The sequence below is a fragment of the Oligoflexus sp. genome, assembly GCF_035638955.1.
In the GTDB taxonomy this organism is placed as follows: domain Bacteria; phylum Bdellovibrionota_B; class Oligoflexia; order Oligoflexales; family Oligoflexaceae; genus Oligoflexus.
This window is the reverse complement of record NZ_DASQYZ010000355.1, coordinates 1-57,671: the sequence shown is the minus strand read 5'-3', so window position 1 is coordinate 57,671 and position 57,671 is coordinate 1. Positions and strand designations below refer to the sequence as shown.

The window sequence follows — 57,671 nt, the reverse complement described above, 5'->3', positions numbered from 1 at the left end:
CGATCCCATTGTTGTTCCGCCCGTGAGAGGCGAAGATCCCATCCCCGATAGCGAAAATGTCTTCAAGATATTGGCTGACAAGACACTTGAAGAGCTTTCTGCGAATTGGACCAGTGGTGATCGTCGCGCATTTCTTGAAACGGTCTACCTCTGGACTGTGAAGTCTGAGCAGCTGCTTCAGCTTTACAAGGACCGGCTTGCGATCTCCTCCCTGGAGCAGCAGGCTTATCTCGACTCTGTGAAAAGAATTGAGGCCTATCTCTATGGAGCAAATGGGCAGCCGGGATATCTCGATGCAAATCAGTGGTTCGTCGACAATGTTTTGCCGGCCGAGCTCCGTGATGCAGTCGATGTCCTCCAGAAGGATTTTCCAAACGACAGGAATCTTCAGAAGCTCAAGCAGCTGCTCAATACAAAAATGAGCGGATCGGCAGTCAGCTCGGGCCAACTTAGGGTCGCGCAGCTCCAGGTTTTTGTCTACTCGTTCATAGCCACCTTCCGTGAGCTCTCGACCATCATGAAGGCAGCGCAGGATGCTGGCTTTCAGCCTTTCCCTGCTCCTCGCCCACCGGCCGGGACCACCTATAATGGTTTCGATTGGGACAGCCTGACGGCTGCCTACGCAATGCAGCAGGGCATGTTCAAAGAGATCGTGGAGGCAGTAGAATGGGGCACGGAGATGTACATCGGCGCCAGTCTGGCTTCGCCACTGGTATCCTTGTGCCGCGTATTCACTCTCAAGCGTGACTGCGATCCATCGTCGTCAAAAGAGCTCAACAGCAGCGTTACCGACTTTGTCTTTGATGTGCTGGACGCCGCCTCGCTCGGGATTCTGGGCAAGGTATTCGGCACCGTAGTGAAAGATGCAGCGCTCATTGCGAAAATGACCAAGTCTGAAGCCTCAGGCCTGGAAATGCTTATAACCATGGACCGCATGGGCCTGCAAACCGCCGAAGCAAAGCAGCTCATGCGTTCAGCAAAAACTGCAGGTTTAAAAACGGATGAGGACGTCAAACTCATCTCGACTGAGCTAAAAGCAACGGCGGCCGGAGCCTCAGGCGACTTTGATGCACTAGGGCGCATGAATCGACACGAAACACGGGCAGTCCTATTCCAGGGGCGTGACACTGTGACTTGCGGGCCAGCCAGTTGCAGCATGGTATTGAACACCCTGACTGGCAAAGATGTCACGATCGAAACTCTTGTTAGTCGAACAGTCATGCTTGAGAAAGGCACGAAAGGCGATCAGCTCGTTCAACTCCTGAAATCAGAAGGCGTGAGCGCCCGATGGAATCTATCTACATTTCCCAAGGATCTGGAAACACTGACGGCTAAAGGCCGCCCGGTAATCGTAAAGGTGAAGACGCCCCGAGGGGACCACTGGAAGATTGTGGACGGTGTTACGACTCGTGCCGGAAGAAAAGTCGCTGCAATCCGTGACCCGGCGTATGATAAGCCGGACGGCATCTATTTCGAGCTTTGGGAAACATTCTCGGCTAGCTACCTCAAAGAGGCGGTTATACCTAATCCATAGAGAAAAGTAACATGTACAGCCTTGAACAAGCAAAAAACTATGTTTTAAATCAGGTGCTTAAGTATGATGCTGCTGCTGACCCCGGAGATCGGCCCCAAATTATAGATGAGCATACGCTTACGCGTAAATTCGGCTGGGTATTCATCTATAACAATGAAGCCTACTTGAGCTCAGGACAACGGCATCTGAGCTGGGGCGGTCCTGGACCGATCCTTTTCAACAAGGAAACAGGTGAAGTCAGACGCTTCAATGCAACTTTTGATATGGAAATTGTCGCTGAGGACTATGAAAAGGAGCTCGAGGCCGGCGACGGCTGCTGGGTCCTTACCCTTGAACCCTGTGACGCCAAACAGATTGCCATTGCTCTCAAGAGCATTTTTGGAATGTCTGGGCCTGATGCTCTGAGACACACCAAGCGGATCCCTGGGCCAATTTTCAAGGGTGTATGGAGAACTCTAACTGAATTCGCACCCCAGATTCCTGGAGCAGCCGTAGAATTGAGCATGACTAAGGAACCCGAGCTTCCGGAATTAAAACCCCATGGCCGGGGCAAGTGGATCCTTGCCTAATGTGTCACCAATATTGACAGTTGGCACCAGCTTGATAAGCTTTGTCTCCATAACATATCGATATAATAGGGAAAATAGTCAGCATAGTCCCTGCAATATGGACATGATTCCGGGCATCCGGATTTATTGAAAGGATTTTCCATGCTGTCTCCAAAATTGCTGCCTGTATCTGCTCTCGTGTTTGCCATGGTTACTGCTTGCGGAAGTAAGGACGACAATAAAAACGATGAAACGCCTGCGGTTCGCCCAGAAATTCCACTGAATGCGCCTGCGGATATTCTGGGTTCGTGGAAGCAGTGCAACAAGACTGCTGAAAGCAAGTCATCCAGCGCAGTATATTCCTTCAATACTGACGGGACGCTGGAGTACTTGACCGAGGCTTTCAACTCCAGTGATTGTACAGGTGCCACGCTCGTGAGCCAGGCTTATAAGGGCTCCTTTGTGGTTGGATCTGGCAACGCGCTCGACATCAGTTTTCCGACTGGGAAGCCTGAAGACAAGAAGTTTGATACCCAGTATCGGGTGTTCTCTGTACAAGGCGAAACTTTGCTGATATCGAATAATGCCGTGCTTGGCGCTGACCCCACGCAACGGGATTATGACCTGAATTCCAACGCTCTAAAGCTTATTAAGTTCGCAGAATAATCGTTTTGATCAACAAGGGGGGGCTTGGGCTCCCTTTTTTTTATGGGGCGTTGTACCTTGGCCCCTGACCTTGTCCTGCCCATTTGGCGAAGCTACCTTTGGTTGATACAAGACCCAGGCCCTTCCGGGTCTTTGCAGTGCCGGGGTAGAACCGCATTTGACCAATGGGGATCGAGATTGCCCACGCCGCGGCCTGAGATTTCAGATAATGAAGACGTGGTGGACAGGCCGGACTCAAAGATAAGCTCGGCCACATCCTTGTTCGGGTAGTTCATTCCCGGCTTAAGCAGCCCCGTCTGAAGGCCTTTTTCACGAATCCGGCCCTGGGCCATGCCCGGCCGTCATCAGGGTTAAGGGCTCAGAGCTTGACTGAGGTGACTTTGCGAACACGAGCCCGCACCGCAATGCGATCACTGCGCAGGATTTTGAGGGCCGACTCGTCTTCTGCGCAGTGAATTGGTTGGCGTTGTTGGCACTTAATCATGTCTCGCCTTTAAAGATTCAGCCCTTTGGCAATAATTTCTTTCATGATTTCCTGAGTTCCACCACCAATAGGCAGCAGCCGCGCATCCCGGGCGATACGTTCGACCAGAGTTTCCCGCATATAGCCCATTCCACCAAATATCTGCACCGCTTCATAGCAGACTTCCTGAGCAACCGTGGCCGCCAGGTTCTTGGCCGCTGCCACATCCTGCGGACTCTCCTTGCCGTCCTGCATCTGCCGGGCCACAGCGAGAGTCAGGGCTTTGGCCCCCAGAATTTTGGTTTGCATATCGGCCAGCTTGTGGCGCGTGACCTGAAAGCGCGCGATCGGTTGACCGAAAGCCTGTCTTTCCAGACTATAATGCAGCGCCTCCTCCATGGCAATCTCGGCCAGGGCATAGCCTTGCACAGCCAGCATCAGACGTTCGTTCTCAAAATTCTTCATGATCGCCGCAAATCCTGATCCCTCGGGTCCCAGACGATTTTCACTGGGAACAAACACATCATCAAAAACCAATTCCGCTGTGTCCGAGGAACGCCAGCCGGTTTTTTTCAGGTTTTTAGATATCCGAAAACCAGACCGCTCTTTTTCCACAACGAAAAATGTCAGACCCTTATGCCCGGTATCTGCGGTTCGGGCCAACACGGTAAACTGATGGGCCCGCACGCCTGAAGTGATAAAGGTTTTGGCCCCCTTGATGACATAACCATCCGCAACAGGCCGAGCTGTGGTCGTTATACGGGCCACATCACTGCCTGTGTCAGGCTCGGTAATAGCCAGCGCAGCGATCTTTTCGCCACGCAGCACAGCCGGCACAAAGGCCTTCTTTTGCGCATCCGTGCCAAGGGCCAGAATCGGTGGCAGGGCGATCGACAGCGAACCCACGAGACCAACGGCCACACCAGTCGCTCCGCCGCGCAGCAGTTCCTCCTGGGCGACGATAGCGTGGAAGAGGTCGCCGCCGCCACCGCCGTATTCAACCGGAAACGTTGGCCCCAAAAGTCCCAGCGCGGCAGCTTTGGGATAAAGGTCGGCATCAAAGATTTCCGCCTCCTCCCACTCAAAAGCGTAAGGGCGTATCTCCTTGTCCACAAATCGCCGGCAGCTGTCCCGAAACGTTCGATGGGACTCATCATAGTAATGGGCAAACATCGCCTGTTGCATATCTTCCCTCATGATTGAGTTTCTGAACTGATCTCCGCCAAGGCCTGTTTTTCCATGACCTGGCTCTGCACACTGACCAGGAGCCGCGACACGCGACCATCAATGGCAGCCCGCAGTTGATGCTCCATTTTCATGGCTTCCAAAACCATAATCGTGGCCCCTTGCCTGACAAAATCACCTTCCTGGGCCTTCATTTCCACGACCCGACCGGCAAAAGGCGCGAATATCGTGCCACTACCCTCGGCCTTATTCCTGGCCATGAACTGCCAGGTCTGATCCACAACAACCTGCGTGCCACGCTCATCGGCGAGCCAAATGTTGGCTCCGTCCTTATACCAGTCAACAGTCTCGCCAGGATGCTCCGAAAGGCGCCATTGAAAACGACCCGGTCCCTGCGGAGCAAAATGAAAAGTCTGCAGGCCGTCCGCGGCTTCGACAACGATCTTGAACTCATGCGCACGAGAGCCTTCAGCTTCCATGCTGAGATACACCTCACGCTGGCTCTCGCGATGGAGCAATTGGAAACGACTTTTGACCCATCCGGAATTGCTGAAACCAAAGAGTTCGGCGGGCAGACGAAAATTCTGCCTTTGAGCCAGCAAGAGAGCCATGGCGGCTTTTTCAAAGATAAATTCCGGCGATCGCGCTACAGGTAGGGTGGCCAGTAGATCTGTATTTAAAGCATGTTCATCAAATAAGGGGCTATCGATCACCTGCTGCAGATAGGCCGTATTCGTCATGACGCCGATCAGTCGGGTCCGTGCCAGTGCCTGGCTCATCTTGCGACGGGCTTCGGCGCGATTCCTGCCCCACACGATGAGTTTGCCTATCATCGGATCAAACGAGCGCCCAACCGTCATCCCTTCCACGAAACCAGCGTCCACGCGGATGCCCGGACCTTCCGGTGCCTGCCACTTCACGATCGTTCCAGTTTGGGGCAGGAAGGCGTTGCCGGGATCTTCGCAATTCAAGCGCACTTCCAAGCTGTGTCCATGGGCCACTTCTGGGGTCAGGTGTAAGAGTGAGAGCGGCAGGATATCGGACAGCTTTTCACCTTGCTCCACCTGCACCTGGCACTGGACGAGATCCATATTATAAATCATTTCCGTGACGGGATGCTCCACCTGCAGGCGGGTATTCATTTCCAAAAAATAATGCTGCCCCGCTTCGTCCAGCAAAAACTCGACCGTGCCGGCCCCTCGATATTGACAGGCGCTGGCCAGGGTTTTGGCGCTGGCCCAGATTTTTTCACGCCAGGCCGGCAGAAGGCCAGGAGCCGGCGCTTCTTCCACGATCTTCTGATGACGCCTTTGCACCGAACAGTCGCGATCGCCTAGAATCGATGTTGAACCATGGCGATCGCCCAGGACTTGAACTTCAACATGCCGCACGCGTTGCAGCGCTTTTTCAATCATGATGGATGGATCGGCAAACAAGCGGGCCTCGGATTGCACCCGTTGCAAGGCTTCCGGCAATTGCTCGGCGTCCTTAACCAGACGCAGGCCACGACCTCCGCCACCTCCCACGGCTTTCAGCATCACGGGAAAGCCTATTTTTTCCGCTTCCCGTGCCATACGTTCCAGCGATTGATCCACTCCCTGATAACCGGGAATGCAGGGAACTCCGATCTGGTCAGCAAATTCCCTGGCTTTGGCTTTGCTCCCCATCAGCTCGATCACCGCCGCACTCGGGCCGATAAATCCCATGTTTTCTTGTTCACAAAGCCTTGCAAACCCAGCATCTTCGGACAAAAATCCATAGCCAGGATGAATCGCATCCACCCCATGGAGCCGGGCCAGACGAAGGATTTTTTCCCCATTCAGATAGCCATCGACGAGGGGATCGTCACCGTCCAGGAACAGGGCCCGGTCGGCGGCTTTTACATGCGGGGAGTCGGCATCCATGCGGGTATAGACCGCGACCGATGTTAGCCCCATGATTTTCAGGGTTTTGCAGATGCGGACTGCAATTTCTCCACGATTGGCAATAAGCACCGATTTCAGCATAGTTTCATCCAGTCGACAGATTTTTTCTCTAAAAAGGCCTGCCGTCCTGCAATCCCTTCTGCACCCAGAAGGGCCTGGGCAAAAGACTCAGCTGCCTGATCGAGGATGCCGGACAGATCAGGTTGCGCAAGCTGCAAGAGGAGCTTCTTCGTCACAGCATTGGCCCCTGGCGCACACTTTCTGATTTGTTGCAGGACCGATTCGAGTTGAAGCTTCAAGTCCGCTTCATCGGTAAAAGTGCTGTGCACCAGACCGAGTTCTTTTGCGTCCCGTCCCTTGAAACGCATCCCGAGCAGGGCCAGGCGTCGGGCTTGCGTCAGGCCTATCCTGAGAGCGATAAACGGCGCGATCTGGGCCGGAATCAAACCCAGGCTGGTTTCAGGCAAACCAAAGCTCGCCTGTTCATGGGCCAGGGCCACATCCGTGACGCAGCAGAGACCAAAACCTCCCCCCAGCACAGCCCCTTCGACAACACCAATCACAGGGTGGCGACAACTGTTCACAGCCTCCAGGAGATGGCCAAAGTTCCGGTTGGCCTGAATCAGATCAGAAATCTGCTGATCACGACTCCGCGCAGGATCAGGGGCCATATCCTTGATATCGCCGCCGGCACAGAAATGCCCATCCTGTCCACGCAGCACGACAGCGAAGAGATCGCGCCGGTCCTGAAGCTGGGCGAAAATACTGCGGAGTTCCTGCACCATCTGCTGGTTCATCGCATTTTTAAATTGCGGACGATGCAGGGTGATGGTGAGCACATGTTCGTTCTCGTGTAACCGGACTGTTTGCCATGACTGGGCAAGCATGGATTCCTTCATGAGCTCCGTCCTTGTTTGATGCGTTGAGGCTGACCGCTAGCGTTTGCCAAATCCCATGAGCTTGCCGATGATGCCCAGCATCATTTCGTCGGCTCCGCCACCGATGGAGAGGAGGCGGTTGTCCCGATAAGCCCGCGCGACATCGTTTTCCCACATGAAACCCATGCCACCCCAATACTGCAGGCAATTATCGGCCACCTGTCGACTCAGGCGTCCGGCTTTCAGTTTAGCCATCGAGGCTAATTTGGTGACATCTTCACCGCTGATATAGAGTTCACAGGCCCGGTATGTTAAGGCGCGCAAGGCCTCGACTTCGGCTTGCAGCTCGGCGAATTTGAATTGAATGCTTTGATTCGCCAGCAGGGGTTTGCCAAAAGTTTGTCGCGTCCGGCACTGTTCTATGGTCGAGTTGATGACATGTTCCATGCCCTTCAAACTGCTGGCGGCTGCGAACAGTCGTTCCTCCTGAAACTGCATCATCTGCATCGTAAAACCCTGGCCTTCCTCGCCGATACGATACGACTGAGGGACGCGCACATTGTCGAAGAAGATCTGGGCCGTATCGGAGCTGCGCATGCCGAGCTTGTCGAAACGCGGCGAGAGCGTGACGCCTTGGCTTTTCATGGGCACGATAATCAAGGATTTGTTGGAGTGCGGCTGACCATCTGAAGTGTTGGCCAGGAGACAAACGAAATCAGCCTGCGTAGCGTTGGTAATCCACATCTTGGAGCCGTTGATCACATAGTCGTCACCATTCTTAACCGCTTGGGTTTTGAGACCGGCAACGTCCGAACCGGCTTCCGTCTCGCTCACACCGATGGCGCCCACCATATCACCCGCAATGGCTGGAACCAGAAATTCGGTGCGCAGGCGGTCATTGCCAAAACGAGCGAGGGCCGGCGTTGCCATATCGGTTTGCACCCCGATCGCCATCGGAATTCCACCGCAACGAATGGTCCCGAGCTCTTCCGCAACGACCATTCCGTAGCTATAATCCAGACCCATGCCACCAAATTTTTCGGGTTTGGTCACGCCGAGCAAACCCAGGTGGCCCAATTTTTTGAAAATATCGTGAGCGGGAAAGATTCCTTCCTGCTCCCAGGCCTCAACGTTGGGGTTGATTTCATCGGTCACAAATCGCCGAACGGTATCGGCCAATGCTTTATGCTCCGCCGTCAATTTCATAGGGTTCTCCTTCTGATTCGGATTGGCATTGCGAACAGGTACATTCTCATCCATTCAAAAGCGTGACACTCCAAAAGTGCTGCCAGCCAGTTTCGTTTGCTCCGCTGCCTGGCAGACGAGGAGACAAAGGCCAAGGACCTGGCGCGAATCACGGGGATCAATAACCCCGTCATCCCATAAGCGGGCACTGCCAAAAATTGCTGACGATTCCAGGTCCAGCTTCTGCCGCGTGGCTTCTTCCATCATGGCCAGTTTCTTTTCATCGACGGCCTGCCCCAGCTTCCGAAATTTTTCTTCGGTGACTGTACGGAGGACCATGCCGGCTTGCGCACCGCCCATGACCGCCGTCCGGCTATTGGGCCAGCTGAAGATAAAACGCGGATCAAAGCCGCGGCCACACATCGCGTAGTTTCCCGCTCCATAGGAGCCGCCAACCAGCAAAGATATTTTCGGGACGCGGGCATTGGTCATGGCCTGGATCATCTTCGATCCATGCTTGATGATGCCGTTCCGCTCGGATTCCGTACCCACCAGGAAGCCTGTCGTATTATGGAAAAACAGCAGCGGTAGGCCTGCCTGGTCGCACAATTGAATGAACTGAGCGGCCTTAACCGCCCCTTGCACGGTGATCGGCGCGTTATTGCCGATCAGTCCACAGCGCAGGCCCATGATTTTGCCATGACCGCAGATTGTGCCCTGGTCAAAACCTGGCTTGAATTCCATGAATTCAGAGCCATCGATGATACGGGCCCAGATGTCGCGCATATCAAAAGGCGTTTTGATATCTTTGGGAATCAGACCGAGCAGCTCTTCGCGCGGATAAAGGGGTTCCACACTATTCGAAATCTGCGGCGTTGCCGAAGGTTCGTTAAAAACCTGAGCCAGCAAGGTCCTGGCATAAGCGATCGCATCGGCATCATTCTCGGCTATGTACTCAGCGGTCCCGGAAACAGCCGCATGCATCTCGCCGCCACCCAGATCCTCGTCGCGGGCAATTTCACCGGTGGCGGCCTTGAGCAGGGGGGGACCGGCCAGAAAGAGCTTGGACTGATTGCGGACGACGATCATATAGTCCGAGAGCCCGGGTTGATAGGCGCCGCCTGCCGTGGCATTGCCATGCACGATGGTGAGCTGGATAAGGCCCAGGGCCGACATCCTCGCCTGGTTGGCAAAACAGCGGGCGCCTTCGACAAAGACTTCGGCCGCATAATTGAGATTCGCACCGCCGCTTTCAGCAAGCGAGACCACGGGCAGTTTATTTTCCAAGGCGATCTGTTGCAGCCTAAGATTCTTCTTCAGGCCCGACGGTGAGATCACTCCACCTTTGATGGCGCTATTGCTCGCCAGTATCATGCAAAAACGTCCATGAATCAGCCCGATACCGCCGATAACACCGCCGCCACACGTCGACCCATCCTTGTCATCCTCCATTTTATAGCCCGCAAAGGCGGCTATTTCGAGGAATGGACTGCCGGGATCGAGCAGAAACTCCACGCGCTTGCGCGGAATCATTTTACCCAACGCGGTAAATTTGGTTTCCGCTTCCCGCTCGCTTTGTTCCTTCAAACGCTCGGCCGTACGGAACTCTTCCAGCTGTCCCAGCAGAAATTCGCGGTTGGTCCGGCTATCGGCCTGTGCGCTCAAACTATAACTTTCGATAATTGGCATCAGCAAACTCCTGAGCTTGAGACAAGACTTCTAGTCCAGACTTTCCAAGGCATCCGGTAATTTGGATCGATGAAAACCGTCATAGGCCTGATTATTTTCCGCTTTGGCCAAAGGCCAGAATTTGCCACCCAAAGGCGAGCCGCCATCCACCTGCACTGTTGCGCCATTGATATAACGGGCCCCATCACTCAGCAAAAAGCAGACGATTGAACTCACTTCCGCTTCGGTGCCGAGACGCTTCAAAGGCACACCGGCTTTCATAATGGGCAGCATGGTCTGAAAGCTCTTATCATAGGTGTCCATGCCGCTGGAGGCGATCCAACCAGGTGCCGCAGCATTGACCCGGACACCGCGGTGGGCCCACTCCACAGCTGCTGTTTTGGTGAAATTGTCCATACCCGCGCGCGCGGCTCCGGAGTGGCCCATGCCTGGCATGCCTCCCCAGTTATCGGCGGTTATGTTCACAATGGATCCACCGTGCTGTTTCATGGACTGGTTAAAAACTTCACGTGCCACGAGGAAACCGCCCACGAGATTGGTGCGCACGACGGCCTCAAAACCTTTCTGCGATATGTGGCTCAAGGGTGCCGGGAACTGACCGCCGGCGTTATTCACCAGACCATCGATACGGCCAGCGGCCTGCACGATGGCGCCGACCGTTTTGCTGACCAGTTCCTCGTCGCGAATATCACAGACGTAGGGTCGGGCTGCACCGCCGTCGGCCTCGATTTCATTGCAGACGGCGATTAATTTCTCTTCCTTGCGACCCACGATGTGGACGGCAGCCCCCAAAGCGCTGAGTTCATGCGCAATGCAGCGGCCGATGCCACTGCCGCCGCCGGTGACGATAAACTGTTTGCCCTGAAAGATCCTGTCCTTGAAAACCGATTGATAGGCTTTACTCATAAGAATTCTCGCGGCATAGGGATGTTGATTTGCAAAAGCATCTGACCGAAGGACTTGCCCTGGGCATCGGCGCGCAGACTGGCCATTCCACCACCGCCCAGGCTATTTTTAAGCATAAAATTAAGCGCTTTGATGCCCGGCAGTTCCCAGCGTTGCACAGTGGTTTCCGCACCCTGGGCATGAACCTCGGCAGAAAAATACCGGCGAAAATGTTGAAACACGCGATCGGACGACAGAGAGTCAAGAAGATAAGGCCAATACTCGGCTTTGCGAGCGATGACACCGATGTTCGCATGATTGCCTTTGTCGCCGCTGCGGGCATAGGCAAGCCGATAGAGTGGAACTTCGACCAGCGAGCCGTGCCGCTCGACTTGCAGCGGACGTGCATCGTTGAGAGTTCGACCAGGGTGCGGCTCATCGCGAGAAGGTTCAGCGCCGGCGGCGTAAGGTACGTCCGTCGTTCCGGTCGCAAGGGTCAGACTCATCGGGAGCAGCTCCTTATCGACCATGCCGACCAGCATGCCCATCCGTGGCGCCGGTTGCGGCCGTCCTGAGACGACGCCGTAAATCCCGGCACCCATGCCGGTTGCAGCCTGGGCTATTTCCTGGCAAAACGCAGTCACAGCGTTTTTGTCTTTGTGCGCAACGGAAACGCGCAGAACGATTTCCAAAGCATCCCTGGCCAGAAACTGGGTGCTGCTGTCCGCGTCGTACTCAAAGCTTTCACCGCTTCCCAGGCATTCGATGAGCGTGTCTGAAAAACCCCCGAGACCACGTTCTGCTAATTGACGTTCGACTCTATCGAGAATGGCTTTTCCGACCGCCTTGGCTTTGATATGGGCGTTTTGCCCCGTGATCATCAGGAGGGCATTGGCACGATAGCCCTGCAGATAAAAGCCGCAAGCTTTGTATTGCGCCGATGGTGGGCGTCCCTGCGCTCCCATCACACGGACCCGATCTGCGCCTTCCTGCTGAAGCTGAACGTTTCGGAAATCACAGATCACATTGGGCAGCCGGTATTGGGCGGGATCATCGATTTCATAGACGATCTGCTCACTCACCGTCGCACAGGACACCAGACCGCCCGTACCAGAAGGTTTGGTCACAACGAAGCTGCCATCCGCATCGCAGATGACAATGGGGTAGCCGATCTGTTCGGGCAGGAGAATCTGCAGCCAGTCGGTGAAATTGCCTCCCGTGCACTGCGCTCCGCACTCGATGATATGTCCCGCCAGAGATGCTTGCGCCAGCTTCTGGTAGTCATCCCAGGACCATTTAAAATGATGGATGAGGGGAGCCAAGGTCACCGCGCTGTCGACCACCCGTCCCGTGATCACAATGTCACAGCCCGCATCCAGTGCCGCCACCATGCCTTCGGCGCCCAGATAGGCGTTGAAACAAAGCAGCTGCTGCCTTGCGGGCAAGGCCGCATCTCCCCATACCCTCTGCTGAAACGCGGCATCTTTTTTGTTCCGTTCCTGCAGGTCGTCACCGTTCACCACGGCAACTTTCAAGGAAAGTCCCTGCGTTTCAATGAGACTCTGCAGCTGCCGCATGCACTCCATCGGATTGAGCCCACCAGCATTGGCCAGGACACGGATCCCGCGTTCCTGAATGGATTTGAGCAGGGGTTTGAGGATATCGATAAAATCTGTAGCGTAACCCTGGTCTGGCTGGCGCATTTTTGCGGAAGCCATAAGGGCCATGGTCGTTTCGGCCAGAAAATCAAAAACGAGAAAATCAATTTCACCTTTTTCGACGAGCTGCTGAGCCGCCCCGGGCGTATCTCCCCAAAAGGCTGAAGCACAGCCGATTGCGACCTGCGTTTTTTCCATCTTTCCACCCCCTGGACTCACTGTGGTAACTTTTCAAAAGTTGCGCTACGCTACCAAGCAAGCGCTTGGTTTGTAAAATGGTTTGTGGATAGAAAAATGAAAATTATCAGTCGATTGATCCAAGAGGGCCTGATCAGTGACCCTGAAAGCCCACGTGGACGCATCATTCACGAGTCGAGCAAGCTGTTTGCCGAGCGTGGTTTTGAAAAAACAACGGTCCGAGATATTGCCGCAGCCGTTGGCATCCAATCCGGCAGTCTCTTCCATCATTTTAAAGTGAAGGAAGACATCCTGAAGGCCATCATGGAAGAGGCCGTCCGCGTTTGCATTGCGCGGCAGGAAGAAGCCGTGGCGGGCGTGCAGACTCCCCACGAAAAATTACGTATGCTGATACGGAGCGAGTTGGAAACGATCCATGGACCTACGGGTCGCAGTATGTCCATTCTTGTTATGGAATGGCGTAGTATTTCCGAAAGCAATCAGCGTGAATTGCTCACGCTCAGGGAACACTACGAGCGCTTCTGGTTTCAGGTGCTGGAAGAAAATGCAGAGGCATTAGCCATTGACGACGTTGTCCTCTTGCGCCGCCTGCTGAGTGGATCCCTGTCGTGGTCAACCTATTGGTACCGAAATGATGGTGATACGAATCTCGATCAGCTGGCCGATTATTGTTTGGCTTTAGCTTTGAAAAAACCTTTATCACCCAAGGCAAATCCATGACTCAGTCCTACCCGCATCTGCTCGCACCCATCAATCTGGGACCCATTACCTTAAAGAACCGGGTGCTTATGGGTTCCATGCATACGGGCCTGGAAGATCGATTCTTCAATTATGGCAAGCTGGCGAGCTACTTTGCTGAACGCGCGCAGGGCGGCGTGGGTTTGATTATCACCGGTGGCATCTCGCCGAACCGTCGAGGCTGGCTCACACCTGGTGGCGGCACTTTAAACAATAAGCTCGATGTCTTCAATCATCGACGGGTGACCAGTGCGGTTCACAGTAAGGGGGGACGGATTGCCATGCAGATCCTCCACGCCGGACGCTACGGTTATCACCCCTTTCAGGTGACTGCTTCAGCGGTGAAGTCGCCTATCAACCCCTTCAAACCGCGGGAAATGAGTGAAAAGCTCATCCTGGAAACTATCGAGGATTTCGTGCGGTGCACCACTCTGGCCCGAGAAGCCGGTTACGACGGTGTCGAAATCATGGGCAGTGAAGGTTATCTTCTCAATCAATTCCTTTGCAAGCGCGTGAATCAGCGTCGTGATCGCTGGGGTGGTCCCATCGAGAACCGCATGCGTTTTCCAGTCGAAATCATCAAGGCCATACGGCAAAGGCTAGGCGAGGATTTCCTCATCATCTATCGCCTCTCCTTGCTCGATCTCGTCGAAGATGGCAACACCTGGGACGAAATCGTGACCACGGCCAAGGCCCTGGAAGCGGCTGGGGTCAATCTGCTCAACACCGGAATCGGTTGGCACGAGGCTCGTGTTCCGACGATCGTCACCTCGGTGCCAAGGGGTGCTTTTCGCGAGGTCACAGCCCGCATGCGCAAGGAACTGCAGATTCCGGTCTGTGCTTCCAACCGCATCAATACTCCCGAGCTTGCGGAGGACATCATTGCGAGTGGTGATGCCGATATGGTGTCCATGGCTCGTCCTTTGCTCGCCGACGCCGATTTCGTGAATAAGGCGGCAGCTGGACGGGCCGATGAAATCAATACCTGCATCGCCTGCAATCAGGCCTGTCTCGACCATGTTTTTTCGATGAAACGAGCGTCCTGTATGGTCAACCCTCGGGCTTGTCACGAAACCGAATTACTCATTCTGCCCAGTCCTCAGAAGAAAAAAATTGCTGTGGTCGGAGGCGGCATGGCGGGACTGGCGGCGGCTACGACTGCCGCGGAACGCGGTCACGACGTAACGCTCTTCGAAGCTACAACTACCATCGGCGGACAGTTCCGCATGGCAGCGGCGATCCCCGGTAAGGAAGAGTTTGGCGAGACCATCCGTTATTTCGAGAAAAGCCTCCAGCGGCTCGGCGTGAACGTGCAACTCAATAAAAAAGTTAGCCGGCGAGATTTGGACAGCGGTTTTGATGAAATCATTGTAGCGACCGGCGTCGTCCCGCGTCGACCGCAGATTGAAGGTTTGCAGCACCCCAAGGTTCTGTCCTACGCCGACGTGCTCGCCGGGAAAAAAGCGGTTGGTGCAAAGGTGGCCGTGATCGGCGCGGGTGGCATCGGCATCGATGTGAGTGAATTTCTGCTTCATGATGCGCACCAGTCGATTGAGAAGTTTGAAAAGACCTGGGGCATCGATGCGAAAGTCAAACAACCTGGTGGCCTGCAGAAGCCTGAGCCCAGCAAATCCCGGCGAGAGATTTGGCTCCTGCAACGCAAACCTGCAGGCCGAAGCATGGGTGCCGGGCCTGGAAAAAGCAGTGGCTGGGTGCATAGGATTGCGCTCAACCGTGACGGCGTGCAGATGCTCGGTGGAGTTGAATACGTGAAAATTGATGATCAGGGCTTGCACATTCGGCATGCGGGAGTCAGCAAAATTCTTTCCGTGGATCATGTCATCATCTGCGCCGGTCAGGATTCGGTGCGTGATCTCCTGCCGGTGGATGCCGCGGGAAAAATCACGGATCCGCGTTATCACGTCATCGGTGGCGCTGACGTCGCCGTCGAGCTGGACGCGAAACGAGCCATACAGCAAGGCACGGAGCTTGCGGCACGTCTCTAGATGACTTCGTTCAAATCCGCCATGCGGCGGGTCGCGGGCATAAGATCGTTGTCGGCAATAATCCTGGCAGGTATGCCGACGGCGACCTTGCCTTCTGGCAGATCCTCCACAACCACCGCATTGGCTCCTAGAAAACAATAGGCGCCGATGTTGATCCGGCCCAGCACGCGAGCGCCAGCTCCGATGACAGTATGAGGACCAATGACAGGACTGCCTTGAAAGCGCGAGGCACCAATGGTGTTGTTGCCAAAGAAGACACAGCCTTCCCCAATCCTGGCATCACCACCGACCACTGTGCCCACCGAATGCACGAAATAGACGCCGTGTCCCAGTTCAATATCAATGCCCAGCTCTATCGCATAGAAGGCTGTTTGCCACAGCCTTATCAGGCGATTGAAGACAGGCACATGCCAGCGGCGCAGCAGTTTACGAAGACGAAAGCTGCAAAGAATGGCAAAGGCATCACAGGCGAGCCAGATCCACAGATAATTTTTGAACGTCGCCGGCCGGTTTTCATAGGCCAGAATCATATAAATGTCGCGACGGATGTCATAAAGAAAAGACTGACCCACGGGCTTAGGCGGCATGATGTTCGGCCTCCGGTGGTGTGGAACGATCCTGGGCCCGCAGCGGTGAAGCCGCATAGCCGCCGACATACTGCAGACAGTAGAGCATACTGCACAGCGGCAGGGATAAACGAATGGGCAGGATGATGGCCCAAGGGAGCACCAGCCACGACAGAGGCGCAATGATCAAGGGCCATTGAAAAGCCACCCTTGCCAGCAGTCGTTTCACAGGGCTCGCACTGACAAATATCTGCCGCGGATGAAGTTCCGGTTGATTGGGATAGAGCAGAGAAATCGCCAAATCATAGTGTCCGTACAGCCTCGCCCGGCGCATGAAGGCACGGAACCGCCCGGTCGGGGAATTATGATAAGCGGCTGCTTCGGGTAGAAAAGCAAAACGCGCATGTCCATGGTGCTGTAAACGCAGTCCGAGCTCGCGATCCTCGGCCTGGCGATAAGCTCCATTAAAACCGCCGACCTTCAGGAAAAGTTCCTTGGGTACAGAGACGTTGGCGCTAAAAAAATGTACACCGGATGGGACCAGCGTGCCGTTCTTAAAATTCTCGTACATGGTGCGAATGGATTTTTCATAGAACCACTCAAAGGCCGGGCGACGGGGGTTATCCCGAGGCGGGAGGATCGCGCCCAAAGCCACGCCAGAGTCGGCGTTCTTTTCGTGAAACAGGAGATGACTCTGCAAAAAGCCGGCATGCGCCGCTTCCATGTCATCATCAAGAAACAGGAGGTAACGGCCACGCGATTCCCAAACACCATACTGCCGGGCGAGCGCCTGGCCCTGATTGTTTTGTGAGAGAATGCGAATCCAGCCGTCCTTCTGCTTTTGTTGATAGCTCTGCAGCACACTCCAGGTGCTGTCATTGCTGCCGTCATCCACCACCAGGATTTCCGAACGGCTATGATCGATATTTTGCAATAGCAAGGCATCGAGCAGAACCGGCAAACGTCCGGCTCGATTATAGGTCGGGATGATGACGCTCAGAAGGATATCCATAAGTGTATTATACCATGTTGAGGGCATGTGACTGAATTTATCAAGGCACCAAAAATGTCTTGGGGGTTGAATAAAAGTGTAAAACCTACGTAGAAAAAATTCAAGACCCCGCGGAAGCCAGCCGAAATTGGAAAGGCACCATCACAGTCATCGTTAGCAGGGGTCTTTATGCAGGACTTCAGTGAAAAACTGGAAGAGGAAATTCTCGGTCAATGGGGTCGGCAAAAACCTTTGCCTGACCGAATTTACTTTTTCAAGGTTTTTCGCCGCAATCTTGGTCTCATGGGACTCGGCGCCCTGATCACGGGAGCGCTCGCCCTCGTGTTGCCGATGATCGCGGACAACACCTACAAATCCAGTGTCTATGCGATCTTCGATCATGTCGACGTCTCCGGCTCGGGTCTGGGCACATCGCCTCAGGTGCGGTACAACACGGTGGCCCGTTTGTTTCAGGCGCGTTTTGAATCCCAGGATTTCCTAACCGAAATCGCTAATAAACTGGGCGGACGTGATGTTTTCATGCGAGAAAACCCGCTTATTCAAATGATGCACAAAGTCTCCAGGGGCAAGGTCGATCTGTTGGCCGAGGAGCCGGAAGACAAGGATGAAAGAGTCATCCTGGCCAGAGTCCTGAGCAAGCAGCTGGATGCGTTTCCCGAACCGGAATCCGGGGTCCTTACGCTGTCAGCTTATAGCCATTCACCCAAGATTTCACAGAATCTGGCCAACGAGGCCATGGAACTCTTCATCCGTAAGGAACTGGATGAGCAGATCCGCAGCCTTGATATTAAATTGAACTTCCTGCAAAAAAACATCACAAGGCCCTCTGAACCGCGGAGTTCGGCGCGCACAGGCAGCAAGGATACCCGCACGTCGCATGTGAACAAACTGCAGGCCGAGGATCAGCAGACGGAGCTGGAGGATCGCCTGCGGAGCCTGAATGCGCAATTGGACAATACCCGGGTCGATCGAGAAGCAGCCATGGCCGATGTGAAGCGGGAACTCGTGCGCCTGCAGACGACTCTGCAACCGAACCATCCTCAGGTTGTCGAAAAGCGCAAGGAACTCGATGTCATTGCCAGCCAGTATACGAACAACGAAAGCAAGGTTCGTAATAGTCTGGAAGCTATACGGGCGCAGTTGCGTTCCCTCCGATCCTCGTCGGCCCTCGGCCCCGATGTCACCAACCTCGATATCCGTGACTCCCAGGACTATCAGGGCGGTTTCTTTGTGGCTGTTTCCGACCGCATCAAGGATATTGAGCTGGAACGCAAAAACCTCACGCGGCAAAGGGATGATCCGTCCCTGCGCACACGCCTGCGGATTATTTATCCGGCAGCCTATGAACCGGTTCCCTACAAAAACAATCGCCGGAACATGGCTTTGGCCGTCATGGCCGCGGGCTTGGGTGTGATTGGTCTGCTGGTGATCCTACGCGAACTTCGTAACCCCCGGGCGCGTGACGTCTGGCGTGTGGAACGTAGCACAGGACACTCGATCGTCGCGCAGATCTCCCTCAAGAGTGCCAACGAATTCTCGGATATCACCCCCAACCTGGCGGATAAACTGCGTTCGCATCTTTCCAAAATCAACAAGGTCGATGATGCGGCCCGCACACTTTTATCCTATCGCCGTCTAGAACTGGCCATGGAGCAGGGTTGCCAAGGTCGCGTCGTGATGCTGATCAACGCCGGTCCTTTTGATGAAACAGCGCAGGCCATCAAAAACTTTTTGAATATTTATGCGACCGATCATCAGGATGACTATCTGTTGATCGACTGTAATCTGCAGGATCCCGTCTATCGCAAGGTCGGCGAAGGCCCTGACCTGGTCGATTTCTGGGAAGGCCGCGCGACATTCGAAAAGGTTATGATTCCACGGGAAGATCTGGAAGGCTTTGCTTTTGATGTGATCCCACCCATGCCCAAGCTAAGTGGCGAAAAAACTCGCGCATTCCGGGAGGATCGTATTGAAATGGCTTTGGATAAGATTCCAGGTCATTATAAGAAGGTCTTCATTCGCGCCATGCCCGAGTCGCACTTTATTGAGAACATGGCCCTGCTCAAAGTGTCCAGTGATGGCTTTGTCTTCGTCGATGCGCATCATACGAACTACTTTGATCTGCAGCGGACCCTGACTCATTTGCGCTCGGATAAACTTCGCGGCCTGGTCGCACTGGGAACCTAAGACATGCACGACGCACGTGAAAATCCATCCATGCTTCCTCGAGCGATCCTGATTCTGCTCGGGGCGGCGCTATTTTTGGATATTCCCGCGTCCCGTGCCTACAACGAACATAGCGCGTGGACCGCTCAGCTGGGGAAACTCCTGTTTCATGGCATCCATGAAATCTATGGCCTGCCCCTGTCTTTTACGCTGTTTGAAGTGATCAGCTATGCCTTGGCCGGTTTGATCACCATTCGATGGGGCGTGCAGCGTTCTCGATTCTGGCTTATTCTGGCTCTGTCGGCATGTTTGGTGCCGTTGGCCTGTGCGCTCGGTACATTGACGGGAGTGTTGCGTGGGAATACTCTGGCACTGGCCTTTAGTCAGCTGCACTTTGTGCCCATGATCCCGGTATGGATGATCATTGGTTACTACCTCGGGATGCAGCCCGCGCTCCTGCAGAAAGCCGCGCGTATTCTCTTTTGGGTTTGTATCTGGCGCAGCGTATACGCCCTCTATGTGTTTCTGATCGTTTACGACGGACGCATGGGGGCGCGCGAATATCTGATTGATCATGCCAGCTCAAGTTTCCTGGCTCTGGCCCTCGCCTATGCTGGCTTTCAGGCTTTTACGCAACGGGGGAATCATGGGAAGCTCCTGGCCTATGCCGGAGCTTTCGGGCTTATGCTCTGGCCGTATATTCTGAATGACCGCCGAACGTCGTTTGTCGGGCTCATGGCCGCGTTGGTCCTGGTCCCGTTCATCCTCCCCCGCGGCATGCGTCTGCGTCTACGGTCCACTTTCCGGTGGGCGCTGCTTGCGGCTGTCTTCCTGATTTCGTATAAGGTGGTCTATAGCAAGGCACCCGCGAACCTCGGTGCTACGTCTTCAGGCAGTAGCGTGATTGGTGTCGAAAATCTCGACTACAGGCAGATTGAAAACTATAATCTTATGATTGGTGTGATCGAACGACCTCTGCTCGGTCTTGGTTTTGGCACCCGGTTTCCGCAGGCTGTTCCGCTGCCGGATATTTCGTTTTCCTTCGAGCTGTTCGATGCCATTCCGCACAATACGCTGCTCTATCTTTGGACTTTTGCCGGGCCTTTTGGAATTGCGGGTCTCATGACGGCCAGCTGCTTCATGATGCTGGTGATCACGCGCGTGGGGCAACTGGCGCGAACCAAAAGGGAACTTTTGCTGGCGTTCCTCGGGCTGGTAGGGGTGACGCAATGGGGCATGTATGTGAGTTTTGATATGGGTCTTTTGGAAAGCCGCTCATCGATGCTGGTGGGGGTCTTTGCTGGTGGTCTTTTTCCGGTTTACGGACGCATCCTTCTGGAGCAATCTTATGCGAAGTATCAAGAGAGTTTACGTCCTGGCCCTGCTGCTGTGCAGTCTGAGCAGCCTTTTGGGTTGTCTCCGTCACTACAGTGGCAACGACCTCAAACTGGCGCCGCGCGGACGCACATTTAACGCGCAGGGCGAATACATCATTGGCTTGAATGATAAGGTCACCATTCGCGTGATCGGCAGTAACGATATCAACGGTGAATTCATCGTGTCCCAGGCCGGCAGCGTGAGTCTGCCTTTGATCGGTGCGGTCCAGGCAGCCGGACAAACGGAGCGGGAATTGTCAAAGCTTCTGACGGAACAGTACAAGACATTTTTAAAGAATCCTTCCGTTTCGGTTGGGGTCACCGGCTACGATAGCTACAAGATCTATATCACAGGCGAAGTTCGAAAGCCTGGCGTGTACACGTTCCAGGAAAAGACCACGCTCCTTCAGGGTCTGGCCACAGCCGGCGGCCTGGGCGAGTTTGCTCGTGGCGAAATTATCCTGCACCGCGCCGGGAAAAGCGGTGTTATCGAAAAGTTTGTCACCGATTATGATGCAGTTCTGAAAGGTGAGCATCGCCTGGACGGATTTCTTCTGGAACGCGGTGATGTGATCAACATTTACTGAGGTAGCCTATGTTTGCCAACGCCCTGGTCCTTTTTCTGCTGGCCTGGCTGGTCCTGCCTGGACTCTGGCTGGCACAAAGGCCATGGGCCCTGTCGCCGAAGGTTTGGTTCTATACGCTGGTGGGCAATCTGGTGCTTTTCACCGCTCTTGGAATTCTTTTTAAAATGCTGCCGTGGCTCATCGACCCGCGCGTGACCCTCTAGCCCTCTGAAAATTATTACCCAGTCCTACTTTTATGCTCAGTGATTCCCAGCATCTACCGATGAGCTTTTAGAATAAGCCAACTTAAAGCTGGCCTGAAGGAGCAAAAACGCGGGTGTTGAGGCATAGAGCCCAATTCAATCCAGAGATCTGGGGTTCCAGACTTGCCTGGCTTTTTGCGCTTTTTTTGGCTTTTCAACCTAAAGCTCTCGCCCAACTGCAAACGGTCAGCGTGGGTCACTTGAAGGATAAACAGGTCCTCGAATTAACCGGAGAATGGGACTTTTTCTGGGCCACTTGGCTGGAGCCTGGGGATACCAGATCAGCTCCCGTGCGGCAGGTTGCAGGTCGCGTCTGGACCACCGGCACGGAGCCCACGTTTAAGAAAGGTCAGGGTTTTGCCACCTATCGCCTGAAGTTGAGCGATCTTCGGCCTCGCATGGATGGATACACCCTTGCTCTCCGGAGCGCGTCAGCTGCCCTTAAGGTCATGATTTATCCTGCACAGAAGCCAGACAAGGTCCGGTTCGCGACCGTGGGCCGTCTGGGAGTTGATGCAACCCATGAAATTCCCCAACTTCGACCGGTCTCCTTGCGATTCTTTCCGGAAGCGGATGAAACCGAATGGATCGTGCTGGTCCATGTTTCCAATTTTCATTATGGTCGAGGCGGTCTCTGGACAGCGCCGCTGCTGAGCGAAGGCAGTGCGGCCGAAGGTCGGATCGTCGGGGATCGGGAATTCCTGATCTTCTGCCTCGGCATGATTATCGTGATTGGCGTCTATAACATCGTGCTCTTCATTCGCCGTCCTGTCGATAAACCTACTTTGATGCTGGCTCTCTTCTGCCTCGTCGTCGGTTGTCGATCGGCGGCCTCTGATAACCTGATATCCTGGTATTTCCCACAGCTCGATACCCGCATCTATCAAACTAAATATTTTATAGAATATATGACGATGGTGCTCGGACCTTTAAGTTGCATCAGCTTCATTCACATGAGTTTCCTGTCGTCGTCAATGCCTCGATTCTATCGCTTTATCGTAAGTCTCAGCTTGTGCACTGGCCTTTTCATTCTGACTTTGGATACCTATTACTGCTCGATCATTCTCAGTCAAATCCAGGTTGTCACGGTTCTGCAGATTGTTTTTGGTCTGAGCGTCCTGGTCCGTGCGGTGATCCATAAACGGGACGAATCCATCCTGGCCGCCATGGGCAGCTTCATTTTAGCAGCTTGCGTTCTTTATGATATTCTCGTGACGTTCCATGTTTTTTCCCAGCCCTATGTGAGCTCGCTGGGTATGGGCGCCTTTGTTTTCATGCAGGGGCAGGTGGTGGCCCAGCGTTTCGCCAAGGCGTTTGGTGTTGCCGAGCACCTGAGTTACAAACTCAAGGACGAAGTGGAACTGCAAACCTTGGAACTGCGATCCATTATGGAGAACATTCCCCAAGGCGTCTTTATTATGTTGGCTGACCAAAGCATCCAGGGAAATTATTCCAAGGAATTGGAGCAGCTCCTTGGGGAAGGCCAGCTCACCGGTAAAAAGGCCTTGCCGGTGCTCTTCAGGAATACCACGCTCACGGGCGAGGATCTCTCGATCATCGACAGTATCCTTGTCAGTTCCTTTCATGAGCCGATTTTCGTCTGGGAATTGAATGCTCATAGCCTACCTCAGGAATTTATGAGGGTCGAGATCGATGGGTCGCAGCAGGTCTTTGCTGTGGAGTGGCACCCGATCGTCAACCGCCAGGGCCTCATGGATCGCGTTCTAGTGACCCTTCGGAACGTGACGGAGATCCGTGCTTTGCAGGCATCGCAGCGCAAGGATCAGCAGGCCTTTACGTTGCTTTTGGAAATTGTGCAGATCTCGCCGGATCGATTCCGCGATTTTGTGGTGCAGAGCCACGAAATCCTGAAACAGGCGAGCATCGATAGCGCAGCGGTGACCGCAGAATGGGCTCTGCTGTTAAGAAAAGTTTTGATGCGCCTCCACACCTGGAAGGGCTTGAGCCGCAGCCTCGGGCTTAAAGTTCTGGCGGCGCATATCCATGAAGTGGAACAGATTTTGATTCGGCTGTCGGTCGATCAGATCGAGACACTTCATGATCAATTGGATAGTCTGGCGGAACAACTTCGATCCTATGAAGCCATTGAAAAGGAGCGCCTGGGGCGTACCGATTCAAGTCGCTCGGTAGCCAACGCAACATCCGAAACACGTCAACTGCTGCAGGCTTGGCATCGCTTTCACTATCAACCTTTGGACGCCTATCGTGAGGCCTTGCACGAGGCTCTGGCCGTCTATGTCCAAACCTTGCCTGATATCACTACCGGCCAGCTGGTGCAGAACCTCCAGCAGGAGGTCAGCCGTCTGGCCCGAGAGCTGGATAAACCGCTTCCTGTTCTGGTAGGGCAGGGCGCCCTGCATCAACCTTTGCCTGAATCCATGTTTAAAAATCTGAGCTATATCCTGCAGCATTTGATTCGCAATTCCATGGACCACGGTCTGGAGACAGCTCCCGAACGTCTGGCTCAGGGCAAAGCCCGGGCGGGTCATATCACGATAGGCTTCGATGTGCGTGATGGCTGCCTGATGATGGACTATTCGGATGATGGTCGAGGTCTGGATTTACTGCGGGTTTTACGCAAGGCAGAGACCCTTGGACTTGTTCCGTTGAACAGCAATCTTGATCCCGATGCGATTGCGCAGTTCATCTTTGAGTCGGGATTCACGACCAAGGATGAAGCCCAAATGGTTTCCGGGCGTGGCATCGGTATGGATGCGGTGCGCTTGCTGGTGGAAGAGAGCGGGGGACGCATGACTTTGATTTCTGATGATAAGGCACGTCTGCATCAGGCTTTCCATCTGCGTGCCAGCTGGTCGCTCAGCACGCTGATGGCTCAGGTCGCTTGATAGGCCCTTAGCGGCAGGAACCGTCCGGATTGATCATCGCTACCTGCAATTCCAGCGTGACGACATTGCCTTCGACAATCGTCTTGGGTGGCAGAGATTTTACCCCACGCATCATGGTCGCGGCTTTATCCAATTGAGGCTTCCACTCCTTGGCATCCAACTGGTCCCGCGCGCCGTCCACGTTTTGGGCGAGGCCGGTAAAGACCGTGGGATAACTGAGACCCAGCACCGCAAACTGATAGTAGAAGACAGCATTCGCAGCGACATCCAGTTCGCGGAAATTCAGAATTTTATTGAAATCAGCTGGCTGCTTGCCGGCGCAGGACCGGGTATTGGCGGCATCGGTACAAATGTAGATACCGTATACGCCTTTTTGTTTAAGGTTCACCGGCAGCGAGATCTTGGTACCGTCTACAATTTCTTTCAACGAAATCGTGCGCGTGATCGGAGCCTTGGCTTTGCCATTGTCACTCATAGGTTCGAGTGACAGCAGCAAGGATCCCGTTTTGCCTACAACGTTGCGCATGGCTTCCACATCAGCTGGATGACAGACGGGTTTGGGTTTAACTTTGACGGAAAAGAATGTGTCGCCTTTATCGTCCACAGCGACACCCAGCTGGGAAAGTCCGGCCTGCCGAATGGGTGCATGCGGGTCTTGATTCTGGGCACCAGGTGGCGGAGGAGGCTTCGGCAAGGCTTCTGTAGGGACAGCTTTGGCTGCCCTGGCTTTCATAGTCGGAGCCGCGACCGTGGGAGCCTGAGGTGTAACGGGGAAAAGACTGTCCTTAAGTTGCCAGCCGATGAACCCTGTCATCATAAGGCCAGCCATGATAAAAAGTGGTTTTGTTTTGCTTGCGGAACTTTGGGTTTTGCTGCTGTGTTTGGATCGATGCACGGGGGCTTTCATAGGCCTGGGCGAAGCTGTCGTTGGCTTTTTCTCTTTGTCGGGCCGTATGACCGTGGCTTTCAGATCCCGAAACTGAAGTTTGGGGTTCGTCGCATTGGTTTGTTCGCGCTCGGCGGCTTTTTGGATGTCGAGATCAAGCGTAATGGGTTTGTCTTTTGGATCTTTAGGTGCCGCCATGATTACTGCTCCAGTTGGATACCCGCGAAATTGCTAAAAGGATAGATCTGTGTTTTTTGAACGACTTTCAACTTATTGGTCAAGGACTGATCCCTATAGAGGGATCGGACATCGATAGCGAGCGGTGGGTTGGCGACCATAGTAGCTGGAGAAAAACAGGCCTGTATGCCCAGAATCCCATTGGGATTGACTTTGTCAACATCACTCACGTTGTTGGGGAAAAGGCGGTTTTCGGAGGCAAGCAGCGCCAGACCCGTTGCGGCGTTTACGCCCGTTATTTCGACGGCCGGAATTTCACCGCTTGGGCAGCTGCTGCACGCCGTGTTGATACTGTTCGAGTAATTCAACGAAGCTAATTTGGCTACGACGCCTGCATCGGTAGGTCGCTTGCATGTATTTGCAATTGTCACGATATCGAGGACCGTTGTGTTATTAATCTTTCTGTAGAGCCAAAGGCGAAGTTTAGGGCAGTTCCCGGTGCATGCGGAATCAGTAGCGGTGAGCAAGGAAAAGCCACGGCCAGGGATGCCCAGAAGATTGTTAGGGTCACGAAACCGATAGTCCCAATCTTTTTTCACGACCGAGATCAGTTCGTTGACTTCGGTTTTGCCGACTTCATCCAACTGTTTAGCGGCCAGAATTTTTTGCGAGCGGGTCATCATTTGATACCCGCCGATGGCGACAATCCCGCTGATGACGAGACCGATCATGGTCTCGATCAGGGTCAGGCCAGCTTGATTGGATTTAAAATCAGTACGCGACATTCAACGACCCCAGTTTGGTATCGTACATCACGTCGGCTCCAGCTGATGTCGTCCAGTGCAGGGCATAATAGACTTCCAAACCAAACCCCCGACCGGACACCATGGTCGCGCAGCTCGTTACCGCGTCCGTTTTAAAATTTCGGAGTTTGACGTGCATTTCGACAAAGGCCCCGCGATTGCCGGCAAAAGCACCTTTGGCAGCTTTATCCTTTGCAGATTGATTCGTCATGAGATTAAAACAGCCGTAGAACGTATCGGAGTTCGGTGTCGTAAAATTCGAGAAAGGCGTGCCATTGCATCGTTTAAGGTCCTCGACAGCCATCGCTGGTTGCGTGGTTGTTTGGTGGCCTTTCGCATCATAGAACTTCATTTTTTTGTATTCTGCCACGGCAATGCCAAGGTCTGTTTCCTCGAAATAGTCTGTGGGCTGGGCTGAGCACCCCGCAGTAACATATTCTTTGAATTTACTCACCAAAGCCTGCATCATGACGCTTTCCACTTCGCGCGCTGACATCGCAGCTTCCACACGTCGACCTGAAGTTCCAATATTCCGAAAGCTTTGCGCGGCCATCACCGCCACGACACCGAAGAGCGCGACGGTCACCAGGATGGCCACGAGTGAGGCGCCGGATTCGTTATTCCATGATTGTTTGCTGTTCAAGAGCGGACTCCTGTTATGGCTTCAGCTGTGACAGCTTTTTCGTTTGGAATTGGGCCAATTGCTCCTGCAGGTAGAGGTCGCCGGTGACAACCCCATCAGCAAGGATAGCATGATCGGCCGGATCTTTTGAATCCGTGGCAAGCTCAAAGTTCCAGACCCATTCGCTGGGCGCAGACCTATCTTCAGCCACCTGCTGAATCACGCGCTCACCTTTGCGACCCATAATGCGCTCACCGGCTTTTAACTCATCAGTCGCCTTCAGGCCCGTTGGGGTCAGGAAGGGATGCTTCGCCGTCACGCGAACCGTTCCCTCGTCCGTTTGGACGGTCCACAGCGGAAGTTTTTCGGGGCCCGGGGTCACGCGTTTGATGGCGACGGCCTTGTCGCGGATGGGATTCCAGACCAGGTCATTGTCTTTGAGCTGGCGTATGGGTTTATCGGTACCATCGGCCATCCGAATTTTGGTGTTGGCCTCAAAGCAGCCGAGGTCCACGCGCAGGTTGGTTGTAGCGCTACAGGTTTGTGAATGTGCGGAATCCACCACAGTGAATGGAGTCCGGTTGCCACCGATGTCCACAGCATAGCAGCGGGCATTGGGTGGACAGGGTTCCACATTCGTGGGGGACGTTGCAATACCTGCCACTTCCCAGTTGGGCTTCGCCGGTGCAAAGTCGACGCTAAACGAACCTTGCTGACCGTCGGAAACGTGGGTAATGGTCTGCGTCTGGGTGAAAGTGGGGAACTGGCTGCCAAAGAACGGACATTTGTTGGTTCCTGCCGTCACGTGAACGAGACAACTGTTCTTTGATCCGTCATTGGCGGTGATGCTGCCCAATATTTTATAGTCCACAGGCACTGCTGAGGAATTGGCCGCTGCATCAAGTCCAGAGCCCACATGCGCCATCAGGAGTTTGGGATCAAACGAAGAAAGGCTATTGAGAATGGGACCGTCGACTGTAGTCAGCAAAGGATCTTCGGCCAGGACGATAGGCTTCATGGCGTTGAGTTTATTGAAATCCTGTTCCGTGGTGGATCTTAAAGCTGCCAGCTGTTCGGTCGTCAGGGTGGCCAAATTCACGAAAGTATCAAGGGGCGCATTCGCCATATCCTGTTTATGGGCAAGTCCAAGGCTGAACAGGTCGTTATACTGATTGATCGACAAATTATGGAGTTCAGGTATTTTATCAAAAAGTTTTTCAAGGTTACCAACCAGGGATTTGAGTTGCTCATAAACGGCTTTTTGTTGATCCGTGTCCAAGGTGCTAAGAGCCGACGCGAATGTCGACGCTAACGCAGTCGGTACCGTCACGCCAATACCGTAATTGCTGGTGGAAGGCGCGCAGAACGTGCCGTTGGCACCATTTTGGGTCAAGCCAGCCACAGCTTTGCCCGTGGGGTCTTTCGCGGCCATCTGCAAGGAATTTGCCTGAACAAGGCCGACGGTTTCCGATGTGATGTTCACGCACTGACCAGGAGCCACGGTGGCTTTATCCGTCCAGAGTTTACAGTACGCAGGCGCAGCGACCGTGAAGCGGAAGGGACAGCTCATGGCTGTTTCGTTGTTATTGGTCACGAGTGAGAGATAGGCATAGGTTTCAAAGGTTACTTCGTTCGTTCCATCAACAGCCACCAGAGGACGAGGTGTTGTCACCGTCCAGGTTCGAACGGCATCGTTGATACGGGTGACGCTGTTGGCTCGTTGGGCGGCCGTCAAATCGAGAACGAAGTGCTCGGAAAAGTCACTTTCAGGGGCTAACAAGGCTTCCGCCGACATGGGCAGACGAGCCATGAGTGCAAGCCCTGAAACAACCAGCTCCAGATTCATGGGGGCGTTCGGCTGAAATTTGGTTTGGCCGTTGGTGCTGCGCAGCACACAAACAGGGGGCTCGGGTTTTGGCACCGGAATAGTGGCTTTGCTCACCAACTTTTGGTTATCAAATGAGTTACTGGTAATTTCGGCTTCGTAGCCTTTAATCAGTCGAACGTTAGTGGAATCATAGACAGGTTTGATGAACCTGATGGACGATTTGTTATTGAGGACGGGCCGTGTCCCATTGGGTTTTACATAATTCTCGAAATCGATCCCTTTCAGATCCGCATCTGAGGGGCTGCTCACTTCCAGCTTCATGCTCGCAAAGTTCCACGTGTCAACAGTGGGCGAGCTGCGCGGCGTACCCATGGTGGTACCGGGAAAGTAAGGATCCGGATAGAGATAGGGCAGGGCAGCCGCATCATCCGATCGCGGATTGGCCCCGGTATAACTCATGAGTGCGGTGGCGGTCGAAAGACCCGAAATATTGTGGGTCTCGGCCTTTTGTTTTTGGCCCAGAACCTTGTTCGACTTCAGAGTCTGGTTGAGCTTGTCCATATTGTAATAGACTGTGGTACCCACCGTCAGGGCCAAAATCATGGCCAGGAAGATGGACGCATCCCCTCTTTCACCCTTTAAACTCAAAAATTTCAGTCCCATTGATGACCCCTCTCCATGCTATGACGCTTAAATGAGGTATCGGAACCCCATAATGTCATGGCCAAATAAATGTATAACCTGCGGATATTCCAAAACCTTACAGCCTGATTAAAGATCTGCAAAATATCCAAGACTGAGGTCTTTAATGCCGCTATACTCCCGGATCGGTTTTCCGGCGGGATCCAATGAGGCCGCCGCCAGGCAAGGAGTTGGAAGGCATGCAAAAAGCAGAAGTTTGCTCGAAGGAAAAGCAGGAGCGGTTGACTCAGGAGCTGACCTCCCTGATCGCAGAAACCAATGGGCTGGCCCTCCTGCCAACTCTGGAGCTCTTCCAGAATTCACGCCGTCTGCAGCCCCATCCTGACCTGCAGCAGCTGGTCGCCGCTTTCCGTCAGCAGGTGATTCTGTGCCAGCGAGGGATTGGTGATATCCATGCGCTGGTCGATCATCCGCTTGGCCGTTCGCTCTATCGATTTTTTAAGGCTTTTCCGCTGCCTTTTCGGGAAGAGCATACGCATCTCACGGGAGCCCTGCAGGCCTCCTTCCTTCATCCCCTTTTGCAAAAAAGACTGGATGGACCTGAGGGGCCGCTGTGTTTGGAAAAACTGCGAGCGGTTTACGGCGATGAAGCGGATCGGCTGACGACGGTGCAGGATGTGGAGCGCATGCTGACCCTGCGGGATAGCGAGAGATTCGAACGCTATCTGCAGGTCCTCTATTTACCCAAATTGGTCCTGATCGATCGTGAAGCCCATCGACAGGCCGCTTACCATATGGCCCGGACCATGATGGAAGAGTTCAATGTTGGCTTCATTCGCATCAAGTTCACCTATTCGCGACTGACCACAGATCCCAAGGAGCAGATCCCCGGCGCTGAACTCCTGACCAATGAAGAAAGCCTGCTGGGCCTCTATGAGGGATTTCGCGCCTATCAAAAGGAAGTGCCGCAGTTTCAATTCGCGCTCTCGCCTTGCTTTCGCAAAGAGCCGGGCTTTTACGATCAACGTTTCGCCACCAAGAAACAGCATTTTCAGCAGCAGGTGGATGAAATCATCGATATCCTCGACCGTCATCCGGAACTGGCGAGTTGCCTGCAGGAAGTCGATACGGTGGGTGATGAGCGCAGCCTTTATCGCAAGGAACATTTTTTGGAAATGCAGCAGGGTCTGCGCAAGCTCGCCTCACGCGGATTTTCCATCCGCAGTCACCACGGCGAAACCTTTTATACTTTGAAACGCGGAATACAGGCCGTGGATAATGCCATGAACATCTGGCGAATTGATACCCTGGAGCATGGTCTGGCCCTTGGCATCAACCCCAACTCCTATTTTCACATCATGCTGGAGCAGGCGCTGGCCCTGAACGACAAGCAGCAGGCCGTGCGATCGGAATCCACCCTGGGACGCGAACTCCTGGACATGTCCTGGGGCGAACACGCTCTCATCCTGGATCGGTTGGTTCAAGGCGTGCCTCTGTCGCCGCAGGAGGTCAACCGCTTCGTGAAGGTGAAGTTCCATCACGCGCGTGAGGTCGAACACTACCAGCATGATGTTTTGAATCGAGTCCTGGACAAGTCGATGACGGTCACCGCGCTGCCGACGAGCAATCAAAAGCTGACCACTGTGGTGCCGGGTTTCAAGGATCACCCCTTTTCCTGGTGGGAAAAGAAGGGCGTGGATCTGGGTGTGGGTACGGACAACTATGTAACGTTGGGAACCAACTATATTCGCGAACTGCTGCTCCTGCTCATGGCCGAACCCGAAGACTTGAAGATCACCAAACTCCTCATGGTGGCTACAGGTGAGAACCGCCGCCCCTTCCTCAGCCACCTGCTTTGGGAGATGCGTAAGAATCTGGCCTAATTTCCGTGCTTTAAGCCGCATAGCCGCGGACGAAATCGCGTCGCGGGGCTGCCAAACCCAATTTTTTCCTGACAAAAGAAAGCCCTAAACAAATGATTCCAAAAAGGAATAAAGCAAGGGGCAAGGTTTTATAGATTCTCACCGATAGTGTTAGGGGGAGGGACGATTCTCATGAGACTCACCGCTACACTATTCAGCATGCTTTTGGCGACTGTTTCGGCCTGTAAGCCGGCATCCTTCAAAAGCGTTGACGATGCCGCCGAGGCCATCCCGGAAACTGCCGTTTCCGATGATGCCCTTGGTGATACGACAGCGCCTTCGATTGTGGACGAGCCGATTGAATCCGTGGAAGTCGTGACCGTGGAGGGCAAATTGCAGATCCCGGCACCGGTGTCCACGGATGAAGAGGTTAAGGTTGCCTGCGCGGATGCGAAGAAGAATGGAACGCTGAAATCCAAAGCCATTCCCTTGTTCTTCCCAGCCAAGACAACAACCTGTGAATTCGAAAAGAACAATAATCTGAGTCGCAAGAACGAAGTCCTCCGCGCCCGGCGCGAGGAGTTTGTCGATCTTCCGTTGCAGGGCATGACCCGTCTTTGCAATATGAAGTTTGATGCGCCGCAGCAGGTGATGCGTTTTGATGATGAGATCATGATTACGTTGAACAGCCTTGTGGTGGCTTCCAGTCAGGATTATTCGACCAGGTCGAAAAACTTGAATGACCAACTGGTCTATGCCAATGGTCTGGGTGTGGATGCGAATGGTCTGGTCAGCTACAAGTGGCTGCCACCGAACGGGATGCAGAACCTGGAATATTTTAACGGCAAACTGTATAAGTATTGTCTGGGACTTGATCCCAAGCAGGCTGATTTTGATCAGCTCTGCCAGATTCCCAAGACATCAACCAATGGTGACATGAAGTTGACTCTGCCGCAGGACGCTTTCCTGAAGCTGGCCGCCAAAGCTGGGCTGGTTCTGGATAAGCAGATTGCGACACCGCCCAAGGCGCAGTTGGGTTTTATCACAACGGGTGATAACGACGACAGCGACTGTCAGCATCTCGACTTTCGCATGACTGTGACGATTGATTACATTCCCTGATTAGAACGTGACGGCATAACTGACCCGCAGCAGCTGACGATCAAAGCGCTGCGGGTTTTGTTTGACAGTTTCCTGGGTGATTCCCAAACCGAAACTTCCCAAGATCCCTGCCGTGGATGGTCCTACCCCAGTCGTCCAGCGATAATCCAGATTAGCCAAATCACGAATCAAGCCCGCCGCACCCGGCACGGTTTTGTCGATGGATTGACTGCGCTGCAGATCGATCTGAAGATTCTGTTCCGTATCGATGGCCCAGAGTCCCTGGACGAAAAATTGATCAGAAAGAAACTGGGCATCACCCTTGCGCCTTTGGTCCAGATTCCGATCCCATCCGGCACGAAATTGACTTTGGGTTCGCACATTTTCAATGCGGTCCAGGTCGGGGCGGCGAATCATGTCCTGCGCAATCGGCTGCGCCTTATCTTTTTTATCTTCGGGGTTGGCGCGCCGCATCACATACGAAAAAGCTGCCCCCATGATGAAGCTGGTTTTCTTTTCCTCTTCGATCGTTTGCTGCAGTCCGCCTACAGTGGTTTGCATGGACCAGTCATTATTCAAAACCCAGAGGTCGTCATTTTTAATTTCCCAGGTATCAGCGGAAAGTCCGTTGCGAACTTTTTGGGTGCCGCGAATCAGACTGAGCGTGTTGGTCCAGCTGCGATTGATCAGGTTCGACCAACTGGCAGCGACTTCACGACTTTCCAAATCGGTTGTTCCATCGATGTTACGACTGATACCCGCAGCCGCCGCTACGCTATTCATGGCATTCAGTTGACGATCATGGCGGTACGCAGCACGCGTTCCCGTAAAAGGGGCACCAATTTCCAGAACCGTTTCTTCCAGAGGACGCTGCGTATCATCCGCACCGTGACTGCGAATCCAGCCTGCTTCGAGCGTGTCACTGCTGTGAGCCTCGCGCCAGGTCGCAGCTGAACGGGCCTGCAAAGCCGTGAATGAAGTGGTTCCGGAATTGCCCGTAGTGGCACCGATTTCGGCCTGGGCATTGAGTTTGGCTTGTTCATAGAGGAATAGACTGCGTCCACCCCAGATATTCAGGTGATCCGGGCGTTTCAACTTGGGATTGCGGCTGGCGAGTTGCTGGTCGCGGTATTCGTACTCGATGGTGTTCAAGTTACGAATCGGAGCAGCAGAGAGCGGTCCAGTCGTCAGAAGCAGAGCAGCCGGCAGTAGCCTTGAACCCATGATGACATCCTTGTCGATCGTGATGGGACGAAGATCGGTGGACCCGAAAGCGTTTCCAGGTCCTGGTCCGTTTCCTCTATGGTATCAGGCTCCATCCGGCCTTATGAAGACTACTTTGAAAGTTTGCAGAATGATTTTGAGGTCGACCCAAAAGGAACGCGTGCGGATGTAGCGAATATCCAGTCGAACCCAGTCCTCAAAACCAATGCGGTTGCGGCCGCTGACCTGCCAGAGACAGGTGAGTCCCGGCTTGACCATGAGCCGCTGCATTTGCCAGCGTTTATATTTTTTGACTTCGCGCGGGAGCGGCGGCCGCGGGCCGACCAGGCTCATGTCGCCGACCAGAACATTCCAGAACTGGGGCATTTCATCGATACTGAACTTGCGAAGGTACTGACCAACCCAGGTAATACGCGGGTCACGACGGATCTTAAACACCGGACCGTTCATCTCATTACGATGGATGAGGCTACGGCGTTGTTTTTCAGCGTCCATCACCATGGTCCGAAGTTTATACATTCGGAACAGGCGCCCGCCTTCACCGACACGGATCTGGCAGAAAAAGATGGGACCACGACTGGACAGCTTGATCAAGGCCATGCTCATGAGAAGAACAGGAGCGGCCAGAATCAGGCCTACCACCGCGCCCATCACATCCAAAGTTCTTGTTAATTTTTCCACATGCGGCTGCCTTCTGACCACTGGAATTCGACCTGGCGTGAAACGACGAACCGGCTGTTCATCTTTTTCGAGTCGCGAACCGTAACGCCTTTCATAACGGCGCTTGGCGGATCGAGTTGCGGCATACATTCCCGGTGAAATTTCCTGGTGCTGCGCTTGTGCATGCATGGTTGAGACCCCTCGTGCTTGAAAAACCCTGCAGGGTATTTTGCAAGAACAAGACCAGTAGTTTTGGCGTGCCAAGCATAGTTAAGTCATGGAAACGAAAGGAAAAAAACTCCTTACGCGCACGAAAAAAGTGTCTGGAGTTGGGACGTTGACTGAAATTTCGACAGGATGAATTCGTTAATAAATGCGGCGGGTTGACAGTATTTTGCGAAATCTGTGCGGACGTAAGACAGCTCAGACCTCTTCATCGGGCAGATTATCGGGATCCAGGTGAATCAGGACATCAGCCTGCGGGAACCGTTCCATAATGCTGTCCTCGACCCGGTCCCCCAGGCGATGGGCATCAGCCAAAGGCATCTGGGCTGGCAGTTTTAAATGGAAGTCGACAAAGAGATTGGGGCCCAGACGACGGGTGCGGAGGCGATGAATGCCCTCGACGAGTCGATCGGTCGAGAGAGCGAGCCTCAGGATTTCCTGCTGGACTTCGGGTTCGGCTTCCACGTGCATGATGTGGGTGAAGGTGCTGACCAGCAAAGGCCAGGCTGTTTTAAATAAAAACAAGGAACCCAGAAGGCCCAGGACGCTATCGAGTGTCGTGCTTTCCAGCCAGTACACAGACAGCAAACCGATCGCCCCAAAACCATTCGTATAAAAGTCCGAGAGGTAATGGGCTCGATCGGATTTTACGGTCAGGGACACTTCGCCTTTTTCTGCCAATTGTTTTTCAAAGCGACCCAGGAACCATTGAATGGCAAGGCCGGAAAAAGCCGAGAGAAGCATGATGCCCAAAACATAGGGAAAGGACGCGCGATCCATGGCAGGATGCGAACCCTTGAACAGGAGTTCGAGGGACTGCCAGGCTAACAAACAGCCCAGGATCGTGATCAGAATCGACTGAACGAGGCTGCTGACCACTTCAAAGCCGCCGTGTCCGAAGGGGTGCTGATGATCCGCTTTCTCGCGAGCCTTGCGATAGAAAATAAAGTTGAGATAGGACACGAGACTGTCAGTCAGCGAATCGTAAAAACTGGCGAGCACAATCATCGAACCTGATAAGTGGAAACCAAAGAGCTTGAAAAGCGTGAGCCCGAGACTGATTAAAAATGCTTGTTTCAGAGCCATGCCTGCCATCCTCCTCGGTTCAAACATACCGCAAAAGATGTTTGATCAGTAAGCCTGAAGTCGCAAGCAGGACGACAATCCGCACAAGGCCTTGGCCACGCCGCAATACCAGACCCGCGCCGATATAGTTGCCACATAGGTAAAAAAACGCGCCGGCAAAACCCAACGGCCAGAGCACTTTTCCATTGAAACCAAACCAGGCGATCGCACCGACGTTTGAGGCGAGGTTAAATATTTTCGTGATGGCATTGGCACTGATCGTTTTTAGGCCGAGAACCTCGAATAAACTTAAAAAGAAGGTCCCCGTGCCGGGGCCGAAGATTCCATCATAAAACGCAATGCCCGCAATCCCAATGCGAGCCCAGGTTCGCTTGAGTGCCACTTCAATGGGATGCACGGCATCGATGTCGGCCGGACCCAGGTTGGCCGCACATTGCCGTTGGCGCTCATCCCAAAACCAACGTTTCAGCATAAAGCCCATCACGGCAAACAGCAGGATCGGGACCATGAAATGAAGATTGTCGAGGATCACCTTCTGTTGGGAAAGCCAGGCGCCCAGCGTTGCACACAGAGCGGCCCCGATAAAGAGTCGAATCCAATGGGCCCATGGCAGTTGGGGGAGAAGTTTGGCGCGACGATAGCGAAGCACAGCGGGCAGGGAGCCAATGGTGGATACGCATTTGTTACTACCCAGCAGGAGCGGAGCTGGTACGCCGAGGTTCAGGAGCGTTGGCATCGTAATCAGACCCCCGCCGCCGCCGATGGAGTCGACCAGTCCCGCGATACCTGCGGCGATAAAAAGCGGCCAGGCATGGGTTGCCAGAAAAACCAGAGAATCCAGGAAGGACAAGGAGTTGAGCGCGAGCCAATCAGGGGACATCAAGGAGCCTCATGACAGATGATCGGAACCGAACTGGAGCATAGTGCGTGTATCTCTGTAAGACCAGCCCTAACTTTTTGCTCTAGTCGAAAGCGGTTCGTGAACATGTCCTGAAAGACTTCAATTCAACTCTATGTTCCAAGCGGGAGATCAGGTATAAGATCGGCCTCATATTGGTTCGACCTGCTGAATGGAAGAGGAGTCAAGCGATGAAAGCTGTCTTTTTGCCTGCGATGTTTTTTGTAGCTGTGTCCGCGGAACAGGGTCTGGCCCTTCCCAAAATTGTGAGCCAACAGTTCAATTGTGCCTATAAGGCCAAGGATAATGGAGCTTGGAGCAATAGCGGTCAGGTTGATGCTCAGATGAATAACGACGGTTTGTCTTTGAACTTTTTAGATAACAACGGGTCGGGCATGGATGAGATCCGGACGACTGGCGAGGCTTTGGAATATAAAGTCGAGGGACGTTGCCCGGGTAGCATTTCCTTAAGCGACAGCGAAAAGAAATTCAAAATTCGGGATTTTAACTTCGTGGTGAACTTCGCCGACATCGGAACAAGCGAAGGAAAGATAGAACTTAAGGCGACTGGTCTGGCTAATGTGACCAACACCAATCAAAAGGATTCATTCGAAAAGGAGTGGGCCGTTAATAAAGTTCAGCTGGACCGCTGGAATGATGCGCCGGACGATTTTCAGAAGGCCCAGTTGAATCCTTTTGTAGCAAAGCAGGAATCTCAAACCGTCTGCGGCAATCAGCTGACTCTCCGCTTTGATGATCTTCGCGGTATGGTCGTGCGCAAGAAATCGAGCGACTCCGAGCCAACCGAAATCAGTTTGAATAAACTTCATATCACCTTTGATCCCTGCTAATTAAGGACGACTCATGCTCCGTTTTTTAGTTCCCCTGATCCTGCTTCCATGGCTTATGTCCTGCGAAAAGTTACACAATAGACTGAATCTGTTGGTGCTTGATTGCGGGGAAGAAGCGCGTGACAGGGGCGGGTCCTGGATCAAAATCCTGGATCCGCAAGGTAAGGAGTTACCTGAAACGGAGCAGCTGGATGCCCGGGTGCTCGAGATTAACGCGGAAGGGTCTCTGCCTCAGGCTCTTCCTGTAAGCCGGAAACATTGTGTGAGTACGGGCCAGGCCACCTCGCTGGTGGTTCGATCCCTGGCTCAGGATCGCAGCTGGAGTGTTTTGATCTCGGATGCTCAGCCGTGGCTGCCCATTGTGAAATTGCAGGATCAAAGCCAGCAACGGTTGCGTTTGCGGTGTCCCGATCCTTGGATTAACGATGGTCGTTTTAAACTGCCGCTCGAGATAACGCCTGGGACCCAGCTCGAAGCTTTGGCGCTGGCTCCTCGACTCGTGTCCTCGGATGGCCGCGAGTCACCGCAAAGCTTTGCATTGCAGAATGCTGCAGTGATTCTCTCCTGGCCTCAGGTCTGGCCCGATGGACCGGGTCAGCTGAGCTTGCGGCAACGTAATTTTTTACAGAATCCTCGCTCCTCTTTAGCAGAATCGGAAGAGTCCTGTGCGGTCATCATTGATCGCCAAAAGCCTGTTCTGCAGCTTACACCCGACCCAGGAGCGACCCGTTCGCTGGAAGTGCAGCCCGGATCTTTGCTGCGCCTCCATATGGCAGATACCCATCCTGCGTCCTTGCAGTGGTGTCTGAAAAAATCGGATGAAGCCCTCTGTGATAATGAAGAAAATTGGCAGACGGCGAAGGGCGAGGTCAGTCTCCCCATGCCCGTGCAAGGCCGCTGGATTCTGCAGGCTCGCGGTTATGATGCCGCGGGAAATGCTTCTGAGCCTTTGCAGCAAATGATCGACGTTGTCCAAGGCGATGTGATCCGGACGATCGCGTCACGCGTGGATCAAGCGTTGGCCGAGAAGGCTAACAACAGTTGGCAATCCGCTCTCACGTTGCTGCGGGCTTTGGTGGACTATCGTCGTCTCGTCCTTCCAACGGAACAGGATAAAGTCAAAAACAAACTTGTCGACGGCATTCTGTCAGCTACGGGAGCGATGCACGAAAGGCAACGGGTGACTTTGCCAGGAACTCCACGGCGGGTCTGGAGTCTTGGTCCTGCCCCCGAAAGTCCGTGGCTGGCCTTAACGTCCACACAAGCTTCACTCTGGTCGGGAGAAGGTCGCCCTATCACGCAGATTCCGGTTGGTGATGCGCTTGCCGCAGACTGGTCGCCTTCGCAGCAGGCCCTGGTTCTGAGCACAGCCGACGAGCTGGTGGTTTTGCGCCTCAAAGAGTTAAAGTTCCTGCCTCCATTGAGCTTGCGTTGGGCGGATCATTCCATCTTTGGCGCTCCAGGCGCTGTGAAGTGGATTCCAGGAGGCAACAGCCTCGCCGTAGCCATTCGAGGCGATCTACCGGCAGTCTTGAACTACGATGATAACGGTTTGCGCATCGTGCAAAGACTTGATCTCAAGGATACGGTGCAGTTGGCCATGGCACCCGATGGATGGCACGTGGCAGGGTCAAGCACCGAGGCTGTGAATGTGTGGGCGCTGGAGGGCGGATCATGGAAGACTGTGGCCAGCGAAGAGCAGGTTGCCGAAGATCTGCAGTTTACTCCCGCCACCGATGTTATTCCGAGTCGTCTCCTCATTCAGCTGAGCGATGGCCGGTTGAGGTCATGGAGTCCTAAAATTCTTTGGAAAGACCTTGATGAGGGTGTACTTGGTGAAAAACCCAGTGAGGGATACGACGTGGCGGAACCTGCTTCGTTGCAGCCTTGGTTGGATGGTACAGCTGGACTTATGGAACGCGGGGGCCGGTTGTATCATTGGTCGAATCTTCCCGAAAAAAAACTGCAAGCCATTCCACTCACCGACTTTGACTGGGACCGCCTGCGCAGCTGGAAAGTGGATCCGTGCCAGCGTGGGGTTTGGATGCGGGATGATCGCACGCTCAGTTATTGGGAATGGCAGGGTGAAATTGAGCCTGCGTTCCAAAGATTGGCTGAATGGACCACAGCTCCCTTCGTGCTCACGGAATTTGACATTCGTTGCCACAGCGGAGATCGGCGTTTCGTGACACTCGATTCGACTGGATTACGATTTTGGTCGTTGCATGGACCTTTGCCGATGGTGCGCGGTGATACCACGTCCACGGTCATCAGTACCTTCCATGGGGGTCGTCTCGAAGGTGAGACTCTTTTCACAGGAGGGTTTGATGGGGTCATTCGACTCTGGAACAAGGCCGGCGAAAAGATTCAGGATTGGGCGGGGCATACCGGACAGATCAATGAAGTGCGTTTTCTTCCTGAATGGCAACTGTTCACTTCCAGTGCTGAGGATGGAACATCCCGACTGTGGACGCTGACGGGCGAGTCCGTGCAACTGCCTTTGAATGATATTCGGGGAGCCAGTTTGCGTTTCGGTGTTGAGGTCTTTGACGAGACAACCTTGCTCAGCGCCGGGGCAGGTGTCCTGGCGATATGGACCAAAAATAGTGACACGACAAAACTTACCATAACCATTCCCATTGCTTCTGGCGAAAGGCCCGGCCGGGATGCCATGAAACGGCTGCCCGGCACGCCCCGTATTTTGGTGCGGCTGCTCAAGAGCGGGACCTGGCGAGGCCTGATTGTCCAACCTGATGGTTCTGCGCAGACCAGTGAACGTGGTCTTCCCACGCTGGAAAGGTTGAAATGGTTGGTATGGTCGAGCGACGCTACGCGTCTGGCCCTCCTGGGTTCAGGATCGGATCAGGCCCCTCGGATCTATCGGTATGGATCTGAGGGATGGATCGAGGAACCTTCTCGCATTCAAGGTTTCAAGCGCTTCACCTTTGCGCCTGATGGCTTGAGCTTTGCGGCCGTGGATGATAGCGGGCAACTCAGTCTCGGCAGTCTCGTTAACGGTCAGTGGCAGGTGACGCATAAGCAATCCATGCCGTCTCGCGACGAGATGGAAACAGGACTGCATTGGACCATGGATGGATCGCAGATTACCTACGCGCAGAGCGGTCGGGTTTTTATGTGGAATCGTAAGCTTGAAATCGAACATCAGTTCCAGGCTTTCCCTGTCATTGAAAATTTGACTTCGTTTGGCCTAAGCCAGGATCCCAATGTCCTGGCGGTGGGGTCTGGACCCTGGGTGCGACGGTTGGATCTTGATCTGGATCATTTGCAGACTCAATTGTGCAAATGGCTGGACGTGTACCTGGAAGGGCCGGACGCTCCGCCCGAGATCTCTGCACTCTGCAAATAAACTGACGATGGGATGGCTAGGGTATCAACGCATGAACGGCCTGGACCACGGATGCGAGTCTGCCATAATCCAGGCGGTTCGCTGTGTCATCCGGCGTATGATAACGTGGATTTCTGTAAAAGGCCGTTCCCGTTATCATGAATGCCGGATAACTTTCACGCCAGTACGATGAATGATCCGAAAACTCAATACCGACCAACCGTTCGCCTAGAATTCGGGCTAATTCCAGCAGAACGGCGACACCACTGCCGTTGTCATCGGCTCCTGGAAGTCCGCGATAGGCGTCGAAATGGGCTCCAATCACAACTCGCGAACCATCGACAGGGCCGAAGCGGGATATAATATTGTGATGCCACTGGCCGTTGGTTTCAAAATTCTGTTTGGACACTCGACCACCTGCGGATTGGAGCTCCTGTTCCAAGCAGGACTCAACCTTCTCCAAAACTTCGGGGTGTCTGGCATCGCGTGGACCAAATGCGAGTAACGTATCAATGTGATGTCGTAGGCGCACCGGGTCTCCCAAAGGCCATCCTTGCTGGAAGTCCAAACGGATCAATGGCTGTGTGGTGTAAAGCAAGAGAGGCAGAACCAAGCCACCGTAGACTATTATCCGGATTCCCAAATTTCTTAGCGTTTTTCGCCTATATCAGCCCGCAAACCTTTAGAGTTGACCGCAAGATATCTGAATTCGAAGCCCTGGACTACAGTTGGTAACGATCAGCTCGTTGCCCTCATGCTGACCTTCTCGCGTATGTCCATCTGTGACCGGCGGAAAAGCGACGCAAATTGATTTAGGCTAGCATGGAGCAAAAATTTCAAACAATGCTGTCATTGAGATTCCATCTTTTGTTCCCGGTTTCAGACTTCTCGAGTTTTTAAAGGAGGTCATGGAACTCGCCTTACGAGTCGAGATTATCCTTCCTCATGGACTTTCCATTCAGACAAGAATGTCGCCAAAGTCCGAGCATCATTTCTCGAATGCTAAGTTCATTATTGCTCATAACTTGCGACAATGTGAAGGTTGACTTTGCTATCATAAATGTTTTAAGAGTTCGGTGTCGTTATGCAAGATGAGGTGACACCATGACCCAGGCGTCCGCGACTCAGGATTCGTCGGCTGCTTTTGAAAAGCAGTCTCTCGCGCAGAAAATCTGGGGACTTGACTGGCGACAGCACTTCCCAAAATCCTCGTTCAGCATATCGTCGTTGATCGTGTCGCTCCGGGCGAAGCATGGCCAATGATCAACGAACTCTTTCCCGATGTCTATCAGCGCGATGAAACCCAAAGTTTCTTTAAAGATCAAAGTTCTTCTGAAGCCAGAAAGCGCTATTATGAAGAGCTAGGCGACTTCTTTGTATTCCGCGATGAGTCCTGTGGCAACCGGGTGATGGGCATGGCCGCTGGAACCATCCTTGACTGGAGCAGTTACAACTTCCGCAATATTGCCATTCATCCCGACTATCAGAACCTTGGACTCTATCCTCTATTCTTTGATCTGCTCGCCGAGATTATGAAATCTTATGGACTCAAGCGAATTGAAGGTGACGTCGCTCCTAGCAATCAGCATCATCTTCACGTTCTCAATGGAATGGGTTGCGTTGTCAGCTCACTCGGCCACGCGTCCCGAGCCTTGTGAGCTGACATTGCCTCCTGCCTTGAAAAGCCTGGAGCGAATGTTCCGTTTTCACGTTTACGATTTCGGTTCTTTTTTCCTGGAAGGTCTCGGTACCATTTATGGACGGGGGTGCTTTCTTTGGCCAGAGCAAGAGGACTATCCCGTTATCCATGGCTTTGGTGCCGCCTCGGGTAGCCAGCTGGCAACTCATAAAGCCTTGAGTGAAGCCATCCAACGCCTTGCTTTCCTGGATCCGATCGAGGTTTCGACGGAAGAGGCGACATTTGAGCCGACTCCAGACTATCATCAGGAATATTTTCTTCACCCGAAGCGTCGGTCGCTCCTTGCTGGCTGGCTGTCTGGAGAACATTTTCACCCCGAACTTGCCAGCCTCTTTCAGCGATCCGGAGTCGTGGATCTGGTCGACCTAACCCCCGATTGGTCCTGTCCAGGCGTAGTGGTGCGCGCTCTGATTGCAGGCACTCTACCCCTTGTTTTTGGGCGCTATAGGCCTGAAGCTTTTCCAGCTCGAGAAGAACATTTGGAGATTCATCCGATGATATAAACGATGTTGGTCTTAGGATCCAACCCGACCAGAATTCGGCACGTTCATATGAAAAGTCCATCTGGATTTTTGGCGCGATAGGGGTCTCTGTCCTGCGTACAAAGTAAAGAAAAAGAAAAGAAACGCGCTCGGTTACGGAGCGCATTCCCTGGAGGTAGTTCAATGAAGACAGTGATCTTCATCTGATGGAGAAGTCGAGAGAGCCTTCATCTTTGCGACTCTTGGCTGCCGCAAAGAGCTATTACTTTTATATCAAAATAAAACACTCAGCGTAAAGAAATTCTCCTTGTTCGGCTCACCGCATCACAGAACTTCCCGCCAGTCAGGACTTAGGGCGAAGGCCGCATTTATCAATCCGACGTGACTATATGTCTGGGGGAAGTTGCCGGAATGCGCGGACGCATGACCCAGCGTCACGTGCTCAGGGTAAAGGCCCTGAGGGGTCGCGTAGCGGGTGAGTTTCTGAAGGAGGTCGCGTCCACGCTCCTTTTCCCCGACGGTGGCATAGGCGTGCGCCAGCCAGAAGGAACAGACCAGGAACGCATCCTGGGGTTGACCAAAATCGTCTTCACGCAGGTAACGGTAGAGGAGGAGCCCTGCGTCGTCCTTGAGCCCCTGGGCTCCGAGCTTGGAAGCAATGGAGTGGACAGTGGCCCGATTGCTGTCTGCGTCAGGAAAGCGCAGTATGGGCATCATGAGCATGGACGCATCCAGTGTATTGTCGATAGGACTGTTATAAACCACCATATCATGCGTCGCCGCACGGATGTGCTCCAGCGCCTTCTGTCGAGCCTGATCGATCCTGTCGAGCGTTAACTGGGCGGAAGGTCCCAGCTGTCCTGCCTGCCGAATCTTGAGAACGCGATCCAATCCAGCCCAACACATCAGGTTGGTGAAGGTATGCTCAATTTTGGTGCCACGCAGTTCCCACAGCCCAGCATCTGGCTGGCCTATGGATTGCATGCAGCGTTCGGTGAGCCAGTCCATCAGCGCGTTGAGATGGGGCGAACGAAGCGAGACAAAACGCTCGTCAAAATAGATGGGCGCCAGGGTTAGGATCATCTCTCCGTAGGCATCGTGCTGTTGCTGCAGAGCGGCCGCATTGCCTGTGCGAACAGGGCGTGAATCCATATAACCGGCCCATTGCTGATGCCAGCGTTCCGGCAAAGGCAGACTTTGATCCAGGGCATAGACCGGAGCCAGGTCGTGATCGAAACGTACAATGTTGATCAAAAATTTGAAGAAGCCTTCCATCTCTTCAAAGTGCCCCAAATTATTGAAGGCACTGAGCGTGAAGAAAGTATCCCGCAGCCAGCAGAAACGATAATCCCAGTTGCGCTCCTTGCCAAAGGTTTCCGGCATACTGGTGGTCGTCGCCGCAAGGATGGCTCCGGTGTCTTCATAACAATGAAGCTTCAACGTGATGGCGGAACGGATCACTTCCTTTTGGAAGAGCACAGGAATCGTGCAGTGCTTGACCCAGGTTTGCCAGTAGCGTTCCGTTTTCGCGAGAAAGTTCTGCACGACGCTGGTGAGGTCATCTTCCAGCGGCATATCCCAGAGCAAAGCGAAATAGGCCGGCTCGTCCAGGAAGAAGGATTGGCCGTCGATCAAATAGGTCAAGGGAATGTTGGTGACGAGACGCAAGCCACCTTGCGGATGTTCATAGCGCACATGACTGTTGAAGCGTTGGGCGCGCAAGGGTTCCTTCGTCCAACCCGATATGGGTTGGCAGGACACACGAATGCGCGGTCGTCCACCTTGCGGTTCCACCACACGCATCAACGCAGCCGGACGGTACATGCGTCCGTACTGTTCAAAGCGCGGAGCGAAATCCGTGACGACGATCTTCTGCCCATCGTCGGTGCTCAAACGCGATTCCAGAATTGCTGTGTTCGGACGGTAAGCCTGTTCTGTTTGGGTGGGACCGTCCAAGCTGATCGAGAAGAATCCACCCTCCGGATCCAAAAGCTGGCCGAAGATGGGATCCGAGTCAGGGCGTGGCATACAGAGCCAGACGATACTGCTGTCCTGCTTGATCAGAGCCGAGATTTGACAGTTGCCGATGAGCGAGAAATCATACATAGTGCTACCTCTTTGAAATAGTTTTAAATCAAAGTAATTCACGGAGACAAGATGAAACTCACCCTCCGCTTTTTGCTCCCGGTTCTGGCTGCGTTGGCGCTTCTGGCTTACGCACTGGTGCCGTTTGTGGAACACCTCATGGAGGTCTGGTCCGTTCGGGATCTTAACATACGCAGCATTTTGATTGGCAAAACAGTTGGCCCTGATTTGCAGCGTCTGCTCGTGGCGCCCGAAGATGTCGCAAAGAATAAAAAGAAACTTCAGGCTGCCCTCGTGAAAGCCACCGAGGACGAACGCCTTTTGGCCCTTCAAATATGTGATTCCCGGCAGAAGATACTAATGAAAACCGATAATTTTCCTGAAGGATTTGCCTGCTCGACCATGGATCGTGAGCCTGCCTATCATGGGAAATTGTTCAAACTGCCGGGCGGCTCGATTCATTTTTCATATGCCGTGATCGATACGCCGGAACCGGAACCTGCCGAAGTCACAGACGGCATCGAAGGCACGGATGGGACCTTTCTGCAGGAAGAGGGCGCCCCCATTGCCGAGCGCATCCCGAGCGAGGTTTTGGCCCGCAGCGCGGGCTTTTATCCGCTGAAGCTGATGATCGTGCAGGATATGAGTTACGTCGACCGACGCAGTCGTGAAACCACCCTTTATATGGCCGGGGTGTTTCTGTCGATCGGACTGCTGATGGCTTTGCTGGTGCTCGGCATTGTTCGTTGGAGTTTGAGTCACTGGGTGCAGAGTGTGCGCAGTCTGGTGGGGGGCCTACGCAATCCTTCCAAAGCCCGGCTTGCCATCCAGAATAACCAGGAATTCCTGCCGATATTGAAGGATGTTCAGGCACTGGTCAAAGAGATGGAAGTGTCACGTCAGCAGCAGGATGAGACGCGTATGACCTGGAACGCGGCCACGCTGCGCGAAATCCTTAAGAAGCAGCTGTCCGGAGAACGCGTGATTGTAGCGTCGAACCGTGAACCCTATATTCACAACCGCAAGGGCGACACCATCCGCGTGCAAAAACCTGCCAGCGGCCTTGTCACCGCGCTCGAACCGATTCTGCGAGCATGCTCAGGAACCTGGGTGGCCCACGGGAGTGGGAATGCCGACCGCGACGTGGTCGATGGGCATGACCGCGTGCGCGTTCCACCCGAAAAACCCAGTTATTCGATTCGTCGGATCTGGCTCACGGCGGAGGAGGAGCAGGGTTACTACTTTGGTTTTGCCAATGAAGGCTTGTGGCCTCTCTGTCACATCGCTCACACGCGCCCCAAATTTCGCAGCGAAGACTGGCACTGCTATATGAAGGCCAATCAGAAATTCGCCAAAGCCGTCTGTGAGGAAGCCACTGATCCGTCGCCTGTGATTCTCGTCCAGGACTATCACCTCGCCCTGGCGCCGCTTCTGATTCGTTCGCAGCTCCCACAGGCGACGATCCTAAGCTTTTGGCATATACCCTGGCCTAATGCCGAATCGTTCGGCATCTGTCCGTGGAAGAATGAAATCCTGAGCGGCCTTCTCGGCAGTTCAATCCTTGGGTTCCACACCCAGTTTCACTGCAATAACTTCATGGAATGCGTCGACCGCTACCTGGAAGCGCGCATCGATCGCGAGACCAATACTATCATTTATAAAGGCAAGGCCACGCAAATTCGGGCCTATCCTATTTCCATTGAGTGGCCACCGAAGTCACTGGAAGGGACGCCGCCCGCTGCGGAATGCCGTCTCCGTTTGCAGCAAAAGCATGGGATCGATCCGAAATGCAAGATAGGTGTTGGAATCGATCGCCTCGACTATACCAAGGGCATCGTGGAACGCCTTCGTTCGGTGGAAAGGCTTCTGCAAAAGGATCCACAGGCTATCGGTAACTTCGTCTTCGTGCAGATCAGTGCCCCCAGCCGTTCGTCCATTCCCAGCTATCAGGAATTCGCGGCCGAGGTTGATAAGGTGGTGGCCCAGATTAATGCGGACTACGGTCGGGACAACTGGCAGCCTATCGTCTATCTGCCTGTTCATCATGAAGCCGAAGAAGTTTACCTGTATTTGCGTGCGGCTGACATCTGCCTTGTCACATCTTTGCATGATGGCATGAATCTCGTAGCCAAGGAGTACGCGGCGGCGCATGATGATGAGCAGGGTGTGCTGATTCTCAGTACCTTTGCCGGAGCCTCTCGGGAACTGACCGGGGCTTTGATCGTCAACCCCTATGATATTGACCAAACGGCCCAGGCCTTGGCGGTTGGTCTGCGGATGAGTCCGGAAGAGCAGCGCGAACGCATGAACCTGATGCGCGCCTTTATCCGCGAATTTAATGTTTATCGGTGGGCAGGCCGTATGCTATTGGATGCCAGCCGGATTCGTTTGCTGGATAAGCTTCAGCATGCTCGCCTTCAATCGCATGGGGCTGACAGTAACGAAGAGGAAACCTACAATTTCGGTATTCTGCCATCCGGAGGGCCGATACGCCTATGAAATATCTTTTTGATGACGAAGGCCTGCGTATGCTGGAGGCCTTTTGTTACTCTGACGCTTTGTTTTCTTTCGATTTCGATGGAACGCTGGCGCCTATTGTGCCCAATCCGGATGATGCCCGCGCTTCACCCAAGACGGATGACTACCTGCGGGCTCTTCATGAGAACGCGTCGATCGTGGTGATCTCGGGACGGAGTCGACCCGATCTTCTCACGCGCCTGCCCTTCAAGGTGGACTTTGCCATTGGCAACCATGGCCTTGAAGGCCTGCCGAGTTCCACAGGCAGTTTGGAAATTGCGGCCGACATGACCAGGCAATGGTATGAGAAACTCAAGCCCGCCTTGGCCAAGACTACCGGTGTGGTCATTGAAAATAAAAGTTTTAGCCTGGCCGTTCATTATCGACAGGCGACAGATAAGCGTAAGATTAAATTGAAACTCCTCGAACTAGCCAGCTCATTAGTGCCGGCGCCACGCATTCTGCTGGGCAAGTATGTGGTGAATCTGGTGGCCTCGGGGGCGCCGCATAAGGGTGTCGCCTTGCTGGAATTGATGCTGCGCACGGGCAAACGGTCGGCGGTGTATGTCGGCGATGATGAAAACGATGAGGACGTCTTTCGCCTGGGCGAGGAAAGTCTTCTCACGATCCGCGTGGGCGAGGATGAAAACTCGGCGGCTCTCTACTATTTGAAAAATCAGGCCGAAATTGATAGGATGCTGCGTCACTGCCTGGATACGTACAAAAAGATAGGGCGCAAACGCTCCCTTTAGCACAGGACATTTCCATCGAATCGTTGCATCATATTGAACTTCTGGTCCGCTTGAGCGTTGAGTTGCATAACCTGAACGCCCAGGCGCAGAGGCATCACGAGCTTTCCCTGGTGCAGTGGCTTGTGCTTCGGAAAATTCTGGCTTCACCTGGAATTTCGGCTTCGTCTCTGGCTTTACTCTCCGGGATCCATCCGAGCACGCTCACACCCACTCTGCAAAGGCTTGAAGGATCCGAGTGGATCTTCATGCTGGAACGTCCCAGCGATCTACGGCAGAAGATGCTGATCATTAGTCAGAAGGGGTACCGGGTCTGCGTGAAGTTTGAAAAAACCCTGCGGGGGGTTCTGAAGAACCTTGACGTCAAGGACGGTGAGGACCCCATTGATGCCACGCGTCACCTGACCGTTACGCTGGCGCAAAGGCTGCAGGATACCAAAGCCTGACCCCCATGCGGGGGCCTGACGGGGTAGGGGCTTGGGGTCAATCCACGAACGCCATATCCAAAAGCGGGCTACGACGAGGACCTCCATTCGGGACAGGAGCCTCGTTCCGCATCCGCCAGCGGTGGAGCAGGATCTCTTCAAAATCACTCAGCACATTATTGTAGATGACATGCGCATCGTACGGCGATTCATAGGGACTGAAGTACTTATGAACATCTCCATCCGCAAACCACTTGATGCACATATAATAGAAGTGATCTGAAGTCTGTAATTTCCGCCAGGCATGCAGCAAATCAGGATCCCCAAGCGATTTCACAACACCTTCCAGGCGGAAGATGCGTTCGATCGAGGAATCCTGAATGGAATTGCCGAGCCAGGCGGTCAGATCCCTATCGACGTCCGCCCAGGATACCGGCTCAGGAAAAGACAACTTACCGATCGGCTGATAGCGATCAATCACCTCACGCGGTGTGGCGAAACTAAAATCGGGATGCATCAGGACTTCACCCGGCAAGGCCCGCATGAATTCAAAGATTCCTGTGTCGGCCCACTGATGCTCACCAAAGGTTTCATAATCCATGAATAGATTAATCACCTCGCCGTTACCAGCCGTCTGATGCACCCACCGGGCAAAGGTCTCGGCATGCAAGGGCCAGGCTTCCCAGCCTCGATTGGAAAAGCGGAATGCGATATCATCGGAGAGCCGATAGTTTTTCAGCAGCAAAGCCAGCTTCCGGCAGGGCGCGGGCTGATAGAGGAAATTCGGGGAACGCCAGTCCAAAATACGATCGGCACCTTCGGCGATCACACCGCGATAGCCCAATTCCTCGATTATTTCACCAATGCGATTCTGGAATATAAGCTCGGTATTGCGAAAGACCACCGGTTCGTAATCAAAAAGGTCGCGCACCTTCTGCCGATGCAAGCGAATCTGGGCGACAAACTCTTCGGGTGAAAAGAGGCTGGCCAGCGAGTGATAATAGGTCTCGCTGAGGATTTCCACGCAGCCGGTATCCACGAGCCTTTGAAAGGACTCAATCACGTCCGGCGCCCAGCGTTCCATTTGCTCCAGGCACACACCGCTGATGGAAAACGAAACCCGAAATTCGCCCTTCCAACGATGAATTTCCTCCAGCAGGAGTTGATTCATGGGGCGATAGCATTTATTCGCGACTTTTTCCATGATGGTGGCGTTGGCATAATCATCTTCGTAGTGATGCTCCGAGCCGATCTTGAAAAAATCATAGTCCTTACGCAGACGAAAGGGCTGATGGACCTGAAAGTAGAAGCATACGCTCGTCATACAGGAATCACCTTTCGATAAATGGTTTTGAGTTGTTCGGCGACGGTTCGCCAGGACATTTTGGAAAGAGTGGTCTTTTGATGCTCCAGCAGACTTTTATGAAGTTGCCTATTTTCACAGAATTCGATCATCATTTTAGCCAGCCCATCGCGATCCCAGAAATCAACATGCATCGACCGCGGCAGGAGTTCGGACGCACCGGCCTGCTTCGACACAATCACGGGGACTTCATAGCGCATGGCTTCAAATGGCGTCAGGCCAAAGGGTTCGGAGACGGACGTCATCACAAAAAGATCGGCCATGGAATACAGCCGATCGACGGCCGCGCCGCGCAAAAAACCGGTAAAATGAAAGCGATTCTGAATCCGGAGCGTCGCCGCTTCCTCGATCATGCGCGGCAGCATATCGCCGGCGCCGCACATGACAAAGCGATAGTTAGGATGCGTTTCCAGCACCTTCGCGGCCGCCCTCAGAAAATATTCCGGACCCTTTTGCAAGGTCACGCGACCGACGAAGATAATCAGCTTTTCCTTGAAACTTTTTTTAATTAACAAAGGATCGACCAGCTTGTCATGGCTCACGGCATTATGAACGACATCGATCTTGCTGGCATCGATATGATAGCGATCGATCAAAGTCTTTTTCGTGCGGTGACTCACGGCTACGACGCGATCCGCATGTTCCATGCCGATTTTTTCAAGCTGAAAAATCTTAGGATTGGGATGATCGCCGGTGCGATCGTATTCTGTGGCATGAATATGGGCAATGAAGGGCTTGCCGGATCTTTTCTTGGCTGCCATGGCTGCGGGAAACGTCATCCAATCATGGGCGTGGATGACATCAAACTCCGACTGTTGCGCCAAATGCCAGCCGACTTCGGCAAAACGCTGAACTTCCTCAAAAAGATTGTGCGAGTAATGGCCTGACAGGCTCATGATACTGGGGGCGGGCTTGCCTTCGCGTGGAATCGCGCCCTCGAAGCGCTGGATCATGCGGGCATATTCTTTGTTTTCAATGTAAGGGTAAAGGGCCGTCTCCACAGTCAGAACCGTGACCTGCTCTGGCAATGGAAAATCGTCATCGCTCCGTTTCCGCCAAACCTCTTCGGCCGACATCATCTGGTATCCTTCGCGTGGCATACCTTCTATGGCTTTGGGAAGGACAAACAGAACCTCCTCGCCGCTTTCGGCAAGGTGCCTTGTCATGCCGTAGCAGGCCGTGCCGAGGCCACCGCTGATAAACGGCGGAAATTCCCAACCAAACATAAGAATCCGCATAGCTCCATCCCACCATGTGTCAGAGTTTAGGCCTCAGACTTTCTCAGCTTTCAGCTCATTCAGAAGTTCAATCAAGGCCGCCACGCTCCAGGCCTGGGTTAGACAACCATCCGGTTTATAGGGAAACAGGCTATCGAAAATTTCAGAAACACCCATGATGCCCCTCTGCATTAAATGTTCCTGCCAAAGAGCTGAAAAATTGCGGCGTAAAAAATTTCGGGCTTTTTGGGGGTCTTCATAAATTTTTAATACGGCTTTCACATAGGGGCTGATAAGCCAGGGCCAAACGGTGCCTTGATGATAAGCAGCGTCCCGCTCTTTGGGGCCGCCTTGATAGAACGGAATAAAGCCTGGATCTTCGGGACTGAGCGTGCGCAGACCGTAAGGTGTTATCAGGTGACTCGTCACGACGTCCAGTACGGATTGCTGCTCCTCCCGATTCAACGGGCAAAAATCCAGGCTTATCGCTACGATTTGATTCGGGCGAATATGGCGATCCACAGAACCATGGGGGCTGACGCAGTCGGCCAGGTAGCCTGCATCCTGCAGCCAGAATTTTTTACGGAATGCGGCCGGCGTGGACTCCAGAAGACTGATCCAGCCTGGGAGCGAGTTCACAGGGGCGATATCCTGCAAAAAGGCCAAGGCCGCCATCCACATGGCGTTGATCTCGACAGGATAACCACCACGCGGCGTCACCGGCACGCCATCCACCGTAGCATCCATCCAGGTCACCTGCGTCTGGGATGAGCCCGCTTGAATCAGCCCATCTTCGCTGACGCGAACGAGATGACTGCGGCCCTGCACCAGGTCGTCGATGATCTGAACCAGATCGGGAAGGATGGTCTGCAGGCCAGCCTTGTCACGTGTCGCGATCCAATATTGCTGCAGTGCTGAGAACATCCAAAAGGTCGCGTCGACGGAATTATAACTGCCGCTCTGGTGTCCTTGGCCCAGATAGTTGGGTATCAAACCATCTTTCGCCTGGCGTAAATAAGTCTGGACAATCGGCAGGAGGCGCTCCGGTTCGCCGCGACCCAAGGTTAGGCCCGGCAGAGCGATCATGGTATCGCGACCCCATTCCCCGAACCAGGGATAACCAGCAACGATGGACGGGTTGCCATCGGGCCGTTGCACCATGAATTTTTCAGCTTCAAACTTCACCTGAGCCAAGGGTTCGCCGTCATGGATGAAGCGCTGATGCAAGGCCAGGCGCCTTTGTTCTTCCTTCATCCAGAGGCCGCGGATGTCCGCACGCGGTGTCGATTGAAAGCCAAAGATCAGATAAAGCTCCTGGTCAGGTTCCAGGACAGCTTCGTAAAGACCGGGGCAAAACAAATCTTCCTGATAATCAAAGCCACGTTCCTGCTCCCTAACATACTCGACCTGCTTGACCCAGAAAGGTCCGGGATAAAATGTGGCCCCGCGGTCAGTGCCCATATGGAGTGCGGGTTTTTGCGGCAGAGGCTCAATTTTATGGCCTTCGGCGTCGGGAAATGTTTTGACCTGAAAGTCGCTCGTTTCATGTTGTAAGTGATGATGGCTGCGATAAGCCAGCAAAGGTCGCAAGATAAGTTGGACAGATTCTGTGCTGATGATCTTATAACGCACCAGAACCGCATCGCGATCGTGCAGGAGCATGCAGGAGCGCTGCAGCAGATAAGAGCCGGCTCGATAGGTTATGACCGGATAGAGATCATACTCAAACGAATCAAAATGCGAATAGCCCTCGGGGTAGTAGACGGAGCCCGGATGCTTATTCGTGTAAAGATCCATGATCCGGCCTCGCACGCTGAGACTGGCCTCAAGCTTAGCGAGAAAAACGTGTTTTTCGTTCAACACGCCTGCATCGCTGACCAGAAGGCCATGATAGCGACGCGTGGGGCAGTCGAGGATGGTGCTGTTGGAGTAGCTGCCACGACTATTGGCATCGAGCCACTCCCTTTGAAGGAGCTGCGGAAGGTCAGCGAGGGCGGCCTTGGTAATAGGGAGCATGTTGAATCTCGCTTTGCCGATGTTTACCTGGATCGCATCTTTAGAGGAATTTCATCAAAAATCAATAGGTAATTGCAAGGCGGCTGACACCATCCGGTAGGAATAGATCAGATCACGCATCGCCGCGGTTATATTTTGTTGATCAGGAGAACCTGAAAGCCACACGGCTCCAAGCTGCAGTGCAAAACGTGTCCCTCAAGGTCCCAGCGGTGATGGCTAAACGCATCTGTTAGCGAGTATTGCCCAGGGCCTATTGGCTGCAAATCCAAATCGATGCTTTGCTGCTGATGAATGTCAAGATTGGCGATAACCAGAGCGTGCGGTTCGTTCGCCTTTTGGGACAGCCGCAAGGCCGCGATGATGGCCACATGGCCGTGATCCACGAATTCCACGTTGCCTTGCAGCTGAAAAGCCTGGAATTGTAGCATCACTTCGTGTGTTCTTTGGATCATGGGCCAAAAATCGTGACCGGTCGTCGCGGGCGGCATCACAGGGCTTCGACCAATGAAATTGATTTTTTCTTCAATCCCGACTTCAACGCCTTGGGTAAGACCTGTGGCACCAATACCTAAAAGTGCGCAAAGGATATAACGTGGGCGTGTGGCCTGCACGTTGGCAAATTCCTCGGCAGGGACGCCGCTATCATGGGAATTGATCGGGGTAAACCAGGGTATGGCCGGGGTCGTCTCGTGGATGTAACGAAAGTATCGGCGCAGTTCGCCTGAGAAATGATGCTCCCAGGTCGTGGCCAGGAGGAGGTCCACAGCATAGTGCCGCAAAACTTTCTGGGTGGCCTCGGGCAGTGTGAAGAGTTCGGCCAGGATGCCAAGCTCAGGATATTCGCGTCGCAGCCTTTGCGTGACGTGCATGGCAAAAGCCGGATCCGTGCTGTGTAAATTATCGAGTCGGATCATGCCGCCCGTGGCTGCCGCATAGCCTCCCCAAAAAAGGGCATAACATTCCATGTGCTCCCAGATGGCTCGCCTGGTCTGCGGATCGGGATGCTGATAATTAATGAGAGCCAAATCATTCCACTTATGAAAACCGTCATGGCTTTGGTAGCCATTGCGTTTCAAACCATCTCCTTCCGCCGGATCCGGATAAATCCAGTGCGGGCACTTTTTCACGATTTCGCTGTCAATGGCTACATGGTTCAGGACCAGGTCCAGGCAAAGGCCCAAATTCAATTGTTGGGCTGCCTCGACCAATTCTTCAAAAGGCTCCATGCTTGACGCCGTAACGCCCTTGGGTAGGAAATCGGGCTCCATAGCAAAAAGTTCGGTGGCGGCATACGGGCTTTGGGAATAACCCTGTTTGGTGACGGGCAGAATATGAACCATATTGAAGCCAAGCTCAGCGGCCCGCTCCAGGACAGTTTTCCACTGATCCATGGTGCCACAGGCAGTTGGAATCAAGGTATAAAGGCGCAGGCCCTGCAGCTGACGCGGGAACACCAGAAGTTGCCACAGGTCGCCACGCAGCCAGAACCACTGGTGACCGTCCATAGTATATTGAAGAGTGAAAAAAAAAGTTCCGATCTTGGTGAGTGGGCATTGGATGGTGAAGAGGCCGGTTCTGGCGGCAGTCAGATCAAGTTCAAAGAATTCACCCGATGCTGAAAGATTGGAGTAAAGTCTTGCCCGCGGGGCTGGTCCTTGCTCTTTAAATTGGAGTTCCACCTGCAGGGATTCGCCTTGCCTCAAGCGCACGCGGCCCTGCCTTCCCCCTTTGACCGTCATCACAACCTGTGATTCATTGCCGATTTGCAGGCCACTGTCCGGTAGCCGACATCTTCGATCAAATCTTGCATGCATATTGGTTTCCTCGAACCCCTTTGCTAGAGTAGGGGGCGTGTTGCTGAATGCCTTGCACAAAAATCCCGACCCGAAGAGGCCCACCATGCATGACATCGTTGATGTGATACTGGATCATCCGTCCTACACCGAGAAAGTGACGGCATTTCAGATCACCTTCCGCAAAAGTCTTGAGCACAACTTTGGTTCCATTCTGGAAAAATCCTCGCCGCGCGAACAGTTGCTCGGACTATGCCACACCGTAAGGCAGCTCCTGATGAATCGCTGGATCGCGACCCAGGGGACTTACTATCGGAGTAACGGCAAACGACTTTATTATCTCTCCATGGAATACCTTTTAGGGCGTTTGGTCAAGAATGCTCTCATCAACCTCGATCTTTTGGAGGTCGGGCGTGAAGCCATGCAAGGGTTAGGCCTGGACCTGGACAGCATCGCCGAACTTGAAATGGACCCAGGGTTGGGGAACGGCGGGCTGGGCCGGCTGGCAGCCTGCTATATGGATTCACTCAGCACCTTGAATTTGCCGGCCTACGGTTATGGGATTCGATTTGAGTTCGGCATGTTCCGCCAAGTGATCGAGAATGGGGCACAGAAGGAAGTGCCTGACCCCTGGCTGCGCGATGGCAATCCGCTTGAGATCGAAAAGAACATTCATTCTTATCAAATATGCTTCGGCGGCAAGAGTGTATTTCACGAGAATGTCCAAGGCCACATTTTTGCAGAATGGGAACCCGAGTATAAGGTGGTGGCTGTTCCTCACGATTTACCTGTCCCTGGCTATGGCACGATGAATGTCAACAGCCTGCGTCTTTGGGCGGCCAAGGCCGATGAAGAATTTCACTTCGGGATTTTTGATTCAGGTGATTACGTGGGTGCGGTGATGGATAAGGTCCAAAGTGAGGTCCTATCCAAGGTTTTGTATCCGAATGACTCCAATGAGCTGGGAAAACTTCTGCGACTCAAGCAGCAGTATTTTTTAGTGGCAGCCTCCCTGCAGGATATCCTGCGGCGCTTCAAGAACACCAACAGCACGATCACGGATCTGCCGAGCAAGGTCGTGATTCAGCTGAATGATACGCATCCGACCCTGGCCATACCCGAATTGATGCGCCTGCTGATTGATGTGGAAAGCCTGTCGTGGGAAGAAGCCTTTGCCATCACCCAGCAGACCATAGCCTTCACCAATCACACGGTCATGCCCGAGGCCTTGGAATGCTGGCCAGGTGCCATGTTTCAGAAAACCCTGCCGCGGCATTATCAGATCATTGAAGAAATGAATCGGCGTTTTATGAAAATGCTGAAAGACAAGCCTATCTACGACCAGAGTTTTATCGAACGCGTTTCGATTCTGGGACGCGGGGCCCAACCTGAAGTGCGCATGGCCAACCTTGCCGTGGCCACGAGTTTTTCCGTGAATGGTGTCGCCGCGCTGCATACGACGCTCCTGAAGGAAAAGGTTTTTCCTGAATTCCATAGCCTGTTCCCGGATAAATTCAACAACAAGACCAATGGTATCAGCCCGCGTCGCTGGCTGCGTTTGGCCAACCCTGAACTCAGCTCACTCATCACCGAGAGCCTGGGGCATGAAAACTGGGTCACCGATCTGGAGCAGCTCCGAGCCCTCGAACGCTTTGTCGACGACCAGGCTTTTCTGAATCAGTTGGGCGTGATCAAGCAGCGCAACAAGGAACGTCTGGCGACGCTGATTCATCAGGAAATAGCGGAGAAAGTCGATCCGAACAGCATGTTCGACGTCCTGGTTAAACGCATCCATGAATACAAGCGGCAGCTTCTGAAAATCCTCCATTGCCTGCATATGTACCACGAGCTGCGCTTGAATTATGATGAGCATCAGCAGCCTCGAACCGTAGTGTTCGCCGGCAAGGCGGCTCCTGGCTATAAGATGGCCAAACTCATCATTCAATTTATTCATGCGGCAGCCGCCATGATCAATCGGGATCCGTTGACGCGTGATCGTCTGAAGGTCGTTTTCCTGCCCAACTACAACGTGTCGTTGGCCGAACGCATTATTCCGGCGGCCAACCTTTCGGAACAGATTTCGACAGCCGGGACCGAGGCCTCGGGTACGGGTAACATGAAGTTCTGTTTGAATGGAGCTCTGATACTTGGGACCTTGGATGGGGCGAATATCGAGATTCGCGATCATGTCGGCGCGGACAATATTTTTATTTTTGGTCACAACGTGAATGAACTGCGAACGCTGCAGGCGTCAGGCTATCGGCCCCATGATTACTACCAAAAGCATGATAATATCCGGCGCATCCTCGATGAGATCCGGCATGGATTTTTCAGCCGCGGGGATCGTGAGCGATTCAAACCGATCTGGGACACTCTGGTGACCTGGGGTGACCACTACTATCATCTGGCGGATTTTCCGGACTATGTCCGCAGCAACGAGGAGGTCGATAAGGTTTACGGTGACCAGCGCTTGTGGCAGCAGAAGTCACTGATGAATATTGCCCGCATCGGCTGGTTCTCCTCGGATCGGGCCATCCAGGAGTACACGCGAGAAATCTGGCACCTGCATCCCTGTCCTTTGGAACAGGCCCAGGGTGTGGAGGATCGATTTGGTTTCTAGGTGACGTCCTCTCGGGAATGAATTCCCGAGCATCCCTCGCATCAGGCGATTCGCCCAAGGCTCAGCGTCTCACGTCCGAGACGGAGAATGTTCCTCGCAGCATTCACGTCCCGGTCATGG

43 protein-coding genes (1 of these 43 running past the window's edge) are annotated in these 57,671 nt (G+C 53.6%); 20 read left to right on the top strand and 23 right to left on the bottom strand.

What is annotated here, in order from left to right; translation table 11 throughout:
* The 3 genes from VE954_RS31470 to VE954_RS31460 form a co-directional block, all read left to right on the top strand.
* Window positions 1–1,534 carry the 3' portion of a papain-like cysteine protease family protein gene (locus VE954_RS31470; protein ID WP_324960469.1) on the top strand. 887 nt of this gene lie to the left of the window's left edge, so only the last 1,534 of its 2,421 coding nucleotides appear in the window; the start codon falls outside the window, past its left edge; its stop codon occupies window positions 1,532–1,534.
* A gap of 11 nt (window positions 1,535–1,545) precedes the next feature.
* Complete coding sequence (locus VE954_RS31465; protein WP_324960467.1) at window positions 1,546–2,103, top strand: hypothetical protein; 558 nt, start codon at window positions 1,546–1,548, stop codon at window positions 2,101–2,103.
* Between the two features lie 141 nt (window positions 2,104–2,244).
* Complete coding sequence (locus VE954_RS31460; protein ID WP_324960465.1) at window positions 2,245–2,748, top strand: hypothetical protein; 504 nt, start codon at window positions 2,245–2,247, stop codon at window positions 2,746–2,748.
* 493 nt (window positions 2,749–3,241) lie between these two features.
* On the opposite strand, the gene VE954_RS31455 is transcribed toward VE954_RS31460, so the two are convergent.
* From VE954_RS31455 to VE954_RS31425, 7 genes are read right to left on the bottom strand one after another with little or no spacing between them, the layout of a single operon-like run.
* Window positions 3,242–4,396 (bottom strand): acyl-CoA dehydrogenase family protein, encoded by a 1,155-nt coding sequence (locus VE954_RS31455; protein WP_324960463.1) that lies wholly within the window; start codon window positions 4,394–4,396, stop codon window positions 3,242–3,244.
* Window positions 4,397–4,404: 8 nt separating this feature from the next.
* Window positions 4,405–6,402 (bottom strand): acetyl/propionyl/methylcrotonyl-CoA carboxylase subunit alpha, encoded by a 1,998-nt coding sequence (locus VE954_RS31450; RefSeq protein ID WP_324960461.1) that lies wholly within the window; start codon window positions 6,400–6,402, stop codon window positions 4,405–4,407.
* Complete coding sequence (locus tag VE954_RS31445) at window positions 6,396–7,220, bottom strand: enoyl-CoA hydratase/isomerase family protein (protein WP_324960460.1); 825 nt, start codon at window positions 7,218–7,220, stop codon at window positions 6,396–6,398. Before VE954_RS31445 ends, VE954_RS31450 begins: the two co-directional genes overlap by 7 nt.
* A 36-nt stretch (window positions 7,221–7,256) precedes the next feature.
* Window positions 7,257–8,405, bottom strand: a complete 1,149-nt coding sequence (locus VE954_RS31440) for an acyl-CoA dehydrogenase family protein (RefSeq protein ID WP_324960457.1) — start codon at window positions 8,403–8,405, stop codon at window positions 7,257–7,259.
* 54 nt (window positions 8,406–8,459) lie between these two features.
* Window positions 8,460–10,073: an acyl-CoA carboxylase subunit beta gene (locus tag VE954_RS31435; protein ID WP_324960455.1), complete on the bottom strand. Its 1,614-nt coding sequence runs from the start codon at window positions 10,071–10,073 to the stop codon at window positions 8,460–8,462.
* A gap of 30 nt (window positions 10,074–10,103) precedes the next feature.
* Window positions 10,104–10,979 carry an SDR family oxidoreductase gene (locus tag VE954_RS31430; RefSeq protein ID WP_324960453.1) on the bottom strand — a complete coding sequence of 292 codons (876 nt, stop codon included), beginning with the start codon at window positions 10,977–10,979 and terminating at the stop codon, window positions 10,104–10,106.
* The gene (locus VE954_RS31425) at window positions 10,976–12,814 is read right to left on the bottom strand and encodes an acyclic terpene utilization AtuA family protein (protein WP_324960451.1); all 1,839 of its coding nucleotides are present in this window, start codon (window positions 12,812–12,814) and stop codon (window positions 10,976–10,978) included. The genes VE954_RS31430 and VE954_RS31425 overlap by 4 nt, the downstream gene beginning before the upstream one ends.
* 96 nt (window positions 12,815–12,910) lie before the next feature.
* On the opposite strand from VE954_RS31425, the gene VE954_RS31420 reads away from it, so the two are divergent.
* The gene (locus VE954_RS31420; RefSeq protein ID WP_324960449.1) at window positions 12,911–13,534 is read left to right on the top strand and encodes a TetR/AcrR family transcriptional regulator; all 624 of its coding nucleotides are present in this window, start codon (window positions 12,911–12,913) and stop codon (window positions 13,532–13,534) included.
* A complete protein-coding gene (locus VE954_RS31415) occupies window positions 13,531–15,558 on the top strand; it encodes an NADPH-dependent 2,4-dienoyl-CoA reductase (RefSeq protein WP_324960448.1) in 2,028 nt (675 codons plus the stop codon). Before VE954_RS31420 ends, VE954_RS31415 begins: the two co-directional genes overlap by 4 nt.
* Here VE954_RS31415 and epsC read toward each other — a convergent pair.
* Both epsC and VE954_RS31405 read right to left on the bottom strand, forming a co-directional pair.
* Window positions 15,555–16,145, bottom strand: a complete 591-nt coding sequence (gene epsC, locus VE954_RS31410) for a serine O-acetyltransferase EpsC (RefSeq protein ID WP_324960446.1) — start codon at window positions 16,143–16,145, stop codon at window positions 15,555–15,557. The genes VE954_RS31415 and epsC overlap by 4 nt on opposite strands.
* Window positions 16,135–17,136: a glycosyltransferase family 2 protein gene (locus tag VE954_RS31405; RefSeq protein WP_324960444.1), complete on the bottom strand. Its 1,002-nt coding sequence runs from the start codon at window positions 17,134–17,136 to the stop codon at window positions 16,135–16,137. Before VE954_RS31405 ends, epsC begins: the two co-directional genes overlap by 11 nt.
* A gap of 168 nt (window positions 17,137–17,304) precedes the next feature.
* On the opposite strand from VE954_RS31405, the gene VE954_RS31400 reads away from it, so the two are divergent.
* The 5 genes from VE954_RS31400 to VE954_RS31380 all read left to right on the top strand — a co-directional run bounded on the left by VE954_RS31400 (window position 17,305) and on the right by VE954_RS31380 (window position 24,374).
* A complete protein-coding gene (locus VE954_RS31400; protein WP_324960442.1) occupies window positions 17,305–19,323 on the top strand; it encodes a hypothetical protein in 2,019 nt (672 codons plus the stop codon).
* Between the two features lie 3 nt (window positions 19,324–19,326).
* A complete protein-coding gene (locus VE954_RS31395; RefSeq protein WP_324960441.1) occupies window positions 19,327–20,775 on the top strand; it encodes a hypothetical protein in 1,449 nt (482 codons plus the stop codon).
* On the top strand, window positions 20,711–21,265 hold the full coding sequence (locus VE954_RS31390; protein WP_324960439.1) for a polysaccharide biosynthesis/export family protein: 555 nt from the start codon (window positions 20,711–20,713) through the stop codon (window positions 21,263–21,265). The genes VE954_RS31395 and VE954_RS31390 overlap by 65 nt, the downstream gene beginning before the upstream one ends.
* 8 nt (window positions 21,266–21,273) lie before the next feature.
* Complete coding sequence (locus tag VE954_RS31385; protein WP_324960437.1) at window positions 21,274–21,468, top strand: hypothetical protein; 195 nt, start codon at window positions 21,274–21,276, stop codon at window positions 21,466–21,468.
* Between the two features lie 113 nt (window positions 21,469–21,581).
* Window positions 21,582–24,374: a 7TM diverse intracellular signaling domain-containing protein gene (locus tag VE954_RS31380; protein ID WP_324960435.1), complete on the top strand. Its 2,793-nt coding sequence runs from the start codon at window positions 21,582–21,584 to the stop codon at window positions 24,372–24,374.
* A gap of 7 nt (window positions 24,375–24,381) precedes the next feature.
* Here the strand turns inward: VE954_RS31380 and VE954_RS31375 are convergent, their stop codons facing one another.
* Genes VE954_RS31375 through VE954_RS31360 form a run of 4 tightly spaced genes read right to left on the bottom strand, consistent with a single transcriptional unit; the run spans window position 24,382 to window position 29,353 of the window.
* The gene (locus VE954_RS31375; RefSeq protein WP_324960433.1) at window positions 24,382–25,458 is read right to left on the bottom strand and encodes a hypothetical protein; all 1,077 of its coding nucleotides are present in this window, start codon (window positions 25,456–25,458) and stop codon (window positions 24,382–24,384) included.
* A 2-nt stretch (window positions 25,459–25,460) separates the two neighbouring features.
* On the bottom strand, window positions 25,461–26,222 hold the full coding sequence (locus VE954_RS31370; protein ID WP_324960431.1) for a prepilin-type N-terminal cleavage/methylation domain-containing protein: 762 nt from the start codon (window positions 26,220–26,222) through the stop codon (window positions 25,461–25,463).
* The gene (locus tag VE954_RS31365) at window positions 26,209–26,883 is read right to left on the bottom strand and encodes a hypothetical protein (protein WP_324960429.1); all 675 of its coding nucleotides are present in this window, start codon (window positions 26,881–26,883) and stop codon (window positions 26,209–26,211) included. Before VE954_RS31365 ends, VE954_RS31370 begins: the two co-directional genes overlap by 14 nt.
* Window positions 26,884–26,896: 13 nt before the next feature.
* Window positions 26,897–29,353 (bottom strand): Hint domain-containing protein, encoded by a 2,457-nt coding sequence (locus VE954_RS31360; RefSeq protein ID WP_324960427.1) that lies wholly within the window; start codon window positions 29,351–29,353, stop codon window positions 26,897–26,899.
* A 218-nt stretch (window positions 29,354–29,571) separates the two neighbouring features.
* Between VE954_RS31360 and VE954_RS31355 the strand changes: the two genes are divergently transcribed.
* Window positions 29,572–31,215, top strand: coding sequence for a hypothetical protein (locus tag VE954_RS31355; RefSeq protein ID WP_324960426.1), 1,644 nt, complete (start codon window positions 29,572–29,574; stop codon window positions 31,213–31,215).
* A 171-nt stretch (window positions 31,216–31,386) separates the two neighbouring features.
* Window positions 31,387–32,316: a hypothetical protein gene (locus VE954_RS31350; RefSeq protein ID WP_324960424.1), complete on the top strand. Its 930-nt coding sequence runs from the start codon at window positions 31,387–31,389 to the stop codon at window positions 32,314–32,316.
* Here the strand turns inward: VE954_RS31350 and VE954_RS31345 are convergent, their stop codons facing one another.
* The 4 genes from VE954_RS31345 to VE954_RS31330 all read right to left on the bottom strand — a co-directional run bounded on the left by VE954_RS31345 (window position 32,317) and on the right by VE954_RS31330 (window position 36,370).
* The gene (locus VE954_RS31345; RefSeq protein ID WP_324960422.1) at window positions 32,317–33,519 is read right to left on the bottom strand and encodes a hypothetical protein; all 1,203 of its coding nucleotides are present in this window, start codon (window positions 33,517–33,519) and stop codon (window positions 32,317–32,319) included.
* An 84-nt stretch (window positions 33,520–33,603) separates the two neighbouring features.
* The gene (locus tag VE954_RS31340) at window positions 33,604–34,368 is read right to left on the bottom strand and encodes a sugar transferase (protein WP_324960420.1); all 765 of its coding nucleotides are present in this window, start codon (window positions 34,366–34,368) and stop codon (window positions 33,604–33,606) included.
* Window positions 34,369–34,602: 234 nt separating this feature from the next.
* Window positions 34,603–35,490: a cation diffusion facilitator family transporter gene (locus VE954_RS31335; protein ID WP_324960418.1), complete on the bottom strand. Its 888-nt coding sequence runs from the start codon at window positions 35,488–35,490 to the stop codon at window positions 34,603–34,605.
* Window positions 35,491–35,509: 19 nt separating this feature from the next.
* A complete protein-coding gene (locus tag VE954_RS31330) occupies window positions 35,510–36,370 on the bottom strand; it encodes a TSUP family transporter (protein WP_324960416.1) in 861 nt (286 codons plus the stop codon).
* A gap of 209 nt (window positions 36,371–36,579) precedes the next feature.
* On the opposite strand from VE954_RS31330, the gene VE954_RS31325 reads away from it, so the two are divergent.
* Both VE954_RS31325 and VE954_RS31320 read left to right on the top strand, forming a co-directional pair.
* Window positions 36,580–37,239: a hypothetical protein gene (locus VE954_RS31325; protein ID WP_324960414.1), complete on the top strand. Its 660-nt coding sequence runs from the start codon at window positions 36,580–36,582 to the stop codon at window positions 37,237–37,239.
* A 13-nt stretch (window positions 37,240–37,252) separates the two neighbouring features.
* Window positions 37,253–40,606: a WD40 repeat domain-containing protein gene (locus VE954_RS31320; protein WP_324960412.1), complete on the top strand. Its 3,354-nt coding sequence runs from the start codon at window positions 37,253–37,255 to the stop codon at window positions 40,604–40,606.
* A 16-nt stretch (window positions 40,607–40,622) separates the two neighbouring features.
* On the opposite strand, the gene VE954_RS31315 is transcribed toward VE954_RS31320, so the two are convergent.
* The gene (locus tag VE954_RS31315; RefSeq protein ID WP_324960410.1) at window positions 40,623–41,117 is read right to left on the bottom strand and encodes a M28 family peptidase; all 495 of its coding nucleotides are present in this window, start codon (window positions 41,115–41,117) and stop codon (window positions 40,623–40,625) included.
* Window positions 41,118–41,844: 727 nt separating this feature from the next.
* On the opposite strand from VE954_RS31315, the gene VE954_RS31310 reads away from it, so the two are divergent.
* Window positions 41,845–42,243: a GNAT family N-acetyltransferase gene (locus VE954_RS31310; RefSeq protein ID WP_324960408.1), complete on the top strand. Its 399-nt coding sequence runs from the start codon at window positions 41,845–41,847 to the stop codon at window positions 42,241–42,243.
* A 37-nt stretch (window positions 42,244–42,280) separates the two neighbouring features.
* Window positions 42,281–42,787, top strand: coding sequence for a hypothetical protein (locus VE954_RS31305; RefSeq protein ID WP_324960406.1), 507 nt, complete (start codon window positions 42,281–42,283; stop codon window positions 42,785–42,787).
* Between the two features lie 303 nt (window positions 42,788–43,090).
* Here the strand turns inward: VE954_RS31305 and VE954_RS31300 are convergent, their stop codons facing one another.
* Window positions 43,091–44,872 carry a glycoside hydrolase family 15 protein gene (locus tag VE954_RS31300; RefSeq protein ID WP_324960403.1) on the bottom strand — a complete coding sequence of 594 codons (1,782 nt, stop codon included), beginning with the start codon at window positions 44,870–44,872 and terminating at the stop codon, window positions 43,091–43,093.
* Window positions 44,873–44,923: 51 nt separating this feature from the next.
* On the opposite strand from VE954_RS31300, the gene VE954_RS31295 reads away from it, so the two are divergent.
* From VE954_RS31295 to VE954_RS31285, 3 genes are read left to right on the top strand one after another with little or no spacing between them, the layout of a single operon-like run.
* On the top strand, window positions 44,924–47,350 hold the full coding sequence (locus VE954_RS31295) for a trehalose-6-phosphate synthase (RefSeq protein ID WP_324960401.1): 2,427 nt from the start codon (window positions 44,924–44,926) through the stop codon (window positions 47,348–47,350).
* The gene (otsB, locus tag VE954_RS31290) at window positions 47,347–48,120 is read left to right on the top strand and encodes a trehalose-phosphatase (protein WP_324960400.1); all 774 of its coding nucleotides are present in this window, start codon (window positions 47,347–47,349) and stop codon (window positions 48,118–48,120) included. The genes VE954_RS31295 and otsB overlap by 4 nt, the downstream gene beginning before the upstream one ends.
* Window positions 48,121–48,143: 23 nt before the next feature.
* A complete protein-coding gene (locus tag VE954_RS31285) occupies window positions 48,144–48,563 on the top strand; it encodes a MarR family transcriptional regulator (RefSeq protein WP_324960399.1) in 420 nt (139 codons plus the stop codon).
* A 37-nt stretch (window positions 48,564–48,600) separates the two neighbouring features.
* On the opposite strand, the gene VE954_RS31280 is transcribed toward VE954_RS31285, so the two are convergent.
* The 4 genes from VE954_RS31280 to VE954_RS31265 all read right to left on the bottom strand — a co-directional run bounded on the left by VE954_RS31280 (window position 48,601) and on the right by VE954_RS31265 (window position 54,952).
* Window positions 48,601–49,866, bottom strand: coding sequence for a glycoside hydrolase family 57 protein (locus tag VE954_RS31280; RefSeq protein WP_324960397.1), 1,266 nt, complete (start codon window positions 49,864–49,866; stop codon window positions 48,601–48,603).
* On the bottom strand, window positions 49,863–51,143 hold the full coding sequence (locus VE954_RS31275; RefSeq protein ID WP_324960395.1) for a glycosyltransferase family 4 protein: 1,281 nt from the start codon (window positions 51,141–51,143) through the stop codon (window positions 49,863–49,865). The genes VE954_RS31280 and VE954_RS31275 overlap by 4 nt, the downstream gene beginning before the upstream one ends.
* 33 nt (window positions 51,144–51,176) lie before the next feature.
* Window positions 51,177–53,138: an amylo-alpha-1,6-glucosidase gene (locus VE954_RS31270; RefSeq protein ID WP_324960394.1), complete on the bottom strand. Its 1,962-nt coding sequence runs from the start codon at window positions 53,136–53,138 to the stop codon at window positions 51,177–51,179.
* 128 nt (window positions 53,139–53,266) lie between these two features.
* Window positions 53,267–54,952 (bottom strand): alpha-amylase family glycosyl hydrolase, encoded by a 1,686-nt coding sequence (locus tag VE954_RS31265; RefSeq protein WP_324960392.1) that lies wholly within the window; start codon window positions 54,950–54,952, stop codon window positions 53,267–53,269.
* Between the two features lie 85 nt (window positions 54,953–55,037).
* On the opposite strand from VE954_RS31265, the gene VE954_RS31260 reads away from it, so the two are divergent.
* Complete coding sequence (locus VE954_RS31260) at window positions 55,038–57,551, top strand: glycogen/starch/alpha-glucan phosphorylase (RefSeq protein ID WP_324960390.1); 2,514 nt, start codon at window positions 55,038–55,040, stop codon at window positions 57,549–57,551.
* Window positions 57,552–57,671: the final 120 nt, after the last annotated feature.

What these genes read in the sequence shown, in the direction of transcription:
- VE954_RS31465 (WP_324960467.1), top strand. Translation starts at nt 1,546, where the DNA reads ATGTACAGCCTTGAACAAGCAAAAAACTATGTTTTAAATCAGGTGCTT.
- VE954_RS31460 (WP_324960465.1), top strand. Translation starts at nt 2,245, where the DNA reads ATGCTGTCTCCAAAATTGCTGCCTGTATCTGCTCTCGTGTTTGCCATG.
- VE954_RS31455 (WP_324960463.1), bottom strand. Translation starts at nt 4,396, where the DNA reads ATGCAACAGGCGATGTTTGCCCATTACTATGATGAGTCCCATCGAACG.
- VE954_RS31450 (WP_324960461.1), bottom strand. Translation starts at nt 6,402, where the DNA reads ATGCTGAAATCGGTGCTTATTGCCAATCGTGGAGAAATTGCAGTCCGC.
- VE954_RS31445 (WP_324960460.1), bottom strand. Translation starts at nt 7,220, where the DNA reads ATGAAGGAATCCATGCTTGCCCAGTCATGGCAAACAGTCCGGTTACAC.
- VE954_RS31440 (WP_324960457.1), bottom strand. Translation starts at nt 8,405, where the DNA reads ATGAAATTGACGGCGGAGCATAAAGCATTGGCCGATACCGTTCGGCGA.
- VE954_RS31435 (WP_324960455.1), bottom strand. Translation starts at nt 10,073, where the DNA reads ATGCCAATTATCGAAAGTTATAGTTTGAGCGCACAGGCCGATAGCCGG.
- VE954_RS31430 (WP_324960453.1), bottom strand. Translation starts at nt 10,979, where the DNA reads ATGAGTAAAGCCTATCAATCGGTTTTCAAGGACAGGATCTTTCAGGGC.
- VE954_RS31425 (WP_324960451.1), bottom strand. Translation starts at nt 12,814, where the DNA reads ATGGAAAAAACGCAGGTCGCAATCGGCTGTGCTTCAGCCTTTTGGGGA.
- VE954_RS31420 (WP_324960449.1), top strand. Translation starts at nt 12,911, where the DNA reads ATGAAAATTATCAGTCGATTGATCCAAGAGGGCCTGATCAGTGACCCT.
- VE954_RS31415 (WP_324960448.1), top strand. Translation starts at nt 13,531, where the DNA reads ATGACTCAGTCCTACCCGCATCTGCTCGCACCCATCAATCTGGGACCC.
- epsC (WP_324960446.1), bottom strand. Translation starts at nt 16,145, where the DNA reads ATGCCGCCTAAGCCCGTGGGTCAGTCTTTTCTTTATGACATCCGTCGC.
- VE954_RS31405 (WP_324960444.1), bottom strand. Translation starts at nt 17,136, where the DNA reads ATGGATATCCTTCTGAGCGTCATCATCCCGACCTATAATCGAGCCGGA.
- VE954_RS31400 (WP_324960442.1), top strand. Translation starts at nt 17,305, where the DNA reads ATGCAGGACTTCAGTGAAAAACTGGAAGAGGAAATTCTCGGTCAATGG.
- VE954_RS31395 (WP_324960441.1), top strand. Translation starts at nt 19,327, where the DNA reads ATGCACGACGCACGTGAAAATCCATCCATGCTTCCTCGAGCGATCCTG.
- VE954_RS31385 (WP_324960437.1), top strand. Translation starts at nt 21,274, where the DNA reads ATGTTTGCCAACGCCCTGGTCCTTTTTCTGCTGGCCTGGCTGGTCCTG.
- VE954_RS31375 (WP_324960433.1), bottom strand. Translation starts at nt 25,458, where the DNA reads ATGGCGGCACCTAAAGATCCAAAAGACAAACCCATTACGCTTGATCTC.
- VE954_RS31370 (WP_324960431.1), bottom strand. Translation starts at nt 26,222, where the DNA reads ATGTCGCGTACTGATTTTAAATCCAATCAAGCTGGCCTGACCCTGATC.
- VE954_RS31360 (WP_324960427.1), bottom strand. Translation starts at nt 29,353, where the DNA reads ATGGGACTGAAATTTTTGAGTTTAAAGGGTGAAAGAGGGGATGCGTCC.
- VE954_RS31355 (WP_324960426.1), top strand. Translation starts at nt 29,572, where the DNA reads ATGCAAAAAGCAGAAGTTTGCTCGAAGGAAAAGCAGGAGCGGTTGACT.
- VE954_RS31350 (WP_324960424.1), top strand. Translation starts at nt 31,387, where the DNA reads ATGAGACTCACCGCTACACTATTCAGCATGCTTTTGGCGACTGTTTCG.
- VE954_RS31345 (WP_324960422.1), bottom strand. Translation starts at nt 33,519, where the DNA reads ATGGGTTCAAGGCTACTGCCGGCTGCTCTGCTTCTGACGACTGGACCG.
- VE954_RS31340 (WP_324960420.1), bottom strand. Translation starts at nt 34,368, where the DNA reads ATGCATGCACAAGCGCAGCACCAGGAAATTTCACCGGGAATGTATGCC.
- VE954_RS31335 (WP_324960418.1), bottom strand. Translation starts at nt 35,490, where the DNA reads ATGGCTCTGAAACAAGCATTTTTAATCAGTCTCGGGCTCACGCTTTTC.
- VE954_RS31330 (WP_324960416.1), bottom strand. Translation starts at nt 36,370, where the DNA reads ATGTCCCCTGATTGGCTCGCGCTCAACTCCTTGTCCTTCCTGGATTCT.
- VE954_RS31325 (WP_324960414.1), top strand. Translation starts at nt 36,580, where the DNA reads ATGAAAGCTGTCTTTTTGCCTGCGATGTTTTTTGTAGCTGTGTCCGCG.
- VE954_RS31320 (WP_324960412.1), top strand. Translation starts at nt 37,253, where the DNA reads ATGCTCCGTTTTTTAGTTCCCCTGATCCTGCTTCCATGGCTTATGTCC.
- VE954_RS31310 (WP_324960408.1), top strand. Translation starts at nt 41,845, where the DNA reads ATGATCAACGAACTCTTTCCCGATGTCTATCAGCGCGATGAAACCCAA.
- VE954_RS31305 (WP_324960406.1), top strand. Translation starts at nt 42,281, where the DNA reads ATGTTCCGTTTTCACGTTTACGATTTCGGTTCTTTTTTCCTGGAAGGT.
- VE954_RS31300 (WP_324960403.1), bottom strand. Translation starts at nt 44,872, where the DNA reads ATGTATGATTTCTCGCTCATCGGCAACTGTCAAATCTCGGCTCTGATC.
- VE954_RS31295 (WP_324960401.1), top strand. Translation starts at nt 44,924, where the DNA reads ATGAAACTCACCCTCCGCTTTTTGCTCCCGGTTCTGGCTGCGTTGGCG.
- otsB (WP_324960400.1), top strand. Translation starts at nt 47,347, where the DNA reads ATGAAATATCTTTTTGATGACGAAGGCCTGCGTATGCTGGAGGCCTTT.
- VE954_RS31280 (WP_324960397.1), bottom strand. Translation starts at nt 49,866, where the DNA reads ATGACGAGCGTATGCTTCTACTTTCAGGTCCATCAGCCCTTTCGTCTG.
- VE954_RS31275 (WP_324960395.1), bottom strand. Translation starts at nt 51,143, where the DNA reads ATGCGGATTCTTATGTTTGGTTGGGAATTTCCGCCGTTTATCAGCGGT.
- VE954_RS31270 (WP_324960394.1), bottom strand. Translation starts at nt 53,138, where the DNA reads ATGCTCCCTATTACCAAGGCCGCCCTCGCTGACCTTCCGCAGCTCCTT.
- VE954_RS31265 (WP_324960392.1), bottom strand. Translation starts at nt 54,952, where the DNA reads ATGCATGCAAGATTTGATCGAAGATGTCGGCTACCGGACAGTGGCCTG.
- VE954_RS31260 (WP_324960390.1), top strand. Translation starts at nt 55,038, where the DNA reads ATGCATGACATCGTTGATGTGATACTGGATCATCCGTCCTACACCGAG.